Origin of the sequence: Pseudomonas extremorientalis, assembly GCF_001870465.1 — a bacterium.
Taxonomy (GTDB): domain Bacteria; phylum Pseudomonadota; class Gammaproteobacteria; order Pseudomonadales; family Pseudomonadaceae; genus Aquipseudomonas; species Aquipseudomonas extremorientalis.
In genome coordinates, this window is the sequence record NZ_MDGK01000017.1 from 450,940 (window position 1) to 499,531 (window position 48,592).

The 48,592-nt window shown below is 60.3% G+C and carries 50 protein-coding genes and 4 pseudogenes (1 of these 54 cut by a window edge); 22 read left to right on the plus strand and 32 right to left on the minus strand.

Features of this window, described 5'->3' with window-relative positions:
* Together BFN10_RS30070 and BFN10_RS30075 are read left to right on the plus strand one after the other, a co-directional pair.
* Positions 1–244: pseudogene (locus tag BFN10_RS30070) on the plus strand (PAS domain-containing protein) (its annotated part extends 533 nt beyond the left edge of the window); the annotation flags it as partial.
* Between the two features lie 141 nt (positions 245–385).
* Positions 386–787, plus strand: a pseudogene (locus tag BFN10_RS30075) (methyl-accepting chemotaxis protein); the annotation flags it as partial.
* 39 nt (positions 788–826) lie between these two features.
* On the opposite strand, the gene BFN10_RS09610 reads toward BFN10_RS30075, so the two are convergent.
* From BFN10_RS09610 to gntR, 6 genes are all read right to left on the minus strand, one after another.
* Positions 827–1,324, minus strand: a complete 498-nt coding sequence (locus BFN10_RS09610) for a hypothetical protein (protein WP_071489477.1) — start codon at positions 1,322–1,324, stop codon at positions 827–829.
* Positions 1,325–1,481: 157 nt separating this feature from the next.
* A complete protein-coding gene (locus BFN10_RS09615) occupies positions 1,482–1,901 on the minus strand; it encodes a hypothetical protein (RefSeq protein WP_170289475.1) in 420 nt (139 codons plus the stop codon).
* Positions 1,902–2,047: 146 nt separating this feature from the next.
* The gene (locus BFN10_RS09620; RefSeq protein ID WP_071489478.1) at positions 2,048–3,457 is read right to left on the minus strand and encodes an MFS transporter; all 1,410 of its coding nucleotides are present in this window, start codon (positions 3,455–3,457) and stop codon (positions 2,048–2,050) included.
* Positions 3,458–3,534: 77 nt separating this feature from the next.
* Positions 3,535–4,167 (minus strand): glutathione S-transferase family protein, encoded by a 633-nt coding sequence (locus BFN10_RS09625; RefSeq protein WP_071489479.1) that lies wholly within the window; start codon positions 4,165–4,167, stop codon positions 3,535–3,537.
* 229 nt (positions 4,168–4,396) lie between these two features.
* Positions 4,397–4,828: a hypothetical protein gene (locus tag BFN10_RS09630; RefSeq protein ID WP_071489480.1), complete on the minus strand. Its 432-nt coding sequence runs from the start codon at positions 4,826–4,828 to the stop codon at positions 4,397–4,399.
* A gap of 214 nt (positions 4,829–5,042) precedes the next feature.
* Positions 5,043–6,074: an HTH-type transcriptional regulator GntR gene (gene gntR / locus BFN10_RS09635; protein WP_162276408.1), complete on the minus strand. Its 1,032-nt coding sequence runs from the start codon at positions 6,072–6,074 to the stop codon at positions 5,043–5,045.
* 211 nt (positions 6,075–6,285) lie between these two features.
* On the opposite strand from gntR, the gene BFN10_RS09640 reads away from it, so the two are divergent.
* A complete protein-coding gene (locus BFN10_RS09640; protein WP_071489482.1) occupies positions 6,286–6,819 on the plus strand; it encodes a gluconokinase in 534 nt (177 codons plus the stop codon).
* An 84-nt stretch (positions 6,820–6,903) separates the two neighbouring features.
* Complete coding sequence (locus BFN10_RS09645) at positions 6,904–8,256, plus strand: GntP family permease (RefSeq protein WP_058423189.1); 1,353 nt, start codon at positions 6,904–6,906, stop codon at positions 8,254–8,256.
* A gap of 139 nt (positions 8,257–8,395) precedes the next feature.
* On the opposite strand, the gene alaC is transcribed toward BFN10_RS09645, so the two are convergent.
* A complete protein-coding gene (gene alaC / locus BFN10_RS09650) occupies positions 8,396–9,607 on the minus strand; it encodes an alanine transaminase (RefSeq protein WP_071489483.1) in 1,212 nt (403 codons plus the stop codon).
* A gap of 196 nt (positions 9,608–9,803) precedes the next feature.
* On the opposite strand from alaC, the gene BFN10_RS09655 reads away from it, so the two are divergent.
* Positions 9,804–10,286, plus strand: a complete 483-nt coding sequence (locus BFN10_RS09655) for a GyrI-like domain-containing protein (RefSeq protein ID WP_071489484.1) — start codon at positions 9,804–9,806, stop codon at positions 10,284–10,286.
* A 60-nt stretch (positions 10,287–10,346) separates the two neighbouring features.
* Here the strand turns inward: BFN10_RS09655 and BFN10_RS09660 are convergent, their stop codons facing one another.
* Positions 10,347–10,847 (minus strand): GNAT family N-acetyltransferase, encoded by a 501-nt coding sequence (locus tag BFN10_RS09660; RefSeq protein WP_071489485.1) that lies wholly within the window; start codon positions 10,845–10,847, stop codon positions 10,347–10,349.
* 149 nt (positions 10,848–10,996) lie between these two features.
* Here BFN10_RS09660 and BFN10_RS09665 point away from each other — a divergent pair, with 149 nt between their 5' ends.
* The 3 genes from BFN10_RS09665 to BFN10_RS09675 are packed head-to-tail and all read left to right on the plus strand — an operon-like array spanning position 10,997 to position 13,014.
* Positions 10,997–11,416, plus strand: a complete 420-nt coding sequence (locus BFN10_RS09665) for a YybH family protein (protein ID WP_071489486.1) — start codon at positions 10,997–10,999, stop codon at positions 11,414–11,416.
* A 42-nt stretch (positions 11,417–11,458) separates the two neighbouring features.
* Complete coding sequence (locus BFN10_RS09670; RefSeq protein ID WP_016978318.1) at positions 11,459–11,803, plus strand: YciI family protein; 345 nt, start codon at positions 11,459–11,461, stop codon at positions 11,801–11,803.
* Entirely contained in the window at positions 11,800–13,014 is a 1,215-nt protein-coding gene (locus tag BFN10_RS09675; protein ID WP_071489487.1) for an RNA polymerase sigma factor, read from the plus strand. Before BFN10_RS09670 ends, BFN10_RS09675 begins: the two co-directional genes overlap by 4 nt.
* 6 nt (positions 13,015–13,020) lie before the next feature.
* Here BFN10_RS09675 and BFN10_RS09680 read toward each other — a convergent pair whose 3' ends face one another.
* Entirely contained in the window at positions 13,021–13,875 is an 855-nt protein-coding gene (locus BFN10_RS09680) for a LysR family transcriptional regulator (protein ID WP_071489488.1), read from the minus strand.
* 89 nt (positions 13,876–13,964) lie between these two features.
* Here BFN10_RS09680 and BFN10_RS09685 point away from each other — a divergent pair, with 89 nt between their 5' ends.
* Positions 13,965–14,408 (plus strand): multidrug/biocide efflux PACE transporter, encoded by a 444-nt coding sequence (locus tag BFN10_RS09685; RefSeq protein WP_071489489.1) that lies wholly within the window; start codon positions 13,965–13,967, stop codon positions 14,406–14,408.
* A 2-nt stretch (positions 14,409–14,410) separates the two neighbouring features.
* On the opposite strand, the gene BFN10_RS09690 is transcribed toward BFN10_RS09685, so the two are convergent.
* On the minus strand, positions 14,411–15,169 hold the full coding sequence (locus BFN10_RS09690) for an SDR family NAD(P)-dependent oxidoreductase (protein ID WP_071489490.1): 759 nt from the start codon (positions 15,167–15,169) through the stop codon (positions 14,411–14,413).
* Positions 15,170–15,275: 106 nt separating this feature from the next.
* On the opposite strand from BFN10_RS09690, the gene BFN10_RS09695 reads away from it, so the two are divergent.
* Positions 15,276–16,172: a LysR family transcriptional regulator gene (locus tag BFN10_RS09695; RefSeq protein ID WP_071489491.1), complete on the plus strand. Its 897-nt coding sequence runs from the start codon at positions 15,276–15,278 to the stop codon at positions 16,170–16,172.
* Here the strand turns inward: BFN10_RS09695 and BFN10_RS09700 are convergent.
* Entirely contained in the window at positions 16,169–17,086 is a 918-nt protein-coding gene (locus BFN10_RS09700; RefSeq protein ID WP_071489492.1) for a LysR family transcriptional regulator, read from the minus strand. The genes BFN10_RS09695 and BFN10_RS09700 overlap by 4 nt on opposite strands.
* 120 nt (positions 17,087–17,206) lie before the next feature.
* Here BFN10_RS09700 and BFN10_RS09705 point away from each other — a divergent pair, with 120 nt between their 5' ends.
* Genes BFN10_RS09705 through BFN10_RS09715 form a run of 3 tightly spaced genes read left to right on the plus strand, consistent with a single transcriptional unit; the run spans position 17,207 to position 19,872 of the window.
* Positions 17,207–17,965, plus strand: a complete 759-nt coding sequence (locus BFN10_RS09705) for a 5-oxoprolinase subunit PxpA (protein ID WP_071489493.1) — start codon at positions 17,207–17,209, stop codon at positions 17,963–17,965.
* A 57-nt stretch (positions 17,966–18,022) separates the two neighbouring features.
* The gene (locus BFN10_RS09710) at positions 18,023–18,901 is read left to right on the plus strand and encodes a 5-oxoprolinase subunit B family protein (RefSeq protein WP_071489494.1); all 879 of its coding nucleotides are present in this window, start codon (positions 18,023–18,025) and stop codon (positions 18,899–18,901) included.
* Positions 18,898–19,872, plus strand: coding sequence for a 5-oxoprolinase subunit C family protein (locus BFN10_RS09715; RefSeq protein ID WP_071489495.1), 975 nt, complete (start codon positions 18,898–18,900; stop codon positions 19,870–19,872). Before BFN10_RS09710 ends, BFN10_RS09715 begins: the two co-directional genes overlap by 4 nt.
* Positions 19,873–19,998: 126 nt before the next feature.
* On the opposite strand, the gene BFN10_RS09720 is transcribed toward BFN10_RS09715, so the two are convergent.
* Entirely contained in the window at positions 19,999–21,615 is a 1,617-nt protein-coding gene (locus BFN10_RS09720) for an inorganic phosphate transporter (RefSeq protein WP_071489496.1), read from the minus strand.
* A 233-nt stretch (positions 21,616–21,848) separates the two neighbouring features.
* Entirely contained in the window at positions 21,849–22,871 is a 1,023-nt protein-coding gene (locus tag BFN10_RS09725; RefSeq protein ID WP_058423173.1) for a transporter, read from the minus strand.
* A gap of 263 nt (positions 22,872–23,134) precedes the next feature.
* Between BFN10_RS09725 and BFN10_RS09730 the strand changes: the two genes are divergently transcribed.
* Positions 23,135–24,763 (plus strand): methyl-accepting chemotaxis protein, encoded by a 1,629-nt coding sequence (locus BFN10_RS09730; RefSeq protein WP_071489497.1) that lies wholly within the window; start codon positions 23,135–23,137, stop codon positions 24,761–24,763.
* A gap of 47 nt (positions 24,764–24,810) precedes the next feature.
* Here the strand turns inward: BFN10_RS09730 and BFN10_RS09735 are convergent, their stop codons facing one another.
* Positions 24,811–25,119 (minus strand): PepSY domain-containing protein, encoded by a 309-nt coding sequence (locus tag BFN10_RS09735; protein ID WP_071489498.1) that lies wholly within the window; start codon positions 25,117–25,119, stop codon positions 24,811–24,813.
* Between the two features lie 155 nt (positions 25,120–25,274).
* Between BFN10_RS09735 and BFN10_RS09740 the strand changes: the two genes are divergently transcribed.
* Entirely contained in the window at positions 25,275–26,138 is an 864-nt protein-coding gene (locus BFN10_RS09740) for a sterol desaturase family protein (RefSeq protein ID WP_071489499.1), read from the plus strand.
* On the opposite strand, the gene BFN10_RS09745 is transcribed toward BFN10_RS09740, so the two are convergent.
* On the minus strand, positions 26,130–26,783 hold the full coding sequence (locus BFN10_RS09745) for a helix-turn-helix domain-containing protein (RefSeq protein WP_071489500.1): 654 nt from the start codon (positions 26,781–26,783) through the stop codon (positions 26,130–26,132). The genes BFN10_RS09740 and BFN10_RS09745 overlap by 9 nt on opposite strands.
* The gene (locus BFN10_RS09750) at positions 26,784–27,911 is read right to left on the minus strand and encodes a glycerophosphodiester phosphodiesterase family protein (protein WP_071489501.1); all 1,128 of its coding nucleotides are present in this window, start codon (positions 27,909–27,911) and stop codon (positions 26,784–26,786) included.
* A 232-nt stretch (positions 27,912–28,143) separates the two neighbouring features.
* Here BFN10_RS09750 and BFN10_RS09755 point away from each other — a divergent pair, with 232 nt between their 5' ends.
* Positions 28,144–28,467 (plus strand): DUF2025 family protein, encoded by a 324-nt coding sequence (locus tag BFN10_RS09755; protein WP_071489502.1) that lies wholly within the window; start codon positions 28,144–28,146, stop codon positions 28,465–28,467.
* A 169-nt stretch (positions 28,468–28,636) separates the two neighbouring features.
* Here the strand turns inward: BFN10_RS09755 and BFN10_RS09760 are convergent, their stop codons facing one another.
* On the minus strand, positions 28,637–29,332 hold the full coding sequence (locus BFN10_RS09760; RefSeq protein WP_173668594.1) for a CTP synthase C-terminal region-related (seleno)protein: 696 nt from the start codon (positions 29,330–29,332) through the stop codon (positions 28,637–28,639).
* An 80-nt stretch (positions 29,333–29,412) separates the two neighbouring features.
* Between BFN10_RS09760 and BFN10_RS09765 the strand changes: the two genes are divergently transcribed.
* Positions 29,413–30,291 (plus strand): LysR family transcriptional regulator, encoded by an 879-nt coding sequence (locus BFN10_RS09765; RefSeq protein ID WP_071489527.1) that lies wholly within the window; start codon positions 29,413–29,415, stop codon positions 30,289–30,291.
* Here BFN10_RS09765 and BFN10_RS09770 read toward each other — a convergent pair.
* The 5 genes and pseudogenes from BFN10_RS09770 to BFN10_RS09785 all read right to left on the minus strand — a co-directional run bounded on the left by BFN10_RS09770 (position 30,288) and on the right by BFN10_RS09785 (position 34,341).
* Positions 30,288–30,806, minus strand: coding sequence for a DUF1003 domain-containing protein (locus tag BFN10_RS09770; RefSeq protein ID WP_058427265.1), 519 nt, complete (start codon positions 30,804–30,806; stop codon positions 30,288–30,290). The two genes, BFN10_RS09765 and BFN10_RS09770, sit on opposite strands and share 4 nt — an antisense overlap.
* A gap of 76 nt (positions 30,807–30,882) precedes the next feature.
* The gene (locus tag BFN10_RS30080; RefSeq protein ID WP_371914387.1) at positions 30,883–31,362 is read right to left on the minus strand and encodes a methyl-accepting chemotaxis protein; all 480 of its coding nucleotides are present in this window, start codon (positions 31,360–31,362) and stop codon (positions 30,883–30,885) included.
* A 117-nt stretch (positions 31,363–31,479) separates the two neighbouring features.
* Positions 31,480–32,202: pseudogene (locus tag BFN10_RS30085) on the minus strand (PAS domain-containing protein); the annotation flags it as partial.
* A 262-nt stretch (positions 32,203–32,464) separates the two neighbouring features.
* The gene (locus tag BFN10_RS09780) at positions 32,465–33,523 is read right to left on the minus strand and encodes a diguanylate cyclase (protein WP_071489505.1); all 1,059 of its coding nucleotides are present in this window, start codon (positions 33,521–33,523) and stop codon (positions 32,465–32,467) included.
* Between the two features lie 191 nt (positions 33,524–33,714).
* Complete coding sequence (locus BFN10_RS09785; protein ID WP_071489506.1) at positions 33,715–34,341, minus strand: TetR/AcrR family transcriptional regulator; 627 nt, start codon at positions 34,339–34,341, stop codon at positions 33,715–33,717.
* 123 nt (positions 34,342–34,464) lie between these two features.
* Between BFN10_RS09785 and BFN10_RS09790 the strand changes: the two genes are divergently transcribed.
* The 3 genes from BFN10_RS09790 to BFN10_RS09795 all read left to right on the plus strand — a co-directional run bounded on the left by BFN10_RS09790 (position 34,465) and on the right by BFN10_RS09795 (position 38,024).
* Positions 34,465–35,514 (plus strand): MBL fold metallo-hydrolase, encoded by a 1,050-nt coding sequence (locus BFN10_RS09790; protein ID WP_071489507.1) that lies wholly within the window; start codon positions 34,465–34,467, stop codon positions 35,512–35,514.
* Positions 35,515–35,898: 384 nt separating this feature from the next.
* Positions 35,899–36,375: a hypothetical protein gene (locus BFN10_RS29720; RefSeq protein WP_231999525.1), complete on the plus strand. Its 477-nt coding sequence runs from the start codon at positions 35,899–35,901 to the stop codon at positions 36,373–36,375.
* A 110-nt stretch (positions 36,376–36,485) separates the two neighbouring features.
* Positions 36,486–38,024, plus strand: a complete 1,539-nt coding sequence (locus tag BFN10_RS09795; RefSeq protein ID WP_231999524.1) for an amidase family protein — start codon at positions 36,486–36,488, stop codon at positions 38,022–38,024.
* A gap of 158 nt (positions 38,025–38,182) precedes the next feature.
* Here the strand turns inward: BFN10_RS09795 and BFN10_RS09800 are convergent, their stop codons facing one another.
* The 7 genes from BFN10_RS09800 to argH form a co-directional block, all read right to left on the minus strand.
* A complete protein-coding gene (locus BFN10_RS09800) occupies positions 38,183–38,563 on the minus strand; it encodes a helix-turn-helix domain-containing protein (RefSeq protein WP_071489508.1) in 381 nt (126 codons plus the stop codon).
* Positions 38,564–38,657: 94 nt separating this feature from the next.
* Entirely contained in the window at positions 38,658–39,605 is a 948-nt protein-coding gene (locus BFN10_RS09805) for a hypothetical protein (protein ID WP_071489509.1), read from the minus strand.
* 54 nt (positions 39,606–39,659) lie between these two features.
* Complete coding sequence (locus BFN10_RS09810) at positions 39,660–40,829, minus strand: MFS transporter (protein ID WP_071489510.1); 1,170 nt, start codon at positions 40,827–40,829, stop codon at positions 39,660–39,662.
* A gap of 149 nt (positions 40,830–40,978) precedes the next feature.
* Positions 40,979–41,800, minus strand: coding sequence for an ABC transporter substrate-binding protein (locus tag BFN10_RS09815; protein ID WP_071489511.1), 822 nt, complete (start codon positions 41,798–41,800; stop codon positions 40,979–40,981).
* Between the two features lie 25 nt (positions 41,801–41,825).
* Positions 41,826–42,590 carry an amino acid ABC transporter ATP-binding protein gene (locus tag BFN10_RS09820; RefSeq protein ID WP_010208290.1) on the minus strand — a complete coding sequence of 255 codons (765 nt, stop codon included), beginning with the start codon at positions 42,588–42,590 and terminating at the stop codon, positions 41,826–41,828.
* 24 nt (positions 42,591–42,614) lie between these two features.
* Complete coding sequence (locus BFN10_RS09825) at positions 42,615–43,493, minus strand: amino acid ABC transporter permease (RefSeq protein ID WP_071489512.1); 879 nt, start codon at positions 43,491–43,493, stop codon at positions 42,615–42,617.
* Between the two features lie 97 nt (positions 43,494–43,590).
* Complete coding sequence (argH, locus tag BFN10_RS09830) at positions 43,591–45,018, minus strand: argininosuccinate lyase (protein ID WP_071489513.1); 1,428 nt, start codon at positions 45,016–45,018, stop codon at positions 43,591–43,593.
* A gap of 193 nt (positions 45,019–45,211) precedes the next feature.
* On the opposite strand from argH, the gene BFN10_RS09835 reads away from it, so the two are divergent.
* Positions 45,212–46,171 carry a LysR family transcriptional regulator gene (locus BFN10_RS09835; protein WP_071489514.1) on the plus strand — a complete coding sequence of 320 codons (960 nt, stop codon included), beginning with the start codon at positions 45,212–45,214 and terminating at the stop codon, positions 46,169–46,171.
* Between the two features lie 188 nt (positions 46,172–46,359).
* A complete protein-coding gene (locus tag BFN10_RS09840) occupies positions 46,360–46,563 on the plus strand; it encodes an AbrB/MazE/SpoVT family DNA-binding domain-containing protein (RefSeq protein WP_071489515.1) in 204 nt (67 codons plus the stop codon).
* A gap of 40 nt (positions 46,564–46,603) precedes the next feature.
* Here BFN10_RS09840 and BFN10_RS09845 read toward each other — a convergent pair whose 3' ends face one another.
* The 3 genes and pseudogenes from BFN10_RS09845 to BFN10_RS09850 form a co-directional block, all read right to left on the minus strand.
* Positions 46,604–47,245 (minus strand): HAD-IB family hydrolase, encoded by a 642-nt coding sequence (locus BFN10_RS09845; protein ID WP_038846731.1) that lies wholly within the window; start codon positions 47,243–47,245, stop codon positions 46,604–46,606.
* 52 nt (positions 47,246–47,297) lie between these two features.
* Positions 47,298–47,465, minus strand: a pseudogene (locus BFN10_RS30090) (HNH endonuclease); the annotation flags it as partial.
* A 62-nt stretch (positions 47,466–47,527) separates the two neighbouring features.
* A partial coding sequence (locus tag BFN10_RS09850) for a ribonucleotide-diphosphate reductase subunit beta (RefSeq protein ID WP_071489516.1) occupies positions 47,528–48,592 on the minus strand: 1,065 nt, incomplete at its 5' end.

The window sequence follows — 48,592 nt, forward strand, 5'->3', positions numbered from 1 at the left end:
GCAGTACTCCCTGGATGAAATCGTCGGCCAGCACCACAGCCTGTTCTGCCATCGCTGTGACGTCGAGTCGCCAGCCTACAAGGCGTTCTGGGCGTCCCTGAACCGCGGCGAGTACCACTCGCACCGTTTCGAGCGCAAAGACAAATACGGCAAGACATTGTTCCTGGAGGCGTCCTACAACCCGATCTTCGACGCCAGCGGGCGCCTGTACAAAGTGGTGAAGTTCGCCAGCGACATTACCGACCAGGTCACCACCCTGCGCAACGCCGCCGACTCGGCTCACGCGACGTCAGTGCAAAACGATGTCTGCGCGCGCAAGGGCTCGGAGGTGGTGCAGCAGACCGTGCAGATCATTGAAGAAATTTCCAACGACCTGAACCAGGCGGCGCAGAGCATTGATGCGGTGAACAAGCAATCGGACATCATCGGCAGCATCGTGCAGACCATCCGCAGTATTGCCGAACAGACCAATATGCTCGCGCTCAATGCGGCGATTGAAGCGGCGCGGGCGGGCGAGCATGGGCGCGGCTTTGCGGTGGTGGCCGATGAAGTGCGCAGCCTCGCGGCACGGACCAGCCAGGCGACGGTGGAGATTGTCGATGTGGTGCGCAAGAACCACGACCTGTCGCTGAGCGCGGTGTCGAGCATGCAGTCGAGCTTGAGCCGCACGGGGCTGGGGGTGGAACTGGCGAATGAGGCGGGGCAGGTGATCCTGGAAATCCAGGAAGGGTCACGGCATGTGGTGGATGCGATCGGGCAGTTCAACTCGACGTTGCAACTGCAATAGCCTGCAGGAGCGCGTTCGCTCCCGCAGGGGCGGATGGCGTCAGATCGCAGCCAGGGTTTCTTTGACTGTCTGCGCCTGCGGCTCAGCGGTTTTCGCCGCTACTTGCTGTTCTTGCTGCTGCTTCAGGCGTTCAGCCACCTGCTTGGAAATAGCGTCCTGCTTTTCCTGGGACATGTTCTGCACATCCGCCTCGGTCAAACCCTGCTCCTTGAGCAATTGCTCGCGGATACGCTCGGCCGGGGATTTGCTCATGTAGTCCGTGAACTCGGCACGTGCGCCGGAGGTGGCGCTGGTAGCCGGCACATCCGAGGTCGCCGCGCTGGTCTGCAACTGCACACGGGTCTTGGCGAAGGCTTCGTCGATGCGGTCAGCGGCCTTGTCCAGTTCCTTCTGCGCGGCCGGCACGGTCACGCTTTGCTGCGCGGCCTGCAGGGCACCGCTGTACAGCGCGCTGGCGGCGGCGTTGGCGGGGTCCATGTCGGGCCGTTTGATCTGTTGAACGGTCGACACGGCTTGGGTGTTGTTGTTAACCAGCATGATCGGTCACCTGTGGAAATGTGCGGTGCCACAGGTGGAGCAAATAGCGTGCCGATGATAGAAGGGGCGATATCAAAGGGCTTGGTGAGTTTAAAGCGGCAATTGATGGCCCTGGACAGGCCACCTTTTGCCGCCGGCAATGCGGTTGTTGATTGCCTCATACCCAACGGATGTCGAACGAGCCCTTGAACGTATGTACTACCCCGTCGACGAGGGCTAGAAAGTCGAACGATCCCGTTGCGTGAGCCTGGGGTTCATCAAAGGTCAAGTCGAGAGTGCCGCTTTGTGAAGGATAAGAAGTTCTTAGGCCGCCACTCGTCTGGCGAAAATATCGGACTTCCACGGTATTGGGCCATGGCAGTGGCAGGCTGATCGGACTTGAGGGCGGCGAAGCTGGAAACAGGATTTGAATGCCCATGAAGCCGCCGCCAGGCGCGGGCTGCAGACCGTCGAGCGTAACGTCTCTCGATTGACGATAAGTGACGGTGTGAGTGTCGATGCTACCTTCGAAAGTTGAGGATTTAAGCCATCCCTCCGAGGCCCTTTCGTTGCTATCGATAGTGCTGCCCTGTGTCATGTCCCGCTCCTTATTAACTATTCAATGACAGTCCGTGATGGCTGCCTACTGAGCAGTAGAGCGTGGGGGAGGCGGAACGGTCTACTGTCATACTTGACAGTTTTCCCCTTTGTGCAGACAAACGGTCGCTTGCCTTCGCGACATATTCAGTGAGCAATGTTTTCCAGCGCCAGGTTCCGCGTACGCGGCCCGAACCAACTGATGGTGATCATCACGATCAGCATGCTGCTGGCAATGAATGCCAGTACCCCAGGCGTGCCCAGATGCTCGAGGATAAAACCGATCAACAAGCTGCTGAACACCGTGGACAAACGGCTGAACGAGTAACAGAAACCCACCGCCCGTGCGCGGATGTTGGTGGGGAACAGTTCGCTCTGATAGGAGTGGTAGCTGAAGCTCAGCCAGGCGTTGCAGAAGGTGATCATCACCCCGCAGATCACCAGACCCACCGCCGTGGTTTGCAGGGCGAACAGGCTGCCGAAGATCATCGCGCCCAGCGCCGATCCGACGATTTGCCATTTGTTTTCAAAGCGATTGGCCACCTTCACGAACAGCAGCGGCCCCAACGGGTAGGCGAGGGTGATGATGAAGGCGTAGAGCAAACTGTGGGTCACGCTGACGCCCTGGCCGGACAGCAACGCCGGCAACCAATTGCCGAAGCCGAAGAAACCGATGGCCTGGAACACATGAAACACGATCAGCATCAACGCGCGGCGGCGGTACGGCGGTTGCCAGATATCGGCAAAGCGGCCACTGCCTTGCACGCTGACGGCTTGCGGCTCGGGTTCGTCCAGCGGTTTGCCGTGGTCTTTCTGGCAGCGTGCTTCCAGGTTGCCCATGATCGTCCCCGCTTCTGCGAAGCGGCCCTTTTGCGCAAGCCAGCGCGGTGACTCTGGCAGGCGCTTGCGCAGTTGCCAGATAAACAGCGCAAACACCGCACTGCTCAGCACCACCCAGCGCCAGCCCGACACGCCGAACGGCGCTTGCGGCACCAACCACCACGACATCAATGCCACCGCCGGCACCGACAGAAACTGGATGAAAAACGCAAAGGCAAACGCCGAGCTGCGCATGCGCTTGGGCACCAGTTCCGAGAGGTAGGCGTCGATGGTCACCAGTTCAATACCCAGGCCGATCCCCACCAGGAAACGCATGCCGATGATGCCCAGCGCTGACGTTTGAAGCCCCATCAACACGGTAGCGACGGTGTACCAGATCAACGCAAAGGTGAAGATCGCCCGGCGCCCGAAGCGGTCGGCGATGGGGCTTAGCAGGCTGGCGCCAAGGAACAGACCGAGAAAGGTCGCCGAGGCGAAGGCGGCCTGATCCGAGAAGCCGAACACACCCTCGCTGCCGGTGTGGAAAATCCCGTCGCTGATCAGGCCGGGGCTGATGTAGGCGGTCTGGAACAGGTCATACAGCTCGAAAAAACCACCGATGGACAGCAGCGCGACCAGGCGCCAGACGGTGGCGACGGCGGGCAGGCGGTCAATGCGTGCGCTGATGTGGGCGGTGCGGATCGGGTCGATGCCGTCGGTGCTAGAGAGTACGGGCATGGGAAAACTCAATAAGTGATCGGAATCTCGACTGTTTGAAACGCGCCATCCTGGGGATGCTTTCTCTCGCAGCGTGCTCAGTTATGGCCGTCGAGGGCAAAGGTTTTGAAGCCGGAGCGCTGGCTGAGGCGCTGGTAATACGCTTGCACCGCAGGATAGTCGGGATGCGCCAGTGGGGCGTTGTGCCAGCGGTGCACCGAGAGGCCGATGAGGATGTCGGCCAGGGTGAACTCATCGCCCGCGACGTAGGCGTCGGTCTTGAGCAACTGCTGTTCGAGCAGGCCCATCTTGTCATTCCACGCTTGCACGCCAGCCTGGATGCGCTGCGGGTCCTGGTAGTCCGGGTTCTGGCGCACCAGCGCATGGAACGCATAGCCCCACGACGGATTGAGTTCGGTGGCTTGCCAGTCCATCCATTGCTCGACGCGCGCCCGTGGCGCGGGTTCGGCGGGGAGCAGGTCGTGGCGTTGGTAGAGGCCGACGAGGTAGCGGCAGATGGTGTTGGACTCCCACAGCACGCCGTGGTCGTCGATCAGCACCGGCACCTGGGCGTTGGGGTTCAGGGCGAGGAACTCAGCGGATTGAGTGGGCTTGAAGCCGATGCCCCAGTCTTCGCGCTGGTAGTCAATGCCCAGTTCCTGGCAGGTCCAGAGTACTTTGCGCACGTTGATGGAAGAGGTGCGGCCCAAGATTTTCAGTGAGTGTCCCATGGTGCTTCCCTGGCGGTCGAGAACGGCCAATTTAGCAGGGGGCGAGAGTTGGATGATAGCGTCAGTATCAGGGCAGCGCTGTGCTTAATGAAACAGCGTCCCTGCGGCGCAAGTAATAAAAGTCGTGTAAGACGCAGGAGAACATGAAGCAGCAACCTTGGATGGGCAGCAGGAGTTTTTAGTGGCTGCGCGCTCCCGCTGGCCCAGATATTACTTGGTGGCTAGTGCATCATTTTTTAGGGCCGGTAGAAATGAAGCTGCCATTTTTTACTTCACCAGTCACTGAATCTTCTAATTTGAAATGGAAGTTCGCGTTTACTTCACTGTTAGCGAGATCGATACTTAGCACGTTTATCTCTCCAGTCTGGGCCGAATAAAAATACTCAGTGCCAGCAATTTCGCCGCTAACAGTAGCGTAAATCTGAAGCGATGGTGCTCCGATTGGGTATCTTCCGACGGTAGTATTGTGAGGGAGGTAGAGTGATACGTGGTGGTACTCCTCGTTCGAAATGATCTGCGTGCCCGAGAAAACTATGTGGCTACCTAGGTCGTGAGTATCGCAATCACGCGTATCAATATGATAGTTAACACCATCGATGATTCCATCGGCGGTGAGTTGCCCATCGACGTCACCGTTCCAGCGTTTAGTTGAGGTTCTCATTGTATGATCCCTGTTCAATGGAGTGTGTAGGCGTGCGCAATGCACATTTACGCGTCCAGTTATAGGTCTCGAGTTTATGGTCGTCTACTGTCAATGTTGACAGGTCGGGAGAGGAAACGCCGGATTCTCGAAGAGACCAGCATTGCCAGCCTGGACCTTCCAGAGCGGGCCGCAATTTGCCACCCGCAGACCTTGGCGCTCCTTTCCGGACGTCCTAGGTGCTTTCCCGCACCTGAAGTTCAAACCCCATATCCACCACCGGCTTGGCGATTTTGCTGCCCGCCATGATCGTCAGCAAATGCTCCGCCGCCCGCCGACCAATCGCTTCCCTTGGTGTACTGATACTGCTCAGGCGCGGCACCATGAACGACGACGCCGGTAAATCGTTGAAGCCCAGCACAGCCACGCGCTCCGGCACCTTGATGCCATGGCGCATGGCCTCCAGCAGGGCGCCCTGGGCCAGGTCGTCGTTGCCGAAGAAGATCGCATCCACATCCGGATGGGTTGCCAGCAACTGCAGGAACAATTCACCTCCCAGGCCGACTGAGGAAGGGCGCGGCGTCAGTAGTTCCAGCGCCGGGTCGTACAGGCCGGCCTGTTGCAGCGCCCGGTGGAAACCTTCACCGCGCAGCAGCGTGCGTTGGTCCAGTTGCGCGCCGATATACGCCAGGCGCTTGCGCCCACGGGACAGCAAGTGCGCCGCCGCTGTCTCACCCGCCGCCAGTTGCGAGAAACCCACGCAGTTCACCCCGGCGTTGGGGTCCAGGTCCATCATGTACACGCAAGGCACGTTGCTGGCCTCGACCATTCGTCGGGCGCTTTCGGTGCGATCAAAGCCGGTCAGCAACAAACCCCGTGGCTGATAGGCCATGTAGTTGCGCAACAGGTTTTCTTCTTCGTCGCGGGAATAGTGGGAATTGCCGATCAGCACTTCGAAGCCCTTGGGCCGCAGAACCTGGTGGATGGCTTCGAGGGTTTCGATAAACAGCAGGTTGGACAACGACGGCACCAACACCACCACCGAATGGCTCTGGGCCGAGGCCAGGGCGCGGGCGGCGGGGTTGACCACATAGTTCAGTGCGGCGGCGGCCTGCTGTACTTTCTCCACCAGTTCGGTGGCGACGGTACTGATGCCGCGCAGGGCGCGGGAGGCGGTAATCGGGCTGACGCCGGCCAGGCGGGCGACTTCGTTAAGGGTCGGGCGACCCGTGGTGCGCATTTTTTTATCGTTCTTGGAGGTCATCAGGCGGCTTGCCAAACAAAAATCGAGGCACTAAGGTAGCGCTGTCTCCAAGTAGCTGCAAATGCTTGAACGCTGGGTTGCCTGATCCGGTTCAAATGATTGGAGAGGATGCACGCGTCACTCCATAAAAATGACAAGACGGCGCGGGAAAGCCTGTTTTTGCACTAGCCTTACAGCGTGCAAAGGTAGCGCTATCTGCGTCCTGAGGTGTTTCATGAGTCAACCTGTTACCGCCCTGGTCATCATGGGTGTCGCCGGCTGTGGCAAGACCAGTGTCAGCGAGGCCCTGTGCCGCTTGAACGGCGCCACCGCGATCGAAGGCGACAGCTTTCACCCCGCCGCCAACATCGAAAAGATGAGTGCCGGCCACCCCCTCAACGACGACGACCGCGCCGGCTGGCTCGACATCCTGTGCGATGAACTGCGCCGTTCGCTCAAGGCGGGCGAGCATCCCGTGCTCACCTGTTCCGCCCTCAAGAAGAAATACCGCGACCACTTGCGCGAAGCCGCCCCGGGTCTGGGTTTTGTGTTCCTGGAACTGACCCGTGAAGTGGCGGCCGACCGAGTGTCCCATCGCCCCGGGCATTTCATGCCGGCCAGCCTCATAGACAGCCAGTTCGCCACCCTTGAATCGCCCAAGGGCGAGCCGCTGACCCTGGCCCTCAATGCCAGCGAAGACAGCGTCGAGCAGTTGGCCGAGCAGACCAATGCCTGGTGGCTGCAACACGGCTTTGAACCAACCCATTGATTTTTTGCCGGAAAAGATAGCGCTGTCCCCGGCAGGAAATTCTACACCCGCTTTAATAACAACAACAAACAGGAGAGACCCCCCATGTTTGGCATGTCCCACGAGTCCTACCTGCTGCTAGACGCAGTGGTTACCATCATCGGGTTGATCGTTCTGATCACCAAGTTCAAGGTGCACCCGTTCATTGCACTGATCATCGCGGCCGGCTTCCTCGGCCTGACCTCGGGCATGCCCGTGGACAAGATCATCAAGGCGTTCCAGGACGGCTTCGGCGGAGTGCTCGGCTTTGTCGGCATCATCCTCGCGCTGGGTACGATGCTCGGCAAGATGATGGCCGAATCCGGCGGTGCCGATCAGATCGCCCAGACCCTGATCCGTGCCTTCGGCAAAGAGAAGGTCCAGTGGGCCATGATGTTTGCCGCGTTCCTGGTGGGCATCCCGCTGTTCTTCGAGATCGGCTTTGTGCTGCTGATCCCGCTGGTGTTCATCGTCGCGCGCCGTACCGGTGTGTCGCTGATCAAGATCGGCATTCCGTTGCTGGCCGGCCTGTCGGCGGTACACGGCCTGGTGCCTCCGCACCCGGGCCCGCTGCTGGCTATCGGCGTGTTTGGCGCGGACATCGGCAAGACCATTCTCTACGGCCTGATCGTCGCACTGCCGACAGCGATCATTGCCGGCCCGATCTTCGGTACGTTCATCGCCAAGTACATCCCGGGCAACCCGTCCCAGGAACTGGTCGATCAACTGGCCCGCGAGCCTGAGAACAAAGACCTGCCGAGCTTCGGCATTACCCTGGTCACCGTGCTGCTGCCGGTGTTCCTGATGCTGCTGAAAACCTTCGCCGACATCGCGTTTGCCGAAGGCAACGTGGTACGCAACTGGATGGACATGATCGGTCACCCGATCACCGCCTTGCTGCTGGCGTTGCTGCTGTCGCTGTACACCTTTGGCCATCGCCAGGGCATCCACTCCAAGCAGATCCTCAAGCTGCTCGACGCCAGCCTCGCGCCGACCGCCGCGATCATCCTGATTATCGGCGCCGGTGGTGGCTTCAAGCAGATGCTGGTGACCAGCGGCGTGGGCGATGTGATCGGCCACATGGCGGTGAACGCGCAGATCAACCCGATTTTGCTGGCGTGGCTGGTGGCGGCGGTGATTCGCGTGGCGACCGGTTCGGCTACCGTCGCGACCATTACCGGCGCGGGCATCGTGGTGCCGGTGGTGGGGATGATTCCGGGGGTTAACCGTGAGCTGCTGGTGCTGGCGACGGGGGCAGGCTCGTTGATCCTGTCTCACGTCAACGATGCGGGGTTCTGGCTGGTGAAGCAGTACTTCAACATGACCGTGGCCGAGACGTTCAAGACGTGGACGGCGATGGAGACCATTCTGTCGGTGGTGGCGTTGATTTTCATCATGCTGCTGTCGCTGGTGGTCTAAGCCACACCGCGGAACAAATGTGGGAGGGGGCTTGCCCCCGATAGCAGAGTGTCAGTCACCGCATCTGGTGACTGATCTACCGCCATCGGGGGCAAGCCCCCTCCCACAGTTTTGACCACATTCCTACCGGTAGATTGGGTCAGGCTTTAGTGACCAACCCATCCGCGCGAAACATCCCGCGAATCCCGCGCACCGCCTGGCGAATCCGATCCTGGTTCTCGATCAGCGCAAAGCGCACGTGATCATCGCCATACTCGCCAAATCCAATCCCGGGCGACACACATACCTTCGCCTCCAGCAGCAATTTCTTGGCAAATTCCAGCGAGCCCAGGGCGGCATACTGCTCGGGAATCTTGGCCCAGACGTACATCGACGCCTTGGGGTTCTCCACCATCCAGCCCAGCTCATGCAGGCCCTTGACCAGCACATTGCGGCGCTGGCGGTACTGCTCGGCGATGTCCTTCACGCACTGCTGGTCGCCTTCCAATGCAGCAATCGCGGCGACTTGCAGCGGGGTAAAGGTGCCGTAGTCGTGGTAGCTCTTGATCCGCGCCAGGGCGTTGACCAGTTCCGGGTTACCCACCATGAATCCGATGCGCCAGCCGGCCATGTTGTAGCTCTTGGACAGGGTGAAAAACTCCACCGCAATGTCCTTGGCGCCCGGCACTTGCATGATCGACGGGGCTTTCCAGCCGTCGTAGACGATGTCGGCGTAGGCCAGGTCATGCACCACCAGCACGTCGTACTGCTTGGCCAGGGCAATCACGCGTTCGAAGAAGTCCAGCTCCACGCACTGCGCGGTAGGGTTGGACGGGAAGCCCAGGATCATCATTTTCGGCTTGGGGATCGAGCCGCGAATCGCCCGTTCCAGCTCAGCGAAGAAGTCCACGCCAGGCACCAGCGGCACTGAACGCACCTGGGCACCGGCAATCACCGCACCGTAGATGTGGATCGGATAGCTCGGGTTGGGCACCAGCACCGTGTCGCCCTGGTCCAGGGTGGCGAGCATCAAGTGCGCCAGGCCTTCCTTGGAACCGATGGTGACGATGGCTTCCGACTCGGGGTCGATGTCCACTTCATAGCGGTCCTTGTACCAGCGCGAAATCGCCCGGCGCAGACGCGGAATGCCTTTGGAGGTGGAGTAGCCGTGGGTGTCTTCACGCTGGGCGACGGTGACCATTTTCTCCACGATGTGGGCAGGCGTGGCGCCGTCAGGGTTACCCATGCTCAAGTCGATGATGTCTTCGCCGCGCCGACGCGCAGCCATCTTCAGCTCGGCAGTGATATTGAAAACATACGGGGGGAGTCGATCTATGCGCGCAAAGCGGCGCGGCGAACCTTGGTCGGCCATTGTTGCCTCGAGAGTACGTAAGCGCCCGGAACCGTCCGAGCGACGTCGGCCACTGCGGTGGCCTGCGGGGCAGACAATACGGTCGATGATGGCCAGTTGTCCAGATGCGTAGGAAAATTTTCTGCATGGAGTCGCGCGTGGATATGCCCCTATACTCGATACGGGTTTGTTCCCTCATAAGAAGGAGACTGTTCGTATGGATCAGCAGACAAAACAACCGTTGGAGCCACGCATGGAAGCAGGCAAGGCCCTGGTGATTGCCGGTGTACAGGGGCGTTATTCGAAGGCCACCGTGGGCGATATTCCCAAATTGTGGGAGTTGTTCGACACCTGCATCAAGGACATCAAGAAGCGCGTCGGCGGTGTGACCTATGGCGTTTGCCATAACCCCAACCATGGCGAATTCGACTACATGGCGGGTGTCGAAGTCCCCAACAAGGGCGACGTGCCGAGCAACTTTGAATACATCGAAATTCCGCCGCTCAACTATGCCGTGTTCCCGCATTACGGGCCGGTGCAGGCGCTGGAACAGACGTACGAACGCATCATGTTCGAGTGGCTGCCGCACTCGGGCTACAAGGTGATGGGTGCGGATTTCGAACGCTACAGCGAGGATTTTGATGCGCGTAAGGGCACCGGGACGGTGGAGATCTGGTTGCCGGTGGGCGAAAGAGGCTGAAGCACTCGCCGATGTCACGTAAACAGGACATTGACGTCTGAAAGTCATGTTTACGTGACATCAAAGGGCTGGGTTAAACACCCTCTTCAATCTGCGCTCATACCCGATCCGCCCTTTATACGCCTCCCCGCTATCGACCCAACCAGCCGACAGATACAACCCCATCGCCGCCACATTGTCCGCGTCCACCGACAACTCCAGGCCCCTGATCTGCGGCCACGCAGCCAATGCCGCCGCCGGCAGCGCCTGCAAGCACGCCTTCCCAAACCCGCGCCCTTGTTGATGCCGATCGACCTGCAACGCATGCAGGGTCGCGCTGTGCTCATCGGCCCAATGGGGCAGGCACGGTGGGCGTTTGAGCAGCAGGAAGGCCACCGGGATTTCATCGGCGAGCAGGGCGAAGCCTTTGATGGCACCGGTGCTGGGATTGACCAGCAGGCTGTTCAGCGCACAGTAGATATCGCCGGAGTACGGCAGTTGCTCGGGATGCACTTGCAGGGTGTCGAGTTGCTGTTTCTGCACAAGGCTCAGCGTCTCATAGGCGACGAGGCGGGTTTCCATCGGTGGCGCATCCGAAATCCTACAAAGAGGCGTGGATTCTAGCGGGTTTGCCGAGGGCGAAATTATTTTTAAGCGGGGTGTCGATTTGTCGGCGGGCCATTCGACCAAGGGTGTCTTCCGTGATGTTTTCCAACCCGAGGAGTATCGCCATGAGCACTGCCATCAACACCCTGATCGAACAATGGAAGCAAGCTGTCACCGCCAAGGATGTCGACAAGATTGTCAGCTTTTATGCCGAGGATATCGTCGCGTTCGACGCCGTTGGCGCCCTGCAATTCAAAGGCAAGGCCGCTTACCAGGCGCACTGGAAGGCCTGCATGGAGTTCTGCCCCGGCCCCGGCGTTTTCGACTTTCATGAGCTGCATATCGTAACCGGAGAAGACAGCGCCTTTGCCCACTGGCTCGCCCACTGTGGTGGCGCCGGGCCGGATGGCGTGCTCAAGACGTGCTGGATGCGGGTCAGCGCCGGTTACCAGCGCATCAACGGGCAGTGGAAGGTGGTGCATGAGCACTGGTCCGCGCCTTTTGACATGGAAACCGGCGCCGGTCTGTTCGACCTGAAACCTTGACCTGCGCGATCTATAGTCAGTAATCCGAAAACGGAGAACGCCATGAAATACTTGTGCCTGATCTACAGCAACGAACAGGTGCTGCACACCTCGCCGGACAGCCCCGCCGACCCGGAGTGCTTCGCCTACGCGCAGTCCGTGCAGGCCAGCGGTCGCATGCTGGCCGCCGAGCCGTTGGAGTCGGTGAGCACCGCCACCACCGTGCGCATGCGCAATGGCAAGCTGTCGATCACCGACGGGCCGTTTGCCGAAACCAAGGAACAGCTCGCCGGCTTCTACCTGATCGAGGCCCGTGACTTGAACGAAGCGATCCAGGTGGCTGGCGGTATTCCGGCCGCCCGGGTCGGCAGTGTAGAAGTGCGTCCCGTGCGTGAATTGAATCTGTGACTGCAACAACCTCGGTCGATGCCCTTTACCGCAGTGAATCACGTCGGGTTCTCGCAACGCTGATTCGCTTGCTGGGCGACTTCGACCTGGCCGAAGAAGCCCTGCACGACGCGTTTTTCGTCGCCGTGCAGCGCTGGCCCCTGGACGGTGTGCCGGCCAACCCAAGGGCATGGCTGGTGTCGACCGGGCGCTTCAAGGCCATCGACCGTCTGCGCCGCCAGGCGCGGTTTACCCCGTTGTTGCAGGAGCAGGCCGACACGCTGGAAGCGGCTGACTGGAGCGATCAAGACGTGGAAGACGACCGCCTGCGCCTTATTTTCACCTGCTGCCACCCAGCACTGGCGGCAGATGCCCAGGCGGCGCTGACCCTGCGTGAGATCTGCGACCTCACCACCGAGGAAATCGCCCGGGCGTTCCTGGCCACGCCGGCGACCATCGCCCAGCGCATCGTGCGCGCCAAGGGCAAGATCCGCGAGGCGAAAATCCCTTATCAAGTGCCGTCCAGGGAGGCGCTGCCGGAGCGTTTGGATGCGGTGCTGCGGGTGATTTACCTGGTGTTCAACGAGGGGTATTCGGCGTCCATCGGTGCCGACCTGACCCGCGAGGAGTTGACCCGCGAAGCGATTCGCCTGGGGCGCCTGCTGATGGAGTTGTTGCCCGAACCGGAAGTCATGGGCCTGCTGGCCTTGATGCTGCTGCACGAGTCCCGCTGCCCGGCGCGCACCTCGGCCGAGGGTGAGTTGGTGCTGCTGGCTGAGCAGGATCGCTCGCTGTGGGACGCCTCGTTGATTGCCGAAGGTTGTGCCCTGGTCGAGCGCGCGCTGGGCACACGGCGCTTTGGTCCGTATTGCCTGCAGGCCGCCATCGCCGCGGTGCATGCCGAAGCGGCGCGTGCCGATGAGACGGACTGGCCGCAGATCGTCGGGCTCTACGATGTATTGCTCAGGGCCGTGCCGTCACCGGTGATCGAACTGAACCGCGCCGTAGCCCTGGCCATGCGCGATGGGCCGTTGGCGGGGTTGCAGCAGGTGGAGGGCATTCTGGCACGCGGCGAGTTGCTGGATTACCACTGGGTGCATTCGGCGCGGGGGGAATTCTGCCGGCAACTGGGGCGCGTCGAAGAGGCGCGCGCCGCCTACGCAAAAGCCCTGTCGCTGACCCAGCAGGGCCCGGAACGACGTTTCCTCGAACAACGTTTGCAAAACCTCTAGGCGGTGTCATTCGAGCATTTGACTGAGCATCCAACTGCCCGCCGGCCCGGGTGGGTGTTGTCGCGACCACAACGCATCCACCGCCACCGAGCGTGGCCAACCCCGAACGTTGAGTTCAACCAGCTCGGCATTGCCAAAGCGCTCCACTAACCAGCGTGGTAACTCCGCCCAGCCGAAACCGAGTTGAGCCATCTCCATCAGCATCAGAAAACTCGGCGCCGACCACACCCGGCCCATGGGGCGTGTCTCGTTGGGGCTGATGATGCTTGCCAGGCGCAGTTCCCGGTGTTGTTGCAGGGCTTGCGAGTCGATGTTTTCTACGCGCGCCAATGGGTGAGTGGGGGCGACGAACAGTGCGATTTCCGTGCGTTCGGCCACGGGCGAGTGGGTCAGGTCGGGCGGGTAGATGTGCTGGGCTTCGATCAAGGCAATCTGTGCACGGCCGCTCTGCACCAGGGCGATCAGGTCTTCACACTCGGCGATCAGCCATTCCAGTTCAAGGTCCGGGTAGCGATGTTCAAAGGCCTTGAGGGCGATCTCGAAGCGTTCCGACTGATACGTATCGGACATGGCGATCGTGACCTTCGGCTCCAACCCCTGGGACAACTGGCTCGCCGCCAGTTCCAGGCGACTGCTGGCCTCCAGCACCTGTTCGGCGCGTTGCAGCAGCACATGGCCGGCCGGGGTCAGCGTCGGCTTGCGGCTGCTGCGGTCGAACAGCACCACATCCAGGTCAATCTCCAGGCTCGCCACGGCCGCACTGACGGTGGACTGGCTCTTGCCCAGCTTGCGTGCCGCCGCCGAAAACGAGCCTTGGGTGGCGGCCTGGACAAACGCTTGCAGCACTTCGTGGGAGGCCATGACTATCGCCTTGATCGATGGTTATTAGTTATGAAGTATCGATTCAAAGGGTAATCATGGCAACCATCGTCCGTCACAGAGCACAGGTTATGAGCCCTACCAAGTCGATTACTGAACGCGTTTGCCAGGCCCTGGGTTTTGAAGGCCTGGCGTTGTTGATCTGTACGCCGCTGCTGGTCTGGATCACCGGCAGGCCGGCCCTGGAAATGGGCGCAGTGACCCTGGGCCTGAGCCTGTTGGCGCTGACCTGGAACGTCATCTTCAACAGCCTGTTCGACCGCCTCAAGGTGCGCCTGCAACTGTCCAACGGCGGTTGGACGCGGGTGTTGCATGCGCTGATGTTCGAAGGCGGGCTGATCATCGTCGCCGTGCCGCTGATCGCGGCGTGGCTGAACATCAGCCTGATGCAGGCGTTCATGCTCGACATCGGCGTGTTGCTGTTTTTCCTGCCGTACACCTATGTGTATCACTGGGGGTATGACGTGATCCGGGAAAAAATCATCAACAGAAACGCGCCTGCAGGTTATGTGTGAAATCAGAGGAACATGCCGCCTGAGGCTTCGATGCGTTGCCCGGTGATCCAGTGGCTGCCATCGGCCAGCAGGGTCGAGATCGCCCCGCCAATGTCGTCGGGCAAACCGGCGCGACCCAGGGCGGTGTTGTTGGCCACCATCGCATTCACATCCGGGTTGTCGCGCACGGCGCCGCCGCTGAAATCCGTGGCAATGGCGCCAGGGGCCAGGGTGTTCACGCTGATCCCGCGCGGGCCCAGTTCCTTGGCCTGGTAGCGCGACAGCACTTCCACCGCACCTTTCATCGACGCATAAGCCGCATACCCCGGCAGGCTGAACCGCGCCAGGCCGCTGGAAATATTGAGGATGCGCCCACCATCGCAGATCAGCGGCAGCAATTTTTGCGTGAGGAAAAACGGCGCCTTGAAGTGGATCGCTACCAATTGGTCGAACTGCGCTTCGGTGGTCTCGGCAAAACTGGCGTGGGCGCCGATACCGGCGTTGTTGATCAGAAAGTTGAAGTGATCCTGTGCGAACACATCCTTTAGCAGGGTGCCGACTTCGCCGACAAAGGCATCGAAGCGGTCGCTCTGGCTCACATCCAGTTGCAGCATGGCGGCGCGGCCACCCAGGGCCTGGACCTGCTCGACCACCGTCTGGGCTTCAGCCGCCGCGCTGTGGTAGGTGCCGATGATGTCGACGCCCTGGGCCGCCAGGTGCAGCGCGGCGCTTTTGCCCAGGCCACGGCTGGCGCCGGTGATCAGTGCGATTTTACGGGGCATGGTGCAGTCCTCTCAGGTGATTAGTGGGACTGAGTGTATTTATTCGTCCGTAACGTGATAAACAGCGCCATACCGGAATCACTGGCCGGATAAGGCGAACAATCCCATGAATAAACTTGAGCTGTTGCGCACCTTCGTGCGCGTCACCGAACTGTCGAGTTTTACCCAGGCCGGCGAGAGCCTCGGCCTGCCGCGCTCGACCGTGTCCGAGCATGTGCAAGCCCTGGAAGAACTGCTCGGCGCGCGCCTGTTGCAACGCACCACGCGTAAGGTGCAGGCGACCCAGGACGGCCGGGTTTTGTATGAGCGCAGCAAGGACCTGCTGTCGCATATGGAGGAGTTGGAGGGGTTGTTTCGCCAGGCTGAGGCGCAACTGAGCGGGCGCATCCGGGTGGACATGCCCACCGTGATGGCGAGGGAGTTGATCCTGCCGCGCTTGCCCGAATTCATGGACGCGCATCCGCTGATCGAGCTGGAGATCAGCAGTTCCGACCGCCAGGTGGACCTGATCGCCGAAGGCTTTGATTGCGTGTTGCGTGTCGGTGCCCAGCCGGATCAAACGGTGGTCGCACGAAAAGTCTGCAGCATGCCGATGGTCAACTGCGTAAGCCCGGTCTACCTGCAACGCTATGGCTCGCCGATGACCCTGGCGGACCTGGCGCAGCATCAACTGGTGCATTACGTGCGGCCGCTGGGGTCACGTTCGGCGGGCTTCGAGTACCAGCAGGGCAACAAGGTGCACCGCGTGCCGATGGCCGGGCGGGTCACGGTCAACAGCACAGATGCCTATCAGGCTGCCTGCCTGGGTGGTTTCGGGATTACCCAGGTGCCGTTGCTCGGTATCCGCGAGTTGCTGGCGCGTGGCGAACTGGTCAGCGTCCTGCCGGATTACCCGGCTCCCCCATTGGACGTGTCGCTGCTCTATGCCGGGCAACGGCATTTGCCGCAACGTGTGCGGGTATTCATGGAGTGGCTGGCTGCGACGTTGCAAGCCCAGCTCTAACGCCGTGCCGACAATTGCTGCGGCGCCAGGAACGCGTCGTGGAAGTAATCGCGCACCGCCTGCATCGCCGGGGTGAACGCGCGCTCGCGGTGCCAGGCCAGGCCCACGCTCATCGGCGTGACGGGGTCGGTGACGGTGAGGGTTTCGATGCGCTTGCCTTCCAGGGACCAGGGCCGATGCACCAGGTCGGACAGGATCGCCACGCCGCTGCCATTGGCGACCATGCTGCGCACCGCTTCCACCGAACTGGTGCGCAGCCGCACCTGGGGCGTTTGCCCGGCCTGTTCCCAATAGCGCATAGCGCTGTGTTCGGCCTCGTCGACGGTGAGCAGGATGTAGGGCTCCCGGGCCACATCGGCCAGGCTCACGGCGCCGCGCTCGCACAGCGGGTGGTGGCTGGGCAGCCACAGGCGGCGTTCCGAGTTGAACAAGATCTCCGAGACGATAGCCGGGTGGGTAAGGTTGGCGGTGAGCACCACCGCCATGTCGAACTGGCCGTCGAGCAAACCCTGTTCGATGGCCTGGCGTTCCTGCTCGAAGACCTCGATGGTCACGTCCGGGTGCCAGTGCTCCATGCGCTGCAAGTGGTGCGGCAGGAAGTAGCCGAGCACCGTGTAGCTGGCCGCCAGGCGCAGCACGCCGCTGGCGCGGTAGTCGGGCAGCGGGCTGTTCAGCGCGTCATCGACACTGCGCAGGATCACATAGGCGCGGTTGAGAAAATGCCGCCCGGCGTCGGTCAGGTTCATGCCCTGGGCCGAACGCACGAACAGTTGCACACCGAGCATGCCCTCCAGCTCCTTGATCGCCGTGGTCACCGCCGACTGGGAGATGTTCAGGTGGATGGCCGCCTGGGAAATCTGGCCGATTTCGGCGGTGGCGACAAAGTAGCGGACTTGGCGCAAGGTCAGGGACATCGGCCTCTCCAAAACGTAGGATTATCTGATTTTCAGAAGATGGGTCATCTGATAATAGATCTTCCCAAGGGGTCAAGGGGCAGCCTACTTTTCCTGCATCACTTAGGCGGAGCGACTTCGATGCAGGCAGTGGATTTCAATTCGGACATGGGCGAAGGCTTCGGCCCCTGGACCATCGGCGATGGCGTCGACGCTGAGCTGATGGCCTACATCAGCTCGGCCAATATCGCCACCGGCTTCCACGCCGGCGACCCCGGCACCATGCGCCGCACCGTCGAGCGGGCCAAGCAATTGGGCGTGGGCATCGGCGCGCATCCTGGCTTCCGGGACCTGGTCGGCTTTGGCCGCCGCCATATCAACGCTCCGGCCCAGGAGCTGGTGGACGACATGCTCTACCAGCTTGGTGCTCTGCGGGAAATTGCCCGCGCCCAGGGCATGACCCTGCAACACATCAAACCCCACGGCGCGCTGTACATGCACCTGGCCCGCGACGAAGAAGCCGCGCGCCTGCTGGTACAGAACCTGCGCATCATCGAACCGACGCTGCTGCTGTACTGCATGCCCAACTCGGTGATCTGGCGTGTCGCGCAGGAGCTGGGACAGCCGGTGGTCCGGGAGTTTTATGCCGACCGTGAGTACGATCTGACCGGCTCCATCGTGTTTACCCGCAATGTGCGGGCGCTGGACCCGGCGACGGTGGCGGCGCGCGTCCTGCGGGCCTGTCAGACGGGACTTGTGCGAACCGTGGAAGGCGAAGACCTGTTTATCGAATTCGACTCCATCTGCCTGCACAGCGACACCCCCGGTGCGCTGGAGCTGGTGGAAGCCACCCGCGAAGCGCTGGACCAAGCGGGCATCACGGTCAAGACACCACAATAAAAATCATCGCCTTATTTTTTCGCCTGCCTTTCTACAATGATTCCAAGAGGAACAGACATGGCTGAAACGTCCCCCATCCGCTACAGCTTCGGCGGTGATGAACACCTGTTTGCCGAGGTCAGCGACAGCATGTCCCTGGAGGCTTTTTTCAAGGGCATGGCGGTGACCCGCGCGGTGGAGCGCCTGGCGCTGGAAGGCGTGCTGGATGTGTGCCTGGCCAACGCATCGTTCCAGATCCGCTTCGACCCCGACCGCATCGCGCCCCACGTATTGCTCGACGCGGTGCAGACCGCCGAAGCCCAGGCCGTGGCCGAACGCACGCTGCACACGCGCATCATCGAAATCCCGGTGCTGTACAACGACCCGTGGACCCATGAAACCCTCATGCGTTTTCGCGACCGCCACCAGGACCCCAGCGGCACCGACCTGGAATATGCTGCGCGCATCAATGGCCTGGCCGATGTCGACGCGTTTATCGCTGCCCACAGCGGTGCGCCGTGGTTTGTGTCGATGGTCGGGTTTGTCGCGGGCTTGCCGTTCATGTTCCAGATGGTCGAGCGCGAGCGGCAGTTGCAGGTGCCCAAGTACCTGCGCCCGCGCACCGACACGCCGAAACTCACCCTCGGCCATGGCGGCTGTTTTGGTTGCATCTACTCGGTGCGCGGTGCCGGCGGTTACCAGATGTTCGGCGTGACCCCGGCGCCGATCTATGACCCGGCGCAGCAGTTGGCCTACCTCAAGGAGCACATGGTGTTCTTCCGGCCTGGCGATATCGTGCAGTTCAAACCCATGGACCGTGACGCCTACGACCGAGCGGTGGCCGAGGTGGACGCAGGACGTTTCGACCTGCGTATCCGCCCGGTGGAATTTTCCCTCGACGCTTTTCTCGCCGACCCCATTGGCTACCCGAAAACCCTGCAGGAGGCGCTGGCATGATCAAGGTCCTCAAACCCGGCCTCGCCACCTCCGTGCAAGACCTTGGCCGCGAAGGTTATTACCACCTGGGCATCCCGCCGTCGGGTGCGTTGGATCAATACGCGTTGAGCGCGGCCAACCACCTGGTGGGCAACCCGGTGGGCGCAGCGGGTCTGGAATGCACATTGATCGGCCCTGAACTGCAGTTCCAACAGGATGCGCTGGTGGCCCTCAGCGGCGCCTTGATGTCGCCGCGCCTTGACGGTGAAGTGGTGCACCAGGACACCGCGTTCCAGGTGCGCGCCGGGCAGGTGTTGCGCTTTGAATTTCCCAAGGCGGGGGCGCGGACTTACCTCGCGGTGGCCGGTGGCATTGATGTGCCGCTGGTGCTCGGTAGCCGCTCGACCTACACCCTCGGCGCGCTTGGCGGCTTTCAGGGTCGGCGCTTGCAGGAAGGCGATGAATTGCCCATCGGTGAAGTCAGTGGCACGGGGCGCCCGGGCAACAGTCTGCCGATGGCGTTGCGTCGCTCAGTGGGCGGGGATATCACCCTGCGCGTGGTGCCGGGGCTGTATTACGAGCGCCTCACGGATGCGGCAAAAAGCAGCTTTTTCGCCGAGCCCTGGACCGTGGGTTCCGAAGCCGACCGCATCGGCTATCGCTTCAAGGGCGGCAGTGCGTTGATCTTCCAGCCACGGGAGCAGCCGTTTGGCGCGGGGTCGGACCCTTCGAACATCGTCGACAGTTGCTACCCGATCGGTTCGATCCAGGTGCCGGCTGGCTTGGAGCCGATTGTGTTGCACCGGGATGCGGTGTCGGGCGGTGGCTACGCGATGATCGGCACGGTGATCAGCGCCGACCTGGATTTGATCGGGCAGATGCAACCGAACCAGCGGGCCGGGTTTGTGGCGGTGACGCTGGAGCAGGCGTTGGAGGCGCGGCGTGTCTACAAGAAGCGGTTGAAGATAATGTCCGGGCTGTTCGCAGGATAAAACTGCGGGAGGGGGCTTGCCCCGATAGCGGTGGACCAGCCAGCTTATCTATAGCTGACCCCCTGCAATCGGGGGCAAGCCCCCTCCCACATTTGGTTCTCTGTTCACTTTTGCTTTGGTTTTATGTCAGAAAAGTTGGGTGAACAGCCAGTAGAGGCTGCCGGAAAGCAGAATCGCCGCCGGCAACGTCAGCACCCACGCCATCGCCAAGTTGCGGATCGTGCGCATCTGCAACCCACCCCCGTTCGCCACCATGGTCCCCGCCACACCCGACGACAGCACATGGGTGGTCGACACCGGCAACCCATACATGTCTGCCGCGCCGATGGTCAGCATCGCTACCATCTCCGCCGAGGCGCCCTGTGCGTAAGTCAGGTGGGTCTTGCCGATCTTCTCGCCCACGGTCACCACGATGCGCTTCCAGCCGACCATGGTGCCCAGGCCCAGGGCGATGGCCACGGCGATTTTCACCCACAACGGAATAAAGCGCGTGGAATTGTCGATCTGTTGCTTGAACAGTTGCAGCTTGCCCTGGGTGTCGGCGTCGAAGCTGCCGACCTTGCCCTTGTCCATCAGGCGAATGGTTTCGCTGGTCAGGTACATGTCGTTACGCACGTTGCCGACGGCTTCGGCAGGCACCTTGGCCAGGGAGCCATAACCTTTGACTTCATCACCGATCTGCCCGGCGAGGGCGGCGAGGGCGGGGACCAGTTCCGGGGTGGCTTCCTTGGTGCGCACGTAGGTGGAGAGGATCGGGCGCGGGTCACCGGTCAGCGCTTGTGGGGCACTTTTCACCAGGGCGACCTGGGTGACTTCGGCCACTGCCGCGAACTGCAGCGACTGCTCGGCCGGCATGGTGCGGTTCAGCGCGTACGCCATCGGCAAGGTGCCCACCAGGATCAGCATGATCAGGCCCATGCCTTTTTGCCCGTCGTTGGAGCCGTGGGCAAAGGACACGCCGGTGCAGGTGGCGATCAGCATGCCGCGGATCCACCACGGTGGCGGGGTGTCGCCCTTGGGCGCCTTGTACAGCGCGCGGTTCTTGACGAAGGCGCGCAGGGCCAGCAACAGCATCGCCGCAAACGCGAAGCCGATCAGCGGCGACAGCAGCAAGGCGTAACCGATCTTGATCGCCTGGCTCCAGTCCACACCGCTGGTGCCGTCACGCCCGTGCATCAAGGCATTCGCCACGCCCACGCCGATGATCGAACCGATCAGCGTGTGGGACGACGACGCCGGCAAGCCCAGCCACCAGGTGCCGAGGTTCCACAGGATCGCGGCGATCAGCAGGGCGAAGATCATCGCAAAGCCGGCGGAAGAACCCACCTGCAGAATCAGCTCGACCGGCAGCAACGCAATAATCCCGAACGCCACCGCGCCGCTCGAAAGCAGCACGCCGAGGAAGTTGAAAAAGCCCGACCACACCACCGCAAAATGCGGCGGCAGCGAGTTGGTGTAGATCACCGTCGCCACGGCGTTGGCGGTGTCGTGGAAGCCGTTGACGAACTCGAAACCCAAGGCGATCAACAGCGCCACACCCAGCAGCAGAAACGGCGTCCAGGTGGTGAGCTGGGCGCCCATTTCATGCATGTCGTGCATCAGGCTGTAGGCGGTGAACAACAGGCCCATGGCGAGTACGGCGAAGAAGATGATCACCGTCACCAGGCCGGGTTTCTTGTCCAGCCTGGGCTTGGGCGCAGCGGGTGAGGCGTGGGTGGAGGCAGTCAGGGAAGGGGTGGCCATGCCGGGGCATCCAGTGTGGGGAGGATGTCGTTCATAGTCATTGCAGAATGTTACAGAGATGCTGCCGTAGGTCAGTGTTTGATGGAATTGGGATAGCCGCTGATCCTGTATACGCCGCAGAAACTATGTGGGAGGGGGCTTGCCCCCGATTGCAGTGGGTCAGCTGAAGACAACCTGCCTGATCTACCGCTATCGGGGGCAAGCCCCCTCTCACATGTCAACTGCGTTCCAGTTCAGTAGTCTTTGCGCTTCCTGAAGGCCCACCGCCCGGCAATCAAGGTAAAGGTCGCCACCAACGCCACCAGGATCCAGAAGCCTTCCGGGTCCTGCGAAAGCGGCACCCCCCCCACGTTCATGCCGAAAAAACCGGCGATGATGTTGATCGGCAACGCCAGCACCGTCACCACGGTGAGGGTGAACAGTGTGCGGTTGCTCTGCTCGTTGAGGTTGGCGGCGATCTCTTCCTGTAACAGCTTGATGCGTTCGCCCAGGGCCATCAGGTCGTTGATGATCAGCGCAAACTCCTCGGTGGATTTGCGCAGTTCTTTCACGTCCTCTTTTTGCAGCCATTGCGGCGGGCGGTTGAGCAGGCGCAGCAGCGAACCCGGTTCCAGCGCCAGCAGGCGTTGCAGGCGCACCAGCACCCGGCGTGCCGCCCCTAGTTCAGCGCGGTTGGTGGACAGCCGTGACGAGAGCAACTGGTCCTCGATATGGTCGACGCTGATGCTGGTCTTGCGCACGATCTGCGTCAGCACTTCACCCTGGTCACGCAGCAAGTGCACGAGCAAGGCCAGCGGTGAGCGGAAGCTTTCACCGGCTTTCACTGACGAGCGCAGCTTGTCCACCGAGTGCAGCGGTTGCAGGCGTGCGCTGATCAACAGGCGGCTGCGGGCGCACACCCACAGCGTGGAAATGTCCGACGAGACCATGCTGCTGAAGTTGAACACCACGTCGTTGACCACCGCCAGCAAGGCCGAGTCAACATGTTCGATGCGGGTTGAGCGCGAACCTTCATGCAGGGCTTCGAAGAACTCTTCCGGCAGGTCCAGATGCGCCTGCATCCAGCGCTCGCATGCGGCGTGGGCCAGGTTCAGGTGCAGCCACAAAAACTCGTCCGGGTCGGCCGGCTGGCGCAAGGCCTGGAGGGCCGTGGCCGAATCGATCTGCTCGCCCTTTTCACCGGGGCGAAAACGGAAACCGTAAAGCAAGCCGAACAGGTCGGAATCCTGGTGGCTGTGGTCGATGCTGTGGTTCATGAGGGCTCGCAGGAAAAGCGCCTGTAGGAGATTTCACAGGTTCGCATGCGCGAATCATTGCAAGGGAATTTGACAGTTTTGTGACGGTTTTGGATTTATTTCGTTGCGGTGACATTTATTTGACCGCCTGTCAGGAACTGTTCAAGAGGCCTCTGGCCCGGCCGATTCAAGGTGTTAAGAACCGCTGTGGATCGGCGGTGCTTTTGATGACAGGGAAGTCGCCGTGTGTATGCACCACTTCCTTGTATCGAGGCTTTTCCCCGATGAATGTTTTGCGAACCTCCTTGAGAGCACAAATCCTGTCGCTGCTCGGTGGCAGCCTGTTGGCGATGCTGTTGATCGCCCTGGCCTGTTTCAACTTCCTGTCCAATGGGGTGCAGAGCTATCGAAGTTTGATCGATGGGCCGTTGCTGACCTCACAGTTGATTGACGAGGCCAACCTGCAATTCAAGGTGCAGGTGCAGGAATGGAAAAACGTCCTGTTGCGCGGCAAGCAGCCCCAGGACATGGAGAAATACTGGGGCCAGTTCCAGGAGCGCCAGCGCGATGTGCAGGGCATTCTCACTCGGCTGGTCACCCAGACCGGCAGCGACCCGAGCCTGAGTCGACGCATCGAAACCCTGCGTCAGACGCACGAGCAACTCGGTGTGGCTTACCAGAAAGGCCGCGATGCCTACGTGGCGGCGGGGGGCGATGCCACTGCGGGCGACACGGCGGTAAAGGGCGTGGACCGCGCCGCCAGCGAGCAGATGAGTGCGCTGGTCAGTGACCTGCGCGAACAAGGCAGCCAGCAATCCAAGGCCATCAGCGCCTACGCCGAGCGCACCGTGCTGGTGGGGTTGGCGATCATGTTGCTGTCCGGTGTGCTGATCGGCTTGTTCAGCCTGTGGTTGATCAACCGCAACCTGATCCTGCCGATCCGCAGCCTGATCGACTACGTGACGCAACTGAGCCACGGTCGGTTCGCCGAGCGCGTAGCCAGCCGTCGCCAGGATGAGTTGGGGCACTTGGCCGCCGCCGCAAATACCTTGCGCGACTTTCTTGCCGAAACCTTCAGCCGCTTGCAGCGCAGCGCCAGCGACCTGGTCGGCGCCAGCGGCGAGTTGAACGCCATCGCCGGGCAGATGGCCACGGGCACCCACGATCAATTCAACCGCACCGACCAAGTGGCCACGGCCATGACCGAAATGTCCGCCACCGCCCAGGAAGTCGCGCGCCATGCCGCCAGTGCTTCCCGTGCGGCCGACGAGGCGGACCATTCGGCGCGGGAAGGCGGTGAGGTGATGAGAGTCACCATTGCCACCATCGGCCAGATGCGCAACGAAATCCTCAATACCGGCACCATCATCCGCCGCCTCGAAACCGACAGCGTACGTATCGGCAAAGTGCTGGAAGTGATTCGTGGCATCGCCGAGCAGACCAATTTGCTGGCGCTCAACGCGGCGATTGAAGCTGCGCGCGCAGGCGAAGCCGGTCGTGGTTTTGCCGTGGTGGCTGATGAGGTGCGCAGCCTGGCGCAACGCACGGCGGCGTCGATCATCGAGATCAACGGGATTATCGAGGCGGTGCAGACCGGTGCGGTGGACGCGGCTGAAGCGATTGTGAGCGGCCAGTCATGCAGTGATGAGAGTGTGGAGAAGGTCACGCAAGCCGGCGCCATGCTGGCTCACATCACCCAGGCGGTGGAGGCGATTCGCGACATGAACCGTCAGATTGCCACGGCAGCGGAGGAGCAGACGTCGGTGGCCGAGGACATCTCGCGCAACATCACGCAGATCACCACGGTGGCGACGGCCAACCTCGACAATGTGAAGCGCACCGAAGCGGCGAGCCATGACCTGCGTGGGTTATCGAGTGAGTTGAATGAGGTGACGGCGCGTCTGAGCGCCTGATCAGGCACAAAAAAAGCCACCCGAGGGTGGCTTTTTTTTAGTTCAAATCAAGTATCGAGCTTGTCTTCCAGCACGGCGCCGGTCTTGGCGTCGAGCTTCACTTCAAACTTCTTGCCGGCGGTGTCGGTCAGTTCGACTTCGTAGACCAGCACGCCACTGTTGTTATGGTCCAGCTCGGTGTCGTTGAGGGTGGCGCCTGGGTGTTTGGCCAAGGCAGCCGCGTTGAGTTTTTCGAAAGGCATCACGGCGCCGGACTTGAGCAGGCCTTCAATGTGGTCGGGGCGAACATCCGCCTGGGCCAGGCTGGCGGTCAGGGTCAGGGCGGTAGCGGCGAACAGAGCGGTCAAGGTTTTCATGGTGTGTGTCCTTCTTCGGTGAGCTGTTTAAGTGGCGCCAGATTAACCAGCGCAACTTAATTCACCCTTAATTAATTCAAACAGTTGCGCAGTTTGTTCAATCCACCAGACGCGGGGGATTTCATGCTGGAGGCTCACTTGAGGGGAGACTCGGCATGAAACGGTTAGTGAGTTGCATCTACGCGCCTGTATTTCTGTTCGGCTTTATCGGCTGCGGGTTTTGGCAGCCGCACGCGCTGATTCTGCTGTTCGTGATCGCGGTTGCAGTGTCATTCCTGGCAGAGCAGTGGCTGCCCTATGAACCGCAGTGGAATTGCAGCCTGGGCGATCGGCGCCGCGACACCGTGCACGCGCTGGTCAACGAAAGCCTGAATGCCCTGGGGTTGTTGATCCTGCCGGGGCTTACTGCGTTGTTCGCGTTTGAAGGTCTCTGGCCGCGCGGTTGGCCGCTGTGGCAGCAACTGCTGATGGCCATTGTGCTGGCTGATGCCGGTATCACCTTGATGCATTACGCCAGCCACCGCATTGCGCCGCTGTGGCGTTTGCATGCGGTGCATCACAGTGTGCAGCGCCTTTACGGTTTCAACGGTTTGATGAAGCACCCCTTGCACCAGATGCTGGAAGCCACGGCCGGGTTGCTGCCGTTGATCCTGCTGGGCATTCCCCTGGACGTGGCGCAGTTGCTGGCACTCGCGATTGCCCTGCAGTTGCTGTTGCAGCATTCCAATGTGGACATGCGCCTGGGGCCTTTGCGCTGGGTGTTCGCCTGGGCGCCGGTGCATCGGTTTCACCATATGAAATATGGGCACGCCGGGGATGTGAATTTCGGGCTGTTCTTTAATCTGTGGGACTGGCTGCTGGGTACTGCGTTTTACCGCGAGGGGTATCGCATGGGGGCGGGTGATCTGGGGATTGGCAGTCGGCCGGATTTCCCGGTGGGCTACGGGGCGCAGTTGCGTGATCCGTTCAGGCCGGTTGCCTTGAGCAAGGAGCCGTCCCTGCCGGACGAATTACGTTAACAGTTCAACGTCCAGCTGGCGCAATGACGCAGCTGCCGTGACCCCAAACAACTGCTTCATGGTCCGTGAGCAATGTGCTGAGTCGGCAAAGCCGGCACCGTGAGCGGCATCGGTCAGCGTGCCACCGGCGAGGGCCAGTTGCAGGGCGATGCGCAGCCGTCGCCACAGCACCAGGCGACGCACGGGCAGACCGAGTTGATGGGCGAACAGCCGCTCCAGTTGGCTCAAGGACAGGTGCGCGGCCTGGGCCAGGGCCTGGGCTGAGACCTTGCCGATGAGTTGTTGATCCAGTGCGGCCAGCGCCCGTTCCAGGCGTGAGTCCTCCAGGCTGCGTCGGGGGAGTTGATGCAGTGCATCCAGGTACAGGTCTGTGTCCAGCAACGGGGCGATATCAAACACCGCCGGTTCGGCGTACAGCACCGTGACTTCACCTTGAGCGTCAAGAATGGCGTGGGTTTGACGCGAAGGGATAAACAGGCGATGGGCCGTGGTGATTTGGCCATCGAGGCTGACCGTGAACGGTGAGCCTTTGGAGACCATCAACTGATGGGCGTAGTGCGCATGGGGCGCTGTGCGCCCCAGCTCGCCGACGATCAGGCCATAGTCACGCCCCAACCACAGGCGGCCTGACCATTCGGCCGTCACTCAGTACTTATAGTCGTTCAGCAGGTCTTGCACGCTGGACGACGGCCAGCGCTTGTAGAACTTCAGCAGTTCGGCGGCGCGGTTGGTGAAGATGCCATCGACGCCGGCCTTCATCACTTTGTCGAAGTCCACCGGCTCATCGACGGTGTAGACGTGCACCAGCAGGCCCTTGTCGTGGGTCAGCTTGTTCATCTCCGGTTTGACCAGGTCCGAATAGCTCTGGTCGCCGTGGTTGGTCAGCTCGGCCGATGGGCCGGTGCCGATAGCGCCGAGGCTCTTGGCTTCGTCGACCCATTTTTCGAACTCGGCGGCATCCTTCGGCTCCTGCTTGGCGTAGTAGGCGGCCTTGGTGGTTTCGCCGGACTCAGCGAACGTCTGCTTGTTTTTCGGCTCGATGCTGCCTTCACCCACCCACAACAGCAGGATCTTCGGGGTGTTGGGCATTTCTTTCTGCAGCTCTTTGAGGCTGGCAACCTCGAAGGTTTGCAGCACCACGCGGCCTTTGCCCTGGCCGACGCCGGTGTTGCTCTTGCCCAGCTTGGAGCCGGCGGAGCTCAGCCAGCCTTTATCCTGCAGCTTGTTCTTCAGGTCGGCTTCGATGCCCGGGAATTGCTTGGGCTCCTTGGTCTCGATGTACAGGCCGGGTTTGTGCGACGGGTTGCCTTCGGCGATCTTGATGATGTCGTCCAGGCTCTGGATTTTCAGGCCGACGAAGCCTGGACGCGCGCGGTCCGGGTAGGCGGCGTTGAACCAGCTGCCGGCGTCGAGGGTTTGCAGTTCTTTCCAGGTGAACTCGTTGGCCGGGGCGTCCTTGCGGTCGGGGAACTTGGTGGCCACGTCGGTGGTGCGCTGCAGGTTGTTGTCGTGCAGGGCGAACAGCACGCCGTCCTTGCTGCGCTGCAGGTCCATTTCCAGATAGTCGGCACCCAGGTCGCGGGCAATCTTGTAGGCCGCGGCGGTGGATTCGGGGGCGTCGTAGGACGCGCCACGGTGGGCGATCACGGCTGGGTACGGAATGCCTTCGTTGGTTGCCAATTCAGCCGGGCTGATCGGGTCGGCAGCCTGTGCCTGGCCAAGGCCGAGCATCAGGGCGAGCAGCAAGGCACTCTTGGTAAACGTGACAGGCATATGCGAAGTCCTTTCGTGGAGGTAGCTTTGAGAAGGCCTCCTTTTTAACAATTGATTGCGAAAGGCGCTATCACCAAACCGACATTAACGTGTGCACGCCTCGATTTTCTGCGTTTTTTTTGCAGGCATTGCAGTACTCTTGCCCGAAGCTGCCCCGTTAGAGGGCGGTACTTTGTGCCACGCGTGTAAACCATCTTTCCAGTCCCTGTGGGACTTTTCAGTGAGGTTTACCATGCGCATCACCTCCGAGCTTATCTGCCAGGCCGCCGACCAACTCCGTGGTTTTGTTGGCCTCAACCGCAAGACCGGCCAGTACATCGTGCGTTTCAGCGAAGACGCCTTCGGCATGGACGTGGCCGATGACGGCATCATTCCCACCGCCGAATTCGTCTGGCTGCCGGCCCCGGAGCAGACCATGACCCTGTCCCGCGAGCGCATCCAGTTGCTGCTGGACCAGAACATCGACGACCGTATCAACATCACTGAACCGTTGCGGGTGTATATGCGGCGGGTGGAGGTTCCGCAGATCAGTGCGTTGCGCAGTCTTGTAAGCTGATCCTGTGGTGAGCAGGCTTGCATGTGGTGAGCAGGCTCGTCCTGCGTTGGGCTGCGCAGCAGCCCCATCAAGATCGCAATGTCCTTTCAGGAAAACCGCAGCGGCTGGTTTGAGGGCCGCTTCGCGCCCCAACGCAGGGCAAGCCTGCTCACCACAACGAGCCTCTTGATCATGCTTGCTGGCAAGCCTTGAGCAGGGCAATCGCCAGGGGTGGGGTGATGCCTTTCAGCGCGGCGCGTTCGGGTTGGAACAGGGTGGCGACGAAGAACGGGTGGTCGAGCAGCTCCACGGCTCGCAGATCACCTGCCGAGTCATGGCCGCTGGGGATCAGGTCGCCTTCCAGCAGTGCGTCGAGAAACTCAGGGTTCACGCCGTAGCGGCAACGATAGCCTTCCTGCACATCAAGAGTGCCGTAGGCTTCTGCAATACGCGTGTAGGACACCAGGCGCACAGTGTCGGTGGCTTCCACCAGCGCACAACTCAGTGGCGCGATCACGGCGCGCCTGGCGTGCGGCGCCAGTTCGCCGTGCTCGGCATCCTTCCAGCCCAGTACGTTGCGCGCATATTCCAGCACCGTGTGCTGAAAACCGCCGCAGGTGCCGAGGAACGGCCGGCGTTGCTCGCGGGCAAAACGGATCGCCCGCAGTGCGCCATCGGTGTCGCGGTAGGGGCTGGCGGGGACGCACCAGAAACCATCGAAAGCGTGCAGTGACTGGGGCAGGGCATCGGTGTCGAGCCAGTGGACATGCACGCTCAGCCCCAGGGTCTCGGATGCCTGTTGCAAGGCCACGGGAATGGCTTGGTGGGCGATGACATCGGGGTTGTAATCGCCGATCAGGGCAAGGTGCAGAGGTGTGGTTTTCATGGTGTACATCCCATGGCTTGTGGTGTCCTGGAGCGCACTATAGATTGGCGTTCACGCAATCAATATTGGCGTTTGCCCATATGTTCAATGCAGCTACGCACTATTCACTCGATTACCCTGATTTGTCGCTGATCCTCGCGCTGGTGCGTGGCGGTACGCTCGCACGGGCGGCCGCGTTGTTGCGGGTGGACGTGTCCACGGTGTTCCGCGCGGTGCGGCGCCTGGAGGCGGCGCTGGGCCAGACATTGTTTGAAAAAAGCCGCACCGGCTACCTGCCCACCAGCCTGGCGAGCAACCTGGCGCAGCAGGCCGAGCGTGCCGAACAAGCGCTGGAGGCGGCGCGCATTGGCGTGGAGCAGGGCGGTGAGGTGATCAGCGGCACGGTGCGCCTGACCTGTACCGACTCCGTACTGCAAGGTCTGCTGTTGCCGGCCCTGGCGCAGTTCATGCCGCACTACCCGGCATTGACCCTGGAACTGAGCACCTCGAATGACTTCGCCAACCTCAGCCGCCGTGACGCGGATATCGCCCTGCGCCTGACCCGCACGCCGCCGGAACATCTGGTCGGCCGACGCCTGGGCAACGTGGCTTATCAGGTGTGCGCCAGCGCGGATTTTGCTCGTCAGCATGCCGGCCGCGAGTTGGCCGACCTGCCATGGATCGCCCCGGATGACTTCCTGCCCGACCACCCCACGGTCGCCTGGCGTCGCGAGCATCTGCCCGGTGTGCGTCCCAGTTATCGCTGCAACAGCATGTTGTCGGTCACCGAGCTGGTACGGGCAGGGTTGGGGGTGGCAGCCTTGCCGGACTTTCTATTGGGGGACGGCCTGCAATCGCTCGGCCCCGCGTTGGCAGGGCATGACACCGCGTTGTGGCTGCTCACGCGCCCGGACTGCCGAGCGTTGCGCTCGGTGGTGACCCTGTTCGATGAGCTGGGACGGCAGGTGCGATTGCCTTAGGTTTTTCGCACAAAATGCTCATGCATTTCGCAGGTCAGGCTTTCAATGTGCTCAGTCAGTTGTTTGGTCATTTCCGTGAGCCGGGTGTTTTGCTCCAGCAGTTCCAGTAACTGTTTGGTGGTCTGCGCCGCCTGGGCCTGGCGCTCGGTATTGGCGATCGCCAGGGCTTCACGGTGCTGCGCATCTGCATCGGACTGCGCCTTGTCGCGTGCGGCCTGGCGGGTCTGGGCCAGCAGGATCAGCGGCGCGGCGTAGGCCGATTGCAGGCTGAACGCCAGGTTGAGCAGGATGAACGGGTACACATCGAAATGCGTGATGCCGGTCATGTTCAGTACCACCCACAACACCACGATGGCGGTTTGTGCGCCAAGGAAGGTCGGCGTACCGAAGAAGCGCGCGAAGGCTTCGGCCTTGAGGGCAAAGGTGTCGTTGCCGAAGGTCGGCGCCAGGTGGGCGTGGGGGCGGTGGAAGCGCAGGTGGTCGACGGGGGTGGCTTCGGGCTTTTCTGGGGTCATGGCGGGCTCGGATCTCATGCTTGAAGAACAACCAGCACTATAGACCGAGCCCCCGGCACTCCGTATGAAGATCGGGTCAGTTGCCGCCACGCTCGTTGGCGAATGCACTCACCGCCTGCACCGCTTCGCTGGTGCCTTGGCGAATCTGCAGGATAACTGTGCCAGCCTGGTTGGCCATTTCAACGCCTTGGGCGGCGCGGTCGCGGGTGGCGTCCATGCTGTCGATGGCTTGTCGAGTTTCAGCCTGAATCATCGCGATCATGCTGGAAATTTCCGTGGTGGAGCCGCTGGTGCGCGCCGCCAGTTGCCGGACTTCGTCGGCTACCACGGCGAAACCACGGCCTTGTTCACCCGCACGCGCGGCCTCGATGGCGGCGTTGAGAGCCAGCAGGTTGGTCTGGTCGGCGATACCGCGAATGGTGTTGACGATGGCAGTGATCTGTTGCGAGCGATCACCGAGCTTGGCGATCAGTTGTGAGGAACCGTCGATGTCGGCAGAAATTTCGCGCATGCCGTTGGCTGTTTTCTGAATCACCTCGGCACCTTTTTCTGCCATGTCCTGAGTGCTCAAGGACAGGTGATAGGCCTGCGCCGCACTCTGCGCATCTGCCGCATGCTGTTGCACGCGGGCGGTGATGTCCGAGGCGAACTTCACCACTTTGCACAGCCGCCCGCTGGCGTCGTACACCGGGTTGTAGTTGGCTTCGAGCCACACGACCTGGCCGTTTTTATCCACCCGCTCGAACTGGCCGCTGAACATTTCCCCCTGGTTCAGGCGTTTCCAGAAGTCGCTGTAGGTTGAGCTGCTGGCCAGTGCCGCGCTGCAGAACATCCGGTGATGCTGGCCCTGGATCTGCGCCAGGGTGTAACCCATGCGCTGCAGGAAGTTGGCGTTGGCGGTGATGATGGTGCCGTCGAGCTTGAACTCGATCACCGCCATGGCGCGGCCAATGGCATCCAGTTTGGCATTGGCTTCGCTTTCGGCCTGCAGGCGCGGGGTGACGTCCATCGCGTACTTCACCACTTTGGTCACCTGGCCCGTGTCATCACGCACCGGGTTGTAGCTGGCTTCCAGCCACACCGACTGGCCATCCCCGGCCACCCGTTCAAAGGTGCCGGACTGGAATTGGCCATTACGCAGGTTTGACCACAGTTGGCTGTACTCGGGGCTACGGGCGAAGGCCGGGGTACAGAACATTCGATGGGACTGGCCCTCTACCTGCTCGGCGCGGTAGCCCATGGCCTGCAGGAAATTGGCATTGGCGCGCAGCACATTGCCGGACAGGTCGAATTCGATCACCGCCATGGAGCGCTCGATAGCGTCCAGCAGGCTGGCCTGTTGGGCGATGGTGTGTTGCTGGGTGCTGATGGTTCTTTTATGTGTGTTGAATAGCATGTGCGGTGCTCGGGCAAGCAGACTCTGGGGTTTCCTTGGATATGCGCCTGCCCCCGTAAGGCGTACGCCACACGGTTGACTTGCTCATTGCCAGCTTCCTTGTGCTGACAGAGGGGGGTGGGACAACGGGTTCAGAGTGATCAGCCTGACAAGAAGTTCGCCCGTGTGGGAGGACCTTTTTTGGGTAGGCGACCAGTGGTGGCATTATGCTTTCTTGTCGGGTGCTTTCTGGTCTTTTCAGACGAGGAGTCGTAGGACGACTTCAGGCGGAATGGGCGATCACTTCGTCGCTGACATTGACCCGGTTGCGCCCGGTGTCCTTGGCGGCGTACAGCGCGCGATCCGCTGCATTCAGCCACATCGCGGCATCGCTGAAGAAGGGTTGGAAATCGGCCAGGCCGATGCTCAGGCTGACCCGCAATTCGGGGATCTGCGGGTTGCGGTAATTGCTGAAAGTTTCGCGCATGCGTTCCATGATCTCCGCAGCCTGTTCCAGCGGCATTTGCGGAAGAATCACACAGAACTCATCGCCCCCGTAACGACCGGCCAGGTCGTTTTCCCGCAGATTGCGCCGCAACTCCAGGCTCAACTGTCGCAGTACCGCATCGCCGACGATATGGCCGTGGGTGTCGTTGATCTGCTTGAAGTGGTCGATGTCGATCAAGGCAATGGTGGCGTGGCTCCGCTGCTGCCGGCACTTGTGGAACTTGAGGTGCAGCAGGTCTTTCCAGGAACCGTGATTGAGCAGCCCGGTGAGGCTGTCGGTGCGGCTCAGGGCGCTGAGGGCGCGCTTGTGTTCGGACAGTTTGATTGCCAGTTGATAACAGACCATGCCGATGGCCATGGGGTAGAGCGTCAGCATCGGCAGGCAGGTGTAGACCTGCAGCAGGCTGACATCGGGGTTGAACCGGATGCCGAACAACGCGCCGGCCACGCCGATTCCAAGCCCCTGTGCGCACAGGCCACGCAGGAACAGGCGCTTGCCTCCGGCGGCGACGTTATTCATGGTCATCATCGACAGAATGGTCACGGCCGTCAGTGGCGTGAACTGCGTGGCGGCGGCCCAGAAGCCGCCGAGCAGCGAGTCATATAGCAGGTTGCGTTGTTCTGCCTGGTAGGGGTACTGCGAGCGGGCCGACAGTTGATACGCCACATGCGCCCAGGCAAACCCGTTGAACAGCAGGAGTGCCCACACCCAGCCCGGCATGGCGAGAGTGTAAAGGGCGCCGCTGACGCTGATACAGCCGATAGAAAGGCCGATGATCCTTGGCTTGTAGATACGCTTGGCAAATGAAAGCCCTTTGCCTTGTCTGTTTTCCATAAATTCCTGGGGCAGCTGTTTTTTGCAGATACGGTGGCGCGCGTTCGCTGGATCAACCGTTGATCGGATAATGCCTGTGAATATTGTCAGTTATTCGCGTGGGAATAATCAGTGTCCTTCCAGGCCATTTGCGCAAAACAGAGGGCGAATGCGTCAAAAGCGACCTGGAATGTCGCTCACACAACAGGTTTTTATGGCTGGCGGGGCAGGGTGACTTCGTAGCCGGCGAGGAACAGGTCGATGGCCGACTCGATCACGCTGGCCTGGTGGGCGGCATCCAGGGTGGGTTGGCCGAGGGTAATCTGTGGCCAGAAGGCGAAGGCCTTGAGCAGGCTCTGAATCTGGTGGGCGGCGAAGGCCGGGTCGGTGCAGTTGAGCCGGCCGTCTGCCTGGGCGGCGCGAACCCACTGGGTGAAGCCTTCTTCGCGCTGGCTCAGGCGGGTGACCATGTCTTGCGCACGTTCCGGCGAATGGATGGTGGCGGCGATGGCGACCCGGGCCAGGTCGAGGAAATTGGTGTCCGACATCATCTTCATCTTCGCCTCCAGCAATCCGCGCAGTTGTTCGCGCAATGGGCGGTCGCTGGCGTAACTGACGTCAAGTTGGGCAACGCTGCTGGCCCAGAGTTGATGAAGAATTTCTGCGAACAGTTCTTCCTTGCTGGGGAAGTGATTGTACACGGTGCGTTTGGATACACCGGCGGTGGCGGCGATCTTGTCCATGCTGGTGACCTCGAAACCGTTTGCGCGAAATTCGGCGATGGCCGCAGCCACAATGGCTTCGCGTTTACGGTCGGTGAGGCGTTGAGGGGCAGTCATGGGTGGGGCTCGGCTCTTGGAGGAAAATTACACTCGGTAGTTTACTTGCTCCGGGTTTTGTTGCAATCTTGAAACTACACTGTGCAGTGTAATTTATAAGCGATCCGTAGGAGTCACCCGGTAATGGCCACGATCTCGTCCCTTGTCGATTCTTCGCCAGCAGCGCCCAAGCAAGGCCAAGGGCACTTCAGCAACGATGCCCCCGTGCAGCACGGTGGCTTCGGCAAGACCCTGCGCATTTTCTGGAACATGCTGTTCAACAAACCCCGCAGCACGCGGCCGGTGGGGCCGATTCCGGTACAACCGCTGACGCGCGAGCAATTGCTGGCGGCCCCGGATCACAGCGTATTCCGCCTTGGACATTCCACCGTGTTGCTGAAAATGCGCGGTAAATTCTGGGTAACCGACCCGGTATTTGCCGAGCGCGCCTCACCGTTCAGTTGGGCCGGCCCCAAGCGCTTCCATCAGCCGCCCATCAGCCTTGAAGAGTTGCCGCCCCTGGAGGCAGTGATTCTTTCCCACAACCACTATGACCACCTTGACCGCAAGGCTGTCGTCCAATTGGCCGACAAGGCCCGTTATTTTCTTGCGCCGCTGGGCGTGGGCGACATCCTGGTCAAGTGGGGCGTGGATGGCAGCAAGGTGCGCCAGCTGGATTGGTGGCAGGGCACCGAGGTGGATGGCGTTCGGTTTGTCGCCACCCCTGCGCAACATTTTTCCGGGCGCGGTCTGTTTGATGCCAACCAGACCCTGTGGTGTTCCTGGGTGATGATCGATGGACCTCGGCGGATTTTCTTCAGCGGTGACACGGGTTACTTCGACGGTTTCAAACGCATCGGCGAACAGTACGGTCCATTTGACCTGACGCTGATGGAAACAGGTGCTTACAACGTCGACTGGCCCCATGTGCACATGCAGCCAGAGCAAACCCTGCAAGCGCATATCGACCTCAAGGGCCGCTGGTTGCTGCCGATTCACAACGGCACTTTCGACCTGGCGTTCCATGCCTGGCATGAGCCGTTCGACCGCATCATGGCCCTGGCCTGGGAGCGCAACGTGTCGATCACTACGCCGCAGATGGGGCAGGCGTTCAGCTTGAATCAGCCAGAGCGTGGAGGTGCGTGGTGGCTGGAGGTGGAAATCCAGGGGGCACAGGAACACCTCGCAGGCTGACGGAGGAGGCTATGGAAAAAGGAGTTTTCAAGCTGTTTCAGAGCTGCGACAGTTGCCAGGCAACGGTGCCATGATCCCCGGAAATTTATGTGTCGGGGGACGTATTTTATGGAGTGCAAGTGTAAGAAATATTGGCAGGCGGGGTTGCCCTGTCCGACGGGGCAACCGGTGTCTGCGCTTACTGACGCGTCAGCCCAGACAACGACAGCCCAAGAGCATACAAGTCCGCATGGTATCGTTTTCGGTGTCGATCCCCAGGCTCATGGCACCCGAGGGGGCGTCCCGATCCCGGGGTATGACGCCCCGGGACTTGCCCTCAAACCCCCGCGCGACCCGTCGCTGTCATTGATCGCATTGAGTGGTATTGACCCCTCGGGGCCGCTGATGGCTGAAGTCCCTCCCGTGCTGAACAACAGCCCCTTCACCCGCACTCAGGTATTGGTTGGCTGGCGCATAGGGTTTGCCAACCGTTACGTTGGACCAGGTGCAAGCGAGGCCGTCGACCACAGTCCTGCTTTCCTACAGGCCCTGGATACCTTGCGCTCGGCGGGCGCGCAACTGGTGGCGCTGGATGCCTTGCGAGGTGACAGGGCCAACCCATTCGTTGCGTGTACTCGCAATGAGATCGATGAGCGCGTCGGTGAGCATAGTCTTGATGCCCTTGTGTCCGAAAGCAAAAGCGCAGCGTTTCATGGCGCGTGCGCCAGCGGATATCCCGGAGTATACGAGCTGCTTGAGGGCGGGACGAAACTGTGGTTTTACGGTGCCCGTTGGGCCGGTGACCGCTTACTGGTACTGGTTCGGTTCTATCGTCGGTTACTGAAAGATTCCGTGTGGATGCCTACATCGAGTAGTGAATAATCGGACCCCGGAGCAGGATTAGCCTCAACGGTTGTACACGGGGGACTTCTTAGACTGATGTCGGGTTATCGACCGATAGCCTGACATTCAGTCAAGTAGTGAGGCAGTTTATGATCGGACCGATTATCGCAGGCGGATTAACAGACGGTGTGCTGCAGGCATTTTTGAATCAGCCGCAAGGCTTCAAGAGTGCCTTTCAAATGTCAGAGGAAATGGCAAAAGGCCAAGCCACTTCAGAATCGCTGGTGAACGACTCGCTGAAACAAATCGCCAATATTGATCGCGGGTTGCAAGGTGGCAACGCGTTTATAGAAATCAATCCCGATGCCCGCAAGCAGGCGCAAATGCGCGATCAGGAGCGTGCCAGAGGCGTCTCTTGTGGATATCTATACGGTGTTCCGGTTGCGTTGAAAGACGTTTTTGAAACCAAGGACCGTATGCAGACAAGTGCAGGTTCCAAGGCATTGGTGGGGGCTCCGGCTACAGCAAATGCCAAGGTCGTGGACAAATTGCTGAAGGCTGGCTCGGTGGTTGTGGGTAAAACCAACATGAGTGAATTTTCCAACTTCCGCTCTGAATTCCCCGTTGATGGGTGGAGTTCCCGAGGTGGCCAGACGCTCAACCCACATCGGTTGGGAGGCCAGGTGGCTGGGTCGAGTTCCGGTTCTGCTGTTGCGGTTGCCCAAGGGCATGTTCCTCTGGCGTTAGGGGTGGAAACCAGTGGTTCGATCATTACCCCGGCTGCCTACAATGGTGTTTTCGGTCTGAAAACCACGGTTGGACTGGTCAGTACCGAAGGTGTCATGACCAGTTCACGTATGGATACGATAGGCACCTTCACACGTAATGTCCGTGATGCGGCAGAGGCACTCAACGCAATGACCGAAAGCAGGCGCTACTCTGAAGGCCTGGGGTCTGACGCCTTGAAAGGCAAGAGAATTGGCTACACACCGCTGCCTAAACTATCTGAAGAGGATGCCAAAGACCCAGCGAAACGGGCAGACCAAAAGCACTATGAGGCTGCAATCGAAGTGTTGAAGGATAGGGGCGCTATCTTGGTTCAGGTCGGACAATTGGATTCAGACATTACTGAACAAACCTACAAGGACTATAATCAAGCGTTGTTTGGAGACGTCAAACAACAACTGGAAAATTACCTGGCAGGTCGGGAGAGGTTGCCGGTCAAGTCGATCTCGGAACTGATAGCTTTCAACAAACGTCACTCGCAGTCAGGAGAGCCTGACCAGAGGTTTCTGGAAATGATCAACGATCTGAACGTGACCCAGGAGAGGCGCGATCAGTTGTGGCAGGATATCGTGCCGATTTTCCAGAAAAGCATCGATGATCCCATCAAGAAACACAAACTCGATGCCATGGTGTCGAACTTTCTTTCTCACAACTATTATTACGCTGCCGCCGCGGGCTACCCGGGCATGTCCATCCCGTCCGGGATGGATGATGAAGGTATGCCGACAGCGCTCTATTTATATGGCACAGCTAACAGTGAAGCGACCTTACTCTCGGCTGCTTATGTCTATGAACAAGCTTCCCCGTCGATCAAGGAACCCGCCTTTCTTCCGGGGACGCCCTTCTCGCGAGTACCCGTTGATACAGGCGCCACTATAGGGGAACCTACAAACCTCGCATAAGGTTGATTCAACCTCTGCTGGCAGATGCACAGCAGAGGTCCGCCTCCCTTGATCAACTCGAACCGTAGCGTAAGGCGGGTTTGCGATGTGACAGGTTTGGCCCCAGGGCCAGGGGCCCAAATTGATGCGCCGGGCACTGCAACTGCAGGCCTGAAGCGCTACACACCATTAGGTTGTGGCGTTGGTGAGTCAAGGGATGACGAAGTTGCGCCGATCAACCGAGAGATGATCCCTTGCGCCGCGTGTTCGGTTGTGGCGGTGTCAAAGCGGCGCGCACTCATCCCCCACCCCGGCGCAAACCCCGGGAAGAACACCAGCCCTTCAGCTTCCAACCGAAACGCCAATGCCAGGCGGGTTTCATCCCCCACGTCGTATTGATTTTCAAACTGTTGAACCGCTTCGACCGCCACGCCGGCCTGAATAGCCAGGTGTTCCCTGCTCCAGCCCAGCATCGCGCGCGCTTGCACGCTGTGTTTGGCGGTGAATTGATGCAGGACGATCTGCTGTTCTACGAAAGAGCTCATTGCCAGAGAGGACATGGGTTTTCTCCAGGATTCGACGGGGGAGGGCAAACTATACTGTGTTTTTGTACAGTTTTTTTGACCGCTCATCAACTGGATGTTCAACGACCCGTTATTCCACCCCTGGCGCCTCGCGAATGATCAGGTGATCCAGGTTCTCGATATTCGCGCTGAACACCCCGAACGTCTGCTCGGGGTTTTTCTTGCTCGGCACCTGTTTCAGCTCCGGCGTCACCCCATAGAAGAAGCAGTACAACGCCCGCTCACTGTCCACCGCCGCCTTGATCTGCTCCAGGAAAGCCTTGCGCTTGCGGTAATTCTCGATGAGTTTCTTGCTCAGGTAGACGTTGACCGAGTAGGGCTTCTTGTCGAGCCACGCCTTCTTTTCGAAATCGATGCGAAAGCTGCTGGTGTAGTCCTTGATTTCCTTGATCTTGCCCCAGTAGATCAGGCCCTTGTTGTCCTGCAGGTATTCGATCTTCTTGAAGAACGTCCAGTAGGTGGCGGTGTGGTCGCCGATCTTCAACGGCATGGACTTGAGCTTGTCCTTGTCGTCGATGTTGGACACATAGCATTCCACCGGGTGGGCGAACACGCTGGTTTTGTCTGGTGTGGTGTCGCTGGCGCCGTGGGAAACGGAGCTGCGGTCTGAGGGTGTCTTCGTTGGTTCTAGTGGCATGCTTCCTTCGGTGCCCGCCAACGGGGGCTTGCGCTCGTACTGGCGGCGTGTGAGGACAAATTCCGATGGGAAATTATCCTCACGCTCGTCATCACTTTCGCCGGCGGTGGTCTTGTGCTTGCTGGCGTAGCGGCAGCCATCGATGTGTTGGGTGCCGGTCTTGTTCTTGAAGTGCGGCGTGCGCAGGTAATTGACGTTTTTGGCGTTGAAGGTGCTCAGGGTATTGCTGGTATCAAACGCTGCCCGGCATTCGTCGTTGGGGCACAGGAAGCGATCCTTGTCGGAATCGAAGTCGGCGGTTTCGTCGAAATTCAGGTCTCGTACGTCGTAGATCGACAGCTTGTCATCGAGACTCAGGCTGTAGGCCGTATCGAATTTCATGGGGCTCGGGTCCGTGAGAGGTTTCGCTATTAATAGCGGGATCCTGGGTAAATATCAGCAAGAACCTGCTACCCGTCGTCCACTCAAGAAACACAAGGTGCCACCTACCGCAGTCAGTGCCCCCAACGCATAGAACATGCTGGCCGGAGTGGCATTGATCAGCAGATAGCCGCAAATCACCGGGCTCATTGCCCCGCCAAATGCCGCCAGGTTCTGCGCACCGTAGTAACTGCCGCGCAGCGCATCAGGTGCGATAGTGTCGATAAACAGGAACTCGGAGGGGTAGATGATCATCTCGCCTAGGGTGAACACGAACATTGCCAGACACCAGGTGACCAGGCTGTTTGCGAGGCTGAAACCGATAAGCCCGGCAATGAACAGCAACGTACCTAGCACGATCCAATAGCGCAGTTGCTCACGCTTGAGGAAACGGCCGATCTGGTACTGCATCAAAATCACAGTGATGGCATTGCAGGCCAGTACCGCAGACAGAATCTTCAGCGCCTCGGCGGGTTTGTAGGCTACGAGCAAAAACTGCGACAGATACAAGGTGTAGCGCCCATGGACAATGGTGCTCAGCAGGCTGCCGCTGGTAAATAGAATCAGCGTGCGGTCGTCGCGCAAGGTGCGCAGGGTGGTGAGGAAACTCAAGGGCTTGTTGCTGTCATCCCGTTGGGTGGGCGGGATGCCGATCATCAGGAACACGCTGCCAAAGGCGATCGCGCTGGCGATCAGGAACGGTGCCAGTTGCATATGGCCGGCAATCACGACGCCGACCATCGGGCCTGTGGCGTAGCCGACGTTGGTCAGTGTGTAGCGCAGGGAAAACACCTTGGCACGCTCGCCCACCGGCAGGTTCTCGCTGATGATGGCTTTTGAGCCAATCAGGAACAACGCCGACGCCGCTTCGGTGATGACCAGGGTCAGGGTGGTGAGGTAGAGGTTGCTGGCAAAGGTCAGCAATAGAAAACCGATGGAGCTGGAGAGCATGGCCAGGATCAGCAGCTTGCGCTTTTCCAGGCGGTCGATGATGTAGCCACCGTACAGGCCCAGCAATGTCGCGATAAACACCGCGATGCCCATCAGCAAGCCGATGTCCTGCTGGTTCAGGCCCAGGCGGGTACTCAGCAACAGGGCCAGCAACGGGCTGGTCATGGCGCGGCTGACCACGATGGTCACCGAGCAAATCATCAGGCGGCGGATTACCAGGGAGTAGGTGGCCATGGTGGGGCGGGTGTCCTTGTTATCTTTGTGGACAACGAAAATCCAGGGTGGGAGGGGGCTTGCCCCCGATGGCGGTGGCTCAGTCACCAGATGCTTGGCTGATAGACCGCTATCGGGAGCAAGCCCCCTCCCACATTGTTCAGATCGAGTTATTGGCCGGAGTTGATGGTGATTTTTTCGACCGCACCTTGCTCCAGGTCCCACTTCTTCAGGATCTTGCCGTAGGTGCCATCATCGATCATGCCCTGCAACGCTTCACTGATCGCCGTGACCAACGCCGTATTGCTCTTCTCAATCCCAAGCCCGGTGAACTGCTTGGAAATCGCCAGGCCCACCGGCTTGTACTTGCCTATATCCAGCGACATCAGATAAGGAATGGTCTCGCTGCCTTGCATCGCCGCGTCCAGGCGGTTCTGTTGCAACTGCGCCCGTGCATCCGCCGAGCCCTCAGTGCCGATCACCACGATCGCCGGCTTACCCGCCACTTCGCAGTTTTCCTTGCTCCATGCGGCAATTTCCGACGGCCAGGTGGTACGGCGGCTGGTGCCGACTTTTTTACCGCACAGGTCAGTCAATTCCTTGAGGTCTTCGCGCTTGGCCAGGGTGTAGAACTGCGGGCCGCTGGTGAAGTAGTCGATGAAGGTCACGGCCTTCTGGCGTTCGGCGGTGTCGCTCATGCCCGACAACACGATGTCCACGCGCTTGGTGGTCAGGCCGCTGAGCATCTGCTCGAAGCCGGTTTCCTGCCACTTGATCTTCACGCCCAGGCGCTCGGCGAGGGCGTTGCCCAGGTCGAAATCCAGGCCGGTGATCTTGTTGGTGGCCGGGTCCTTGAAGTCCATCGGCGGGTAGTTCGGCACGATGGCCGCGCTGATCTCACCCTTGTCCTTGATTGCCGCCGGCAATGCCGCGAAAACAACGGAAGAGGCCATCAGGCCTGCGAGCAACGTGGGGATAACTATTTTCTTCATGGAGGCGTTCTCGTTTGTTTTTTAGTTAAGTGCGAACGGCAGAAATAAAGCTTTGGGTACGCGGGTTTTGTGGGCTTATTAGAATTTCTTCGGGGCTGCCGGCTTCCACAATCTGGCCGGCATCCATAAACACCATGCGGTTGGAGACCTCGCGGGCGAAGCCCAACTCATGGGTGACCACGATCATGGTCATGCCAGTGGTGGCCAGGTCGCGCATCACCGACAGCACTTCTCCTACCAGCTCCGGGTCGAGGGCTGACGTCGGTTCGTCAAACAGCATCAGCTTGGGGCGCATCGCCAGCGCACGGGCAATCGCCACACGCTGTTGTTGCCCGCCGGACAACTCCACCGGATAGGCATTGCGTTTGTCCGCCAGGCCGACGCGGGCCAGCAACTCCAGGGCGTCCTCGATGGCTTCCTTGGGCGAACGCTTGAGCACCTGGCACGGGCCTTCGATGATGTTTTGCAGCACGGTCATGTGCGGGAACAAATTGAAACGCTGGAACACCATGCCGGTGGCCAGGCGCTGGCGGGCAATCTGCGATTCATTCATCTCATGCAGCTTGTTGCCGACCACGCGGTAACCCACCAGTTCGCCGTCGACCCACAGGCCGCCCTTGTCGATTTTTTCCAACTGGTTGACGCAGCGCAGCAGGGTGCTTTTACCCGAGCCGGACGGGCCGATGATGCACATCACTTCGCCTTGCTCGACCTCGATATTGATGTCGCGCAGCGCGTGATACTGGTCGTAGTACTTGTTCAGGTTGACGGCCTTGACGATGCTTCTCATGGGGCAATTCTCCTCAACCCAGACTTACGAACGCTTGCCGGCGCCGCGGGCAAAGCGGCGCTCGAGGCGGCTTTGGCCAAATGAAAGAACAGTCACCACCGCCAGGTACCAGATGCCGGCCACAATCAGCAGTTCCATGACCCGGGCGTTGGCGTAATAGATGTTTTGCGCGTTGTGCAGCAGTTCCGAATACTGGATCACGCTGGCCAGGCTGGTCATTTTCACCATGCTGATGAACTCGTTGCCTACAGGCGGAATGATCACCCGCATGGCCTGCGGCAGAATGATCCTACGCAGTGCTTGCAGGCTCGGCATGCCGATGGACTTGGCGGCTTCATACTGGCCGGTGTCGACCGAGAGCAAACCGGCGCGCACCACTTCGGCGGTGTACGCACCCTGGTTGATACTCAGGCCCAGCAGGGCAGCCACGAACGGCGTCATCAGGTCGACGGTGTCGATGCTGAACACGCCGGGAATCGCGATCACCGGGAAGATCAACGCCAGGTTGAACCACAGCAGCAGTTGCAGGATCAGCGGCGTACCCCGGAACAGCCAGGTGTAGGTGATGGCCACATAGCGCAGGATCGGGTTGGCCGACATACGCATGATCGCCGTGATCACCCCGATCACCACGCCCAGCGCCATGGCCAGGATCGACATGACGATGGTGTTGACCAGGCCCCAGAGGATGGCCTCAGACGTGAGGAACTGCCCGATGTAGGACCATTCGATCTGGCCGTTGGCGAAGGCACGCAGCAATGCAGCCAACACGATCACGATCAAGGTGGCAAAAAACATCCGTCCGTAATAACGACGCGGCACGTGTTCGTACTGCGTGATATCGAACTGGTTCTCGGACAATTTGCGCTCGGCTGCCAAGCGCTCGGCCGGGGTTTGGTTCATGGTGAATCTCCAAAACTTACAACGCTCTAACTACTGTACGCGGTCCAAATATGGGAGCTGGCTTGCCTGCGAAGACGCCAGCCCAAACACCGCAGATTTAAATCCGGAACCCCTGATAACTCTCTGCCCACTGCTGTTGAGTCGCTAATGCGGACTTCAACCGCCCAATCTGCTCCCGAACCCGCTCCGGCGCTGTTCCACCCCACCCACTGCGCGCCGCAATCGCCGCTTCCAGGGTCAGGCAGTCGCGCACTCCTGGTGTGAGTCGTGCATCCACCTCCGCCAACATCGCCGGCGAGGCTTCCCACAACTCAATCTCATGCTTCTCACAGGCCTGCACCAACGCGCCGGTGATCTCGTGGGCCTCTTTAAACGGCACACCACGGGTGGCCAACCAATCCGCCACCTCAGTCGCCAAGGTGAAGCCCATCGGCGCCTGACGCCGCAGCTCTTGTACCTGCACCTTCATGGTCGCAACCATTCCGGCCATCGCCGGCAACACCAGCAGCAATGTATCCACGCTGTCCAACACGCTGTGCTTGTCTTCACTCAAATCGCGGTTGTACGACAGCGGCAATGACTTGAGCGTCGACATCAAGCCGGTCAGGTTGCCAATCAAGCGCCCAGCCTTGCCGCGCGCCAATTCGGCAATATCCGGGTTCTTTTTCTGCGGCATGATCGAGCTGCCGGTAGCGTAGGCATCGTCCAGCACCACCCAGCGAAATTGCCGCGAGGACCACAGGCAAAACTCTTCGGACAGGCGCGAAATATTCACCCCGAGCATGCCCGCCACAAACAGGAACTCCGCTACATGGTCACGGCTGGCCACCGCGTCGATGGAGTTTTCGCACGGCCCGGTGTAGCCCATTTCCCTGGCCGAATGCTCCGGTTGCCGCGCAATCGCCGAACCGGCCATTGCCGCCGCACCCAGTGGCGACAACGCCGTGCGCGCATCCCAATCCACCAAACGCTGTACATCCCGCAACATCGATTGGGCATGGGCCAACAAGTGGTGGGCGAACACAATCGGCTGCGCCTGCTGCAAGTGGGTGAAGCCGGGGCAAATGCTCTCGATATGCTGCTCGGCCTGATCCACCAGCGCCTGCTGCAAACCCAGTACTTCAGTGGTGATGGTGCGCGCATGGTCCCGTAGGAAAAGGCGCAAATCGTTGGCGGTCTGATCGTTACGCGAACGCCCGGCGCGCAATTTTCCGCCCAGGGCACCAAGGCGCTCGGTCAATACGCGTTCGATGAAGGTGTGTACGTCCTCGTCATCCTGGGTCGGATGCAGGTTACCGGCGGCGAAATCCGCACCGATCTCGTCCAAAGCCGCCAGGGTGCGCAGGGTTTCCGATTCATCCAGCAAGCCCGCGCGCTGCAACTCACGGGCATGGGCACGGGAGCCGGCCAGGTCGTAGGGTGTCAGGCGGAAATAGCGCTCAGGGCAACGCGACAACGCGGCCAATGCAACAGACGGGCCGGTCTTGAAACGAGCGCCCCAAAGGCGGTCGGTGGGCTGGGACATGGTTGTTCCTCACGCTTGTTTTTAGAAGAGTCGGAGGCAGTAAAAATAAGTTTTCAACTAGACTGAACCAGCGTCTGACGCGCCGTATTCAAGGTTGCCAAGGGCGGATGTTTATGTTCATTATCGCCGCCTGGCTATGTTCAAGGATTGGGTTGAAGCCTGTTGAATATGGCACTTGAGGTCAACGCGTATTATGGAAACCCCACTTTCCAATTCTGGAAACCTGCCACCCAAACCCGGCACAAGACCGCCCCTGCAGTTGAGCGGGCTGGACTTCAAATTGCTGCGCGTGTTCATGGCCGTGGTCGAAGCCGGCGGCTTCAGCGCCGCGCAAAACGAGCTGAACGTGGGCCTGGCGGCGATCAGCAAACAGATCTCCGACCTTGAGATTCGCATCGGCATGCGCCTGTGCACCCGGGGTCGCGAAGGGTTTGGGCTGACCGAAGAAGGCAAGTTGGTGTATCAGGCGTCCATCGAGTTATTTACCTCGGTGGACAGTTTTCGCGACAAGCTTAGTTCGGCGCAGAACGAGCTTATTGGTGACCTTAGTGTGGGGGTTATTGATAACACGGCGTCCGACGTTAATTCCCCGCTCATTGCCGCGTTGGGGAAATTACATAGCGAATCGCCAAAGATTAGATTGCGCCTGCATGCCTCACAATTGGACGAAGTTGAACGCGGCGTGGTGGAAGGGCGCTTGATCGTCGGCATCGTGCCGGTGTACCAGCGCCGTGAAGAATTCGACTATTTCCCGCTGTATGAGGAAAAGGCCCACGCTTACTGTGCCGTAGGACACCCACTCTTCGACGCAAACGACCTCACGCCCGATGTCTTGCGCCAATACGAAGTGGTGAACCATCGGTATGCGATCCACCGCGACAAGGCCAACTTCGTCAACTATGACAGCCAGTCCGCGTCGGCCTCACAAGTCGAAGCCGTCGCGATCCTGATCCTTACTGGCCGTTTCCTCGGCTTCTTGCCCGAACACTACGCCACGCCCTTGGTAAGAGAAGGGCGCCTACGGGCATTGTGCCCGGAGCAAGTGCACTTGAGCACCGCCTTCAACCTGATCCTGCGCCACAACGCCCCGCGCAGCCCGATGGTAAAAGCCTTTGCGACGGCGTTGGGCGTGGACCTCAAAGCCACGGCATAGACCTCCTGCCAAACACCGATCTGGGCTCGGCGAAGATCAAATGTGGGAGCTGTCGAGCTTCAGCGAGGCTGCGAAGGGATCGAATCGGTTTCCCTGGCGAACCTGCCATTCGCATCGATACATTTTCCGCCTAGGCAACAAACAAGCTGGCTTGTATTGTCTTCAGCCAACCCAAAGGAGGGATGCTCATGACTCAAACAAAAAACAGCCCCCCAGCGGAAAGCACCTGGGACAGCTATTTTCTCCATGGCGAATCAGTGTCTGACGACTTTATGTCTGAGGATGATCGATTGGAGGTTCTGAAGTTGAATCAGATTGTTCAGGAGCGACTCGACGTCAGCGAAACACCCATTGGTGTGTCCCTCGAAGAACGAGATTTCGGGGCAACGTAATTCAATCTTTCAACCCCTAGCACCCCTTGCTAGTGCGCGACTACCGCAGCTGCTTGCGCTTCTTCTTCGCATGAAAATGCCGAAAATGCGCATCCTGCGCCGCCGCCAGCAACTCCCGATCCCCACGCGTATCGCCCCAGGCCCGCAGCCGATACTCGCCCAAATCCCCGTACACCGCCTCAAGCCGCAACACCTTGTTCTCACACCGGCAGTTATTCCCGGTGAGCTTGCCAGTCAACACCCCGTCGACCACCTCAAGCTCCGTGCCGATCAACTTGATCCCCAGCCGATTGGCAAACGGCTGCAACACCAATGCCGGCGACGCCGAACACAGCGTGACCTCCGCCCCGGAGCCCAACTCCTGCTCCACCGATAACACCCCTGTCGGCCGCATCAGCCGCGCCCAGGTCTTCTGGCAATACTCCTCGGCTTTCTGTTGCACCCATGCCTTCTCCACCCCGGTCATAAAGGTGCGGATCAACTGTGCCTTCAACTCATCCCGGCTGATCTGCCGCACCAGAAAGCGCAGCCCCGGCACCGCCAGCTTGACCATCCGGCCGTAGAACTCGCCGGGGCCAAAGGCAAACTTGAGGAAGGGCACGAAACTGTCGTGGTGGGTCAGGGTGCCGTCGAAGTCAAAGACGGAAAGTACTTTGGCGTCAGCGGGGCCGGCTTCGAGCATGTCTGGGTTCACGGGTTGGCCTCGGTCCTATCGGGTATTTTTTGAGTGTGCATCAGCTGTGACAGCGGGAGTCTACTCCCGTGCCAATCTTCCGACTTTGGCGTAAAGCCCTTCGGTGACAACGCTGATGGCAATTGGGGCACAAGGCTACAGCATTGGTGATGCGATCCGAACCCTTCTGGGCGAGGTGGTCAGCCTGATGTGCTTCAAGAAGTGGCAATTCACCGCGCACAAAAAAGCCCTGAACACGTCAGGGCTTCATGGGGTTGCTTGGCTCAGGAATCAATCCCAGCTCAGCGCGCCGCCAGTCTGGTACTCGATCACACGGGTCTCGAAGAAGTTTTTCTCTTTCTTCAAGTCCATGATCTCGCTCATCCACGGGAATGGGTTGGTGGTACCTGGGTACTCTTCCTTCAACCCAATCTGCGACAGACGACGGTTAGCAATGAACTTGAGGTAATCCTCCATCATCGCCGCGTTCATGCCCAATACACCGCGAGGCATAGTGTCGCGAGCGTATTCGATCTCCAGTTGAGTCCCTTGCAGGATCATCTGGGTCGCTTCTTCCTTCATCTCGGCATCCCACAGGTGTGGGTTTTCGATCTTGATCTGGTTGATCACATCGATACCGAAGTTCAGGTGCATCGACTCGTCACGCAGGATGTACTGGAACTGCTCGGCGACGCCGGTCATTTTGTTGCGACGGCCCATGGACAGGATCTGGGTGAAGCCGCAGTAGAAGAAGATGCCTTCCAGGACGCAGTAGTAGGCGACCAGGTTGCGCAGCAGCTCCTTGTCGGTCTCGACGGTGCCGGTTTCGAACTTCGGATCGGAGATCGAGCGGGTGTACTTCAGGCCCCAGGCGGCCTTTTTGGCGACCGATGGGATCTCGTGGTACATGTTGAAGATCTCGCCTTCATCCATGGCCAGCGATTCGATGCAGTACTGGTAGGCGTGGGTGTGGATCGCTTCTTCGAAGGCCTGGCGCAGGATGTACTGGCGGCACTCCGGGTTGGTGATCAGGCGGTACACGGCCAGCACCAGGTTGTTGGCGACCAGGGAGTCGGCGGTGGAGAAGAAGCCGAGGTTGCGCATGACGATGCGGCGTTCGTCGTCGGTCAGGCCTTCGGGGTTTTTCCACAGGGCGATGTCGGCGGTCATGTTGACCTCTTGCGGCATCCAGTGGTTGGCGCAGCCGTCGAGGTACTTCTGCCAGGCCCAGTCGTACTTGAACGGCACGAGTTGGTTGAGGTCGGCGCGGCAGTTGATCATGCGCTTTTCGTCAACGGCGACGCGGGCGGAGGCGCCTTCGAGTTCGGCGAGGCCTTCGGCGACGTCGAGTTTGTC

Coding starts and splice junctions, on each gene's coding strand:
- BFN10_RS09790 (WP_071489507.1), top strand. CDS start 34,465: ATGGCCACGATCTCGTCCCTTGTCGATTCTTCGCCAGCAGCGCCCAAG.
- argH (WP_071489513.1), bottom strand. CDS start 45,018: ATGTCCCAGCCCACCGACCGCCTTTGGGGCGCTCGTTTCAAGACCGGC.
- alaC (WP_071489483.1), bottom strand. CDS start 9,607: ATGGCCGACCAAGGTTCGCCGCGCCGCTTTGCGCGCATAGATCGACTC.
- BFN10_RS09805 (WP_071489509.1), bottom strand. CDS start 39,605: ATGAAATTCGATACGGCCTACAGCCTGAGTCTCGATGACAAGCTGTCG.
- BFN10_RS09765 (WP_071489527.1), top strand. CDS start 29,413: ATGTTCAATGCAGCTACGCACTATTCACTCGATTACCCTGATTTGTCG.
- BFN10_RS09705 (WP_071489493.1), top strand. CDS start 17,207: ATGCAGGCAGTGGATTTCAATTCGGACATGGGCGAAGGCTTCGGCCCC.
- BFN10_RS09825 (WP_071489512.1), bottom strand. CDS start 43,493: ATGAACCAAACCCCGGCCGAGCGCTTGGCAGCCGAGCGCAAATTGTCC.
- BFN10_RS09795 (WP_231999524.1), top strand. CDS start 36,486: ATGATCGGACCGATTATCGCAGGCGGATTAACAGACGGTGTGCTGCAG.
- BFN10_RS09615 (WP_170289475.1), bottom strand. CDS start 1,901: ATGACACAGGGCAGCACTATCGATAGCAACGAAAGGGCCTCGGAGGGA.
- BFN10_RS09620 (WP_071489478.1), bottom strand. CDS start 3,457: ATGCCCGTACTCTCTAGCACCGACGGCATCGACCCGATCCGCACCGCC.
- BFN10_RS09815 (WP_071489511.1), bottom strand. CDS start 41,800: ATGAAGAAAATAGTTATCCCCACGTTGCTCGCAGGCCTGATGGCCTCT.
- BFN10_RS09610 (WP_071489477.1), bottom strand. CDS start 1,324: ATGCTGGTTAACAACAACACCCAAGCCGTGTCGACCGTTCAACAGATC.
- BFN10_RS09730 (WP_071489497.1), top strand. CDS start 23,135: ATGAATGTTTTGCGAACCTCCTTGAGAGCACAAATCCTGTCGCTGCTC.
- BFN10_RS09685 (WP_071489489.1), top strand. CDS start 13,965: ATGAGCCCTACCAAGTCGATTACTGAACGCGTTTGCCAGGCCCTGGGT.
- BFN10_RS09710 (WP_071489494.1), top strand. CDS start 18,023: ATGGCTGAAACGTCCCCCATCCGCTACAGCTTCGGCGGTGATGAACAC.
- BFN10_RS09715 (WP_071489495.1), top strand. CDS start 18,898: ATGATCAAGGTCCTCAAACCCGGCCTCGCCACCTCCGTGCAAGACCTT.
- BFN10_RS09840 (WP_071489515.1), top strand. CDS start 46,360: ATGACTCAAACAAAAAACAGCCCCCCAGCGGAAAGCACCTGGGACAGC.
- BFN10_RS30080 (WP_371914387.1), bottom strand. CDS start 31,362: ATGGCAGAAAAAGGTGCCGAGGTGATTCAGAAAACAGCCAACGGCATG.
- BFN10_RS09690 (WP_071489490.1), bottom strand. CDS start 15,169: ATGCCCCGTAAAATCGCACTGATCACCGGCGCCAGCCGTGGCCTGGGC.
- BFN10_RS09760 (WP_173668594.1), bottom strand. CDS start 29,332: ATGAAAACCACACCTCTGCACCTTGCCCTGATCGGCGATTACAACCCC.
- BFN10_RS09780 (WP_071489505.1), bottom strand. CDS start 33,523: ATGGAAAACAGACAAGGCAAAGGGCTTTCATTTGCCAAGCGTATCTAC.
- BFN10_RS09680 (WP_071489488.1), bottom strand. CDS start 13,875: ATGGCCTCCCACGAAGTGCTGCAAGCGTTTGTCCAGGCCGCCACCCAA.
- BFN10_RS09640 (WP_071489482.1), top strand. CDS start 6,286: ATGAGTCAACCTGTTACCGCCCTGGTCATCATGGGTGTCGCCGGCTGT.
- BFN10_RS09720 (WP_071489496.1), bottom strand. CDS start 21,615: ATGGCCACCCCTTCCCTGACTGCCTCCACCCACGCCTCACCCGCTGCG.
- BFN10_RS09665 (WP_071489486.1), top strand. CDS start 10,997: ATGAGCACTGCCATCAACACCCTGATCGAACAATGGAAGCAAGCTGTC.
- BFN10_RS09700 (WP_071489492.1), bottom strand. CDS start 17,086: ATGTCCCTGACCTTGCGCCAAGTCCGCTACTTTGTCGCCACCGCCGAA.
- BFN10_RS09725 (WP_058423173.1), bottom strand. CDS start 22,871: ATGAACCACAGCATCGACCACAGCCACCAGGATTCCGACCTGTTCGGC.
- BFN10_RS09670 (WP_016978318.1), top strand. CDS start 11,459: ATGAAATACTTGTGCCTGATCTACAGCAACGAACAGGTGCTGCACACC.
- BFN10_RS09820 (WP_010208290.1), bottom strand. CDS start 42,590: ATGAGAAGCATCGTCAAGGCCGTCAACCTGAACAAGTACTACGACCAG.
- BFN10_RS09645 (WP_058423189.1), top strand. CDS start 6,904: ATGTTTGGCATGTCCCACGAGTCCTACCTGCTGCTAGACGCAGTGGTT.
- BFN10_RS09695 (WP_071489491.1), top strand. CDS start 15,276: ATGAATAAACTTGAGCTGTTGCGCACCTTCGTGCGCGTCACCGAACTG.
- BFN10_RS09655 (WP_071489484.1), top strand. CDS start 9,804: ATGGATCAGCAGACAAAACAACCGTTGGAGCCACGCATGGAAGCAGGC.
- BFN10_RS09785 (WP_071489506.1), bottom strand. CDS start 34,341: ATGACTGCCCCTCAACGCCTCACCGACCGTAAACGCGAAGCCATTGTG.
- BFN10_RS09750 (WP_071489501.1), bottom strand. CDS start 27,911: ATGCCTGTCACGTTTACCAAGAGTGCCTTGCTGCTCGCCCTGATGCTC.
- BFN10_RS09630 (WP_071489480.1), bottom strand. CDS start 4,828: ATGAGAACCTCAACTAAACGCTGGAACGGTGACGTCGATGGGCAACTC.
- BFN10_RS09845 (WP_038846731.1), bottom strand. CDS start 47,245: ATGCTCGAAGCCGGCCCCGCTGACGCCAAAGTACTTTCCGTCTTTGAC.
- BFN10_RS09625 (WP_071489479.1), bottom strand. CDS start 4,167: ATGGGACACTCACTGAAAATCTTGGGCCGCACCTCTTCCATCAACGTG.
- BFN10_RS09770 (WP_058427265.1), bottom strand. CDS start 30,806: ATGACCCCAGAAAAGCCCGAAGCCACCCCCGTCGACCACCTGCGCTTC.
- BFN10_RS09835 (WP_071489514.1), top strand. CDS start 45,212: ATGGAAACCCCACTTTCCAATTCTGGAAACCTGCCACCCAAACCCGGC.
- BFN10_RS09735 (WP_071489498.1), bottom strand. CDS start 25,119: ATGAAAACCTTGACCGCTCTGTTCGCCGCTACCGCCCTGACCCTGACC.
- BFN10_RS09810 (WP_071489510.1), bottom strand. CDS start 40,829: ATGGCCACCTACTCCCTGGTAATCCGCCGCCTGATGATTTGCTCGGTG.
- BFN10_RS09800 (WP_071489508.1), bottom strand. CDS start 38,563: ATGTCCTCTCTGGCAATGAGCTCTTTCGTAGAACAGCAGATCGTCCTG.
- BFN10_RS09660 (WP_071489485.1), bottom strand. CDS start 10,847: ATGGAAACCCGCCTCGTCGCCTATGAGACGCTGAGCCTTGTGCAGAAA.
- BFN10_RS09755 (WP_071489502.1), top strand. CDS start 28,144: ATGCGCATCACCTCCGAGCTTATCTGCCAGGCCGCCGACCAACTCCGT.
- BFN10_RS29720 (WP_231999525.1), top strand. CDS start 35,899: ATGGCTGAAGTCCCTCCCGTGCTGAACAACAGCCCCTTCACCCGCACT.
- BFN10_RS09740 (WP_071489499.1), top strand. CDS start 25,275: ATGAAACGGTTAGTGAGTTGCATCTACGCGCCTGTATTTCTGTTCGGC.